The following is a 57,671-nucleotide window of genomic DNA, read 5'->3' as shown; positions in this document are numbered from 1 at the left end:
TGCGGAATTGGCAGCAGATGCCATGCTGACGATCGACAAGCTTGCCAAGGCCGGGATCAACGCCGTTCACAGCGAACTGCTGGCGAAAGGCGTTGATCCCGGCGCAGCACAATCGGTTATAGCGGACCTGTCCGGAACGGATGCCGCGGAAACAGCGGATGCGACGGATGCTGCAGTTGACGGCGGCGCCTCCGTCTCTGCATTCGAACGGCTGTGCGGCAAATACGGCATTGGCATGTGTCCCGGCGCCCAGGAGGTGCGGTCGCTGCAAGCGCTGCTCGCCGCAATCGGCCTTGAGGAGCAATGCCTGTTCGATCCATCGCTTACGCGGGGCTTGTCATTCTACACCGGTACGGTATACGAGGCTTTCGACGCCTCCGGCAGCTATGCATCGAGCTTGGGCGGGGGCGGCAGATATGACGCCATTATCGGCCAACTGGCAGGCATCCCGGATACGGAATATGCTACTGTCGGACTATCGTTCGGTCTGGAGCCGATCATGGAACTGCTGCGGGACCGGATGGATCTCCCGGCAGCCGCTCCGGTCACGGTCATTCCTGTCGGGTCGGCAACGGCGGAAGCGTTACGGACAGCCGCAGCCCTTCGCAGCAGCGGTATTCGAACGCGGCTGGCTCCTGCTGGGCGCAAGCTGCGCAAGGCGCTTGCCTCCGCATCTGCGGACGGAACGCCATTCGTCATCCTTGTCGGAGAGGATGAAGCGGCAAGCGGCACTGTGCGGCTGAAGGAGATGGCGTCGATGAACGAATCGGTTCTGGATATTGAGGAAACGATCTACAAGATCGAACGGTCCTTGCGCCTGCCATTCCGTTATTACTTGTAACCGTCAGAGTCCGCATGCCGAGTGCCTCCTTCCATTGAGCGCCAAATTATATTGATTTGTCGCTTCGAATATGTCACACTTATTCGAAGATCAATGCAGCAGCATATGAAAGGACGTGTTGGAACCGGCATGTGGACTTGGTTGTTTCGCGTCACGACCGAACTAACTTCCCGCAAATCGATTTCACGGCTAACCGGCAGCTTCGCTCAGTCGGCGGCAAGCCGCAAGCTCATCCCTCGTTTCGCCCGGATGTATAACATTAAGGTGGAGGAAGCCGAGAAGCCGTTAAACCAATATGGCACACTGAATGAGTTTTTCACCCGCCGGTTGAAGCCCGGCATGCGCAAGATCGATACAGGCGCGAACGCGCTTATCAGTCCCGTCGATGCGCTCATTACAGGCTGCGGACCGATCCAAGAAGGAACGATCGTTAATGTGAAGGGACAGGACTATACGATCGACGAGCTTCTGAACCGGTCGCCGCGCACCGAGAATTATAAGAACGGCTACTATGCCGTCTTATATTTAAGCCCGACTGATTACCACCGCATCCACGTACCGATTGACGGCATCGTCGAGGAACGCGAGCATCTCCCTGGCAAAGTCTATCCCGTCAACGATTTCGGGCTGCGCCATATGCGCCGCGTACTGAGCCGCAACGAGCGGCTCGTTACATACATCCGCCACCAAGGCGGCGAGACGGCGGTTGTGAAGGTAGGCGCCATGAACGTCAGCAGCATCCGATATACGGAGCCACAGTCACGGCAAGTGACGAAGGGCGACGACCTCGCCTACTTCGAGTTCGGATCGACCGTCGTGCTGTTGACCGAAGACGATACGTTTAAGCCCCGGGGCGACCTGAAGGTCGGCCTGAAGGTCAAGATGGGCGAGCGGCTCGGCACGATCCGCAGCTAGACTTCCACGCACGGCAATTAGATAAACAAAGAAACGGATGAGCACATGCTCATCCGTTTCTTTGTCTTTGTCTTTGTCTGCGAACTGCAGCGAGTCTACGAAGCCTGCACAATGTGCAGGCTTTAAGCTCCAAAGGACATCACGAGATAAAATAACTGTATTTTGTGCAGAGATTTGCACCTCTCTACGCACTAAAGCCGAACCAGCATCCCGAAAGCATGCACAATGTGCAGGCTTTAAGCTCCATGAGACGCTCGATTTATGAAATAACTGCATGTTGTGCAGAAATTCCAACCAACCAAAGCGTTTGCTCCAAATAAGCGGCGGCAAAAAGCCATAAAATAAAAAGCTCTCCAAGGCCGTGAATACGTCCTTATGAGAGCTTCCATTTATCGAATTTCCGACGGGTTGCGGCCCGTATATTGCTTAAATTGTCGGCTGAAGAAGAATATATCTCGGTAACCGAGCGCATCGGCTACCTCCGTCACGTTCATCCCGGCATGCGCGAGCAAATGCTGCGCCCGCTCGATCCGCGTGCGAATCATATAGGTCTGAACCGATTGCCCGATGAACTCCTTGAACTTGATTGAAAAATACCTCGGCGACAGCTGCGCCCGCTTCGCCAAATCTTCCACGCGGTGCGGAACGCCCGGATGCTGCCGGATGTAGTTCGCGATCTCGTGAATCGCTTCGGTCAATTGGTTGCTCGCCCGCTTCTCGACCGCCGGCTCACGGTCCGCACGAAGCAGGTGAATCATCATCTGGCTGATCAGCAGCTTCGCTTCCTGCTCTGCTGCGAACGTCTTAACGAGAAACAATCGTACATACCGGGACAGCAAATATTCGAAATCGACCGTATCATCCAATATGCGGTAACGGTCCGGCACGGTCTCAGTCGCATCTTTCACATCGAAATGAATGTAAGTGAGCACCAGCGGCTTTTGCGGGTTATGTGTAGCGCTTGTGTAGTCTCCAGGCCGGAACAAAAAGCAGCTTCCTGCCCCGACTTCATACACCGCGCCATTAAGTTCCAGCTCTCCTTCGCCGCTCCAGACATAGAATAAGTCGTAATTGGCCATCGGCTTTTCCCGCCTTGCCCACTTCCATCCGGGCTCGCAGACGATCTTCGCAAATGCGGGCAGCAGTATGTATGATGATGAAGGCACGTCCAGCATAGCTTCCCTCCGTCTAGATCCATTTGCCGTCATCATACCGCACTCAAATTTTTTTTACAATGAGAATGGCTCTTGATGTTTAAAAAATGTTATAATAGCACCCATAGCTTACATCGCCAAGTCATATTTGACATCGCCAAGTCACATTGACATCGAATCGTATTATTCGGAAGGATGGAATGAATTCATGAATCCACTTGCTCAGCAGTTGAACGAAACGTTGGAGCGAGACAACGCCAATGTCTATGCCATGCTGTCTAAACTCGGCCGAGAAATCTACTTCCCGAAGGTAGGCATCTTGAGCCAATCGGCTGAGGCAAAAGCGAAAGCGAAAAAATTTAATGCAACCATCGGTATCGCGATCGAGAACGGCCAGCCGATGCACTTGAACGTCATTCAAGACACGCTGTCCGCTTACGATCCGAAGGACCTTTACGAATATGCGCCTCCAGCAGGCAAGCCAGAGCTTCGCACCGCTTGGCGTGCGAAGATGATGAAAGAAAATCCGTCCGTCGAAGGCAAAGGCTTCGGCAATCCAATCGTGACGAACGCACTGACGCACGGTCTCAGCATCGTAGCTGACCTGTTCGCCGATGCGGGCGACGCGGTCATCATTCCGAATAAGAACTGGGAAAACTACGAGTTGACGTTCGGCGTCCGTCGCGGCGCAGAAATCGTCGAGTACGATCTGTATAACAGCAGCAACCGGTTCAACAGCGAAGGCCTGCGCGAAGCGCTGCTCGCTCAGAAGGGCAAAGGCAAAGCCATTGTCATTCTGAACTTCCCGAACAACCCGACCGGCTATACGCCAGGTCCGCAAGAAGGCGACGAGATCGTCGCCGTTATTAAAGAAGCAGCAGATGCCGGCATTAATGTCGTAGCCGTAACCGATGACGCCTACTTCGGCCTCTTCTTCGAAGATTCGGTTCACGAATCGCTGTTCGGTAAGCTCGCCGGCCTGCATGAGCGCGTTCTCGCGGTCAAAGTTGACGGCGCAACGAAAGAAGAATATGTGTGGGGCTTCCGCGTAGGCTTCATTACGTACGCTTCCCCGTCGGAAGCGATTCTGGCGTCGCTCGAACAGAAGACGCTCGGCATTATCCGTTCGACGATCTCGAGCGGTCCGCATCCGTCGCAGACGTTCGTTCTGCGCGCGCTGCAATCGCCTGAGTTCGAAACGCAGAAAGCCGAGAAGTACGACATCATGAAACGCCGCGCCAACAAAGTAAAAGAGCTGCTCGACAGCGGACGTTACGGCGACGTATGGGAATACTATCCGTTCAACTCCGGCTACTTCATGTGCCTGAAGCTGACGAAGGTTTCGGCGGAAGCCGTTCGCCAGCGTCTGCTCAGCGAGTACGGCATCGGTACGATCGCCCTTGGCGAAACCGACCTGCGTGTCGCATTCTCGTGCATCGAGGAAGGCGATCTGGAAGAACTGTATGATACCATCTTCAAAGCCGTTCAAGAACAATTGAACGCGTAATATAAACATGGAAGGTTGAGCAGCCCCGTCTGGGTGTCTGCTCAACCTTTTTGTTTGCCGGCACCGATTCCTATTCGTTTGTTTAGCCTATAAAGGACATGACGTCCCCCTTGCTTTGTGGTATAGTCTTCCAATCAATCGATTCGATAGGAGGCGCATGACAATGATTACAGAAGCAGCAGTACTTTATGTCAAAGAAGGTCTCGGCGCGCCGTTCGAAGCTGATTTCCGCCGAGCGTCAGCCATTATTTCTAGCATGCAAGGATACTTGAGCCATGAACTGCAGCGCTGTCTTGAAGTGCCTGGCAAATATTTGCTTATCGTCCGCTGGGAAGCGCTGGAGGACCATACGATTGGATTCCGCCAGTCAGAGCCTTATCAGCAGTGGAAGGCGCTGCTGCATCATTATTACGATCCGTTCCCTGTCGTGGAACATTTTGAGCAGGTGGAATTGAAACCGTTTGCCGCCGCCGGGGAGGGAACTTACTCATGACGCGATATTATGTGACCGATCTCGACGGAACGCTGCTGCGGTCCGATGCTACTGTCTCTGATTACACCATACGAGTTCTGAACGAAGCGCTGGAGGAAAGCGCAGTCGTCAGCTACGCAACAGCCAGAAGCTACCGAAGCTCCTTTAACGTTACCTCAGAAATCCATTGGCGCTATCCAGTCGTCTTATATAATGGAGCATTGATTTTCGATCCTATAGACCGGCGGGTGCTGGGTGGTCATTGGCTCGACAGCAGCATTACGAATGATATCATCGGCATGGGGCGAAGCCTTGCGCTGACGCCGTTCTTATTCGCTCTCGATGACGATGACCAAGAACGGGTGCTGCACGAGAAGCTGTCCCGTTACGGCGATACTGCTTTCTGTGCAAGCCGTCCCGGAGACCCGAGGTTTCGGGAAGTGCAACAGCTCGTCTGCCCGTCGTCCTACCGCACGCTTAACATTACTTACATAGGGCTGCGTGAAGAGTTGGAGCCGCTGTTCCGAACCATATCTGACCATTACGGTCCGAACGTTCATATGCACTTCATGCTCGACCGCTACATCGACAACCATTACTTTCTTGAAATCTCGCATCCGCTCGCCAATAAGGAGCATGGCCTTGCGCTCTGGTGCGGGCATGTCGGCTGCCGTCCCGAAGACGTCACCGTATTCGGGGACAACTTGAACGATATCGGATTGTTCAAGCGGGCCGGCAGGCGGCTCGCCGTTACGGATGCGCCTCCGGAGCTGAAGCAGATGGCGACGGGCATCATCGGCAGCAACAATGATGACGCCGTTGCAAGGATTATTGACGAAGAGGTGAAGGAGGAGCACGTTTGATGAGCGCTCAAGCGATTATTTTCGACCTGGATGAAACGCTGTCCGACCGGCGCACCGCCATCAACCGGTTCCTCGAGCTGTGGATCGCGCGCTACTTTGAGGACCGTCTGCACGAGACGGAGCATCTCTGCAGCGTCTTTCGCCGGTTGGACGATAACGGCTACCGCCTTCGGGAAGAGCTTTATCCGCTTCTTGTCGAGGAGCTCGACTGGAAGTCTCCCCCGTCCAAAGAGGAGTTCATCGCTTTCTGGAGAGAGCACTTTCCGAAATGTATCGAACCGATGGCGCATCTGTACGAGATGCTCGATTATTTGCAGCTGCGCGGCGTTAAGCTTGGCCTCATTACGAACGGTCCGGAGCACATTCAACGCCGCAAAATCGACAGTCTCGGCATCGGACATTACTTCCGTTCTCTGTTGATTTCTGGAACGTTCGGCGTCCATAAACCGGACGCACGCATTTTCTTGCACAGTCTGGAAGAGCTGGACGTTGCGCCTGAGCATGCTTGGTACGTCGGCGATCATCCGGTGAATGACGTTGTAGGCTCCCGGGACGCCGGCTTAATTCCTGTCTGGCTGGAGCGTGACGGGAGATGGTCCGAAGAAAAGCACGGCGCCTCCCCTGTCCATACCGTACAGTCGCTGCAAGAATTAATGGAACTATATGAAAGGCTCCACCCTCACTCCCGCTAAAAGGAATCAAACAACATGCTTCACATTTGTTTGCGATACTGGAACAACCGTTTAAGAACTTATAAATCCCGGAAACGAGCAGACCACCACCCAATTCAGGAGGAATCCGAATGACTACGACGATTACGTATTCAACCACCCGCCCAATAACGGCTGCCCAGCTATCCGAAGTATTCGAGCGAGCGGCCATGAAGCGTCCGATCCACGATCTGGACCGGCTTCAGACGATGCTGGACAACGCCGATCTGACCATCTCCGCTTGGGACGGCGACCGGCTGGTCGGCATCGCACGCGCTTTGACGGACTTTTCTTACTGCTGCTATTTGTCCGACCTGGCAGTCGACAACGAGTACCAGAAGAGCAGCATTGGCTCCAAGCTGGTCGACCATGTAAGCGAATTGATCGGTCCGCGCTGCTCGCTCGTGCTCCTCTCCGCTCCCGGCGCCGTCGGCTATTATCCGAAGATCGGCTTTACGCTCGCGGACAATGCGTACATCATTAAGCGCAGCGAATAACAGACGGCTGCATCCCGCACGGCACGATGCGCGCATCATCCGATAACGAGGAGGATCAATCAATAGCATGATTAGACAGCTCATTCGTTTCGGCTGGATGCAAGCGCTCAACTGCATGTTCGCCGTCATCATTTTTGCCGCCATGGCATTGACCCGGTACGTCGACATTCCGTATATCCCTCGCTACGACGCCATACTAATCGTATGTTTGCTCATGCAGGTGTTGCTCATCTGGACGAAGCTGGAGACAGTCGATGAACTGAAGGTCATCATCGTATTCCACTTGCTTGGTCTAGCGCTCGAAACCTATAAAGTGCATATGGGCTCGTGGTCGTATCCCGACGAGGGCTACACGAAGCTGGCAGGCGTTCCGCTCTATTCCGGTTTTATGTATGCAAGCGTTGCAAGCTACATTTGCCAAGCATATCGCCGGTTTCAGATCGAAGTGTTCGGATGGCCGCCGGCCGTATTATCGACGCTGTTGTCGGCAGCGATTTATTTAAACTTTTTTACGCACCACTGGCTCTATGACGTTCGTTACTGGCTGATGCTTGCGCTTGTGCCTGTCTTCGGCCGGTCATCCTTCCGGTTCACGGTTGGCGAACGAACGTATTCGATGCCGGTCATCGTCTCCTACTTGCTCATCGGCTTCTTCATCTGGATTGCAGAAAATATTTCGACGTTCCTCGGCGCATGGAAATATCCGAATCAAGAGGCCGCTTGGCATGTTGTCCATTGGGGCAAAATCGGCTCCTGGTTTCTGCTCGTTATCATATCGGTTATCATCGTAACAGAATTGAAACGGCTCAAAGGACGCCTTGACGGAGGGAGGCCGACCGTTCATTTGCGTTCATAATCACTTGTGATAAAATTATCCTCAAGCACCAATATGAAGGAGGTTTCGTCTCATGAAAGATTTGTTCAACAAAGCGGTGTCGTTCGGGTTGGGTGCAGCAATCGCAACGAAGGAGCAAGCAGAGAAACTCGTGGAGGAGCTCGTCAATAAAGGCGAGGTGAACAAATCGGAGTCGAAGCAGATGGTCGACGACTTGCTTCGCAAAGGCCGGGAAGTTCAGGCGTCGATTGACGCGCGTATTAAGGAATATGTGCGCAGCGCATTGAATGAGGCGAACTTGACGACGAAAGACGACTACAACCAGCTTCAACTGCGGGTTGCCGATTTGGAGCGACGGGTCGCTGAGCTCGAAGCACAGACGTCTGGCGAACCGGCAGTAGAAGAGGCTGAGGAGCAGGCTGAAGACGGTCCGGTCTCCCTCACGAAGGACGAATGATCGGCATTGGCCGCCGGATTCGTCATCTCCAGCGTTACCGGGACATCGCGAAAGCGTTCGTACGCAACGGCTTCGGCTTCCTCGTGAAGGAGCTCGGCCTAACCGAACGTTTTCCGCTGTCGTCACTTCGTTCTGCGGATACCGATGGCGCAGGCATGAAGACGACAGGCGAACGAATCCGGCTGTTTCTGGAAGAGCTCGGCCCAACGTTTATCAAAATCGGCCAGATCGCCAGCACACGGCCAGATCTGCTGCCGGCTGACATTATCGCCGAGCTCGTGAAGCTGCAGGACAATGTGCCGCCGATTCCGTTCAAGGATGCTGCCGCCGTTCTGGAATCAGAGCTCGGCTCTTCCGTATATGAGCTGTATGCATCCTTCGACGAGACGCCGGTCGCGGCGGCTTCGATTGGCCAGGTACACTTGGCTATACTGCCTAACAGCCAGCCCGTCGCGGTCAAGATCCAGCGGCCTCACATTCACGAACAGATCGAGACCGACTTGGAAATACTCGACAATCTCGCCCGCATTGCCGAGCACCGACTTGAATGGGCAGCCAAATATCAAATCCGGGACATGGTCGCGGAGCTTGCGCACTCGCTGCGCGCCGAGCTCGATTACGCCATTGAAGGGCGTAACGCCGAGCGGTTGGCCCGGGCGTTCGACCGGGACCCTGGCATTCATATACCCTCCATATACTGGGATTATTCGAGCAGACGCGTACTGACGATGGAGCTGATGACCGGCGTCAAAGTAACCGATCCGGAAGGCCTCGCAAGCATCGGCACGACGCAGAAGAAGGTTGCCGAACGGATTACGACCGTGCTCTTCCAGCAAATATTCGACGTCGGGCTGTTCCACGCCGATCCGCATCCCGGCAATATTGTCGTACAGCGCGGCGGCGTCATCGGCCTAATCGACTTCGGCATGGTCGGCCGGATGACACCGGCGATGAAGCGGCATTTCGGCTCGCTCGTCATCGCGCTTCGGCGCAACAGCACGAACGGGATCATCCGTGCGATCGAAGCGATGGGGGCGCTGCCGGAGGACATCGACATGCGGCAACTGCGGGACGACATCGATCTGCTCCGGGACAAATATTATGACGTCCCGCTCAGCCAGATCAGCTTAGGCGAATCGATCAACGACCTGTTCGCCGTCGCCTATGCGCACCGAATCCGTATTCCTTCGGATTTCACCTTGCTTGGCAAGACGCTGCTCACGCTCGAAGGCGTCATCTCAACGCTTGATTCTACCTTCAGTATTGTCGACGTCGCGGAGCCGTTCGGGCGCCGATTGTTCTTTGACCGGATAGACCCTCGTTCATTCGCCGAGAACGCTATGCATTATGCAGGCGAATATGTGGATCTGCTCGCCGATCTTCCGGAAACGCTGCGCGACGTATCGCATGTCGTGCGCAAAGGAAAGCTCCGGCAGGAATTATCCGTACCGGAGCTGGACACGTTTCTGAAGAAGATTGACCGAGTCGGCAACCGCCTGTCGTTCAGCATCGTGCTGCTGTCATTCAGCATCATTATGGTCGGGCTTATCGTGGGCTCGTCGCTTGGACGGCAATCCACGTTCATCTGGCAATTCCCCGTTATCGAGATCGGCTTCGGCATTGCTGCCGTCATGTTCTTGTTTATGCTCTATGCCATATTCCGTTCGGGACGATTCTAACGGGACAGACCAGCGAGCCAGCCAGCTGGCGTCCCGCCGGCTCGTCCCTTCTGTTCCCGTCTCCCTAGCGCTCCGCTTATGCGTCTTCCTCGCTTAATCTTCTTCCGCTTCCTTCGCCATCCGCCGGCGCACGCCTCCCGGCCGAACCGCTGCTGCGTAGAGCAGCGCTGCCGCAGGCGCCGCCAGCGACTGCGCATACTCGCTTTGCACCGCTAATACGATGCCGCATGGCAGCCACATCAGCAGAGCCGCAGCAAGGAATGCATTTCGGTCAACCGTCAGGAGCGACGCGACCCGCTGGCCCTCCGGCAGCGGATAAATATGTCCCCATACCGCATACTTATGCGAATGTCTTAATGCTCCGAGCTGCAGGCCGACAATTCCGGCGAACAATACGTATATCAGGCTTGCTCCCCAGCCGTCCAGCCACACCGACTCTCCCAGCCAATAGAGCACCAGCATGCCGAGCAGCGTCAATCGGACGAGCATGCCGCCGAGCTCCGTACGGAACATCGTCATGGCGTACAGATAAACATAGGTTCCGCGCTGTGCGTAACGGATCCTGCCGCCTAGCCAAGACAGGTAGCTGCGCCTTGCAATGCGCGGAGACTGCGTCGGCACGTCGATGAACAGCGCCAGAAACCGGTAATAACGCCGTCTGGTCCGTACCTCTTCCCGAATGAGCATATCCCATGGCAAACGGTGCTTTCTCGGCAGCCGGTACGCTAAAGCGAGCAATCCCGTTGCAAGCAGTCCGAGCACAGCCGCCTTCCAAGGCGCGAGCTGGTACAGCGCAGCGAGCACCAGTCCTGTAAGCAACCATCGGGCGATCCGCAGCATCCGCCGTGCTCCTGCCTCTGCTGCCTTTCTCTCTTGCCAAGCGCCGGCCATATTGCCCGCTTTGACTGCGGTCAGCGCGATCAACAGAAGCCATGCGCCCGCTTGTCCTTCACTCTGTGCATACATCGGCCAATAGACCAGAAGCGACGCCAATACCCCGATGACACCCGCTGTTCCGTTATAACGCATCGACCGGCGGATATAGCCGCTCATGGCCGCTTCCTGCGGCAGCAGGAAGACGGTATCCGCTGGATGGAGCCACGAACGCAGCGGACTCCAGCAGACGAACCCGATCGTCAGCACAACGCCGAATAAGGTAAACGGGAAATGTGCCGGCACATCCCGCACGAGCATTGAATATCCGATCGCCGCCACAATAAGCGCCAGCATAATAACCCCCGGAAAACCGCTGCGCGCGACGTAGCTGTAGTAAGGCATCGTCTCCTTGCGGAAGCCGGATGCCCGCTCCGACCACAACTGCAGCGGATCGAAACGGCTTGGTGGCGCCTGCGTTTCTTCTCGGTGTGCCGGGCTATGGGCAGCGCGAACGATTTTATCGCCCATGGGTTGAATCGCCGCCTCCCGCCGTATCCGATACGAGACGGAAAAACGCCTCGTCCAACGTTCCGCCCGTCATGCCAGCCGCCTTCCGCACATCGTCCAGCGTTCCTGATGCAGCCATTCGCCCGTGATGAAGCACGATATAACGGTCGCAATACGTTTCGACCGTCGATAAGATATGAGAGCTCATCAACACGGCCGCTCCGGCGCGCTTCACTTCGACAAGCCGATCAAGCAGCGAGCGGATACCGAGCGGGTCAAGCCCGAGAAACGGCTCATCAATGATGAACAGCGGCGGATTGGCAAGCAGCGCATTCATAATCATCACCTTCTGCTTCATGCCTTTCGACAGATGCTCCGCGAAGGCGCCCCGTTTCACCCGCATATGAAATTCGTCTAACAGTTGCTCGCGCCGGTCGGTGTACAAGTCACCGTCGACCCCGTACGCCATGCCTGTCAGCCGTAAGTGCTCATCAACCGTCAGCTCGTCGAACAGCACCGGAGACTCCGGTACATAGGCGATAGAGCTCCGGTACTTCTGAGGATCGCGGTCCAACGTCGTCCCTCCGACTTGAATCTGCCCGGCATGGGGCTGCATAAGGCCAAGTATATGTTTGATCGCAGTACTCTTGCCTGCGCCGTTCAGTCCGATCAAGCCGACGATTTCGCCGGGCCGAACGTCGAACGTAAGCCCGTGGAGCACCGGTCTTCTTGGGCTGTAGCCGCCGACAAGCTCCGTCACTTGCAGCGCTGGAGCTGCCGCATTTGGATTCTTACTATTCGTAGTATGATTATCATTCGTGTAAACAGTACCGTTACGGTTCATCCGTTTCCCTCCGTCCTTCCTTTCATTATACTCGAAGAAAGGGAACAAACGGAAACTTGCAGTCATCAGGTCGGCCTTTATGGCTTGTCGAAGCGGCGCATGCCTAGCGACAGCAAGAACGAAATCATTAGCAATCCCATCGGGATGGCGCTGATCAAGTACCGGAATGCCAGCGCTGGATTGGAGCCAGGCTCGTCACCGCTTACGTAACCGAACATGATGCCGACGATCCAGAAGGCAATGGCCGAGAGCAGCCCGCTTGAACGCGTAATGAAGCCGCCGACCGCCGTATAGATTCCTTCTCTCCGCTGGCCGGTAATAGCTGCATCAAGATCGATGATCGTGCCGCTTACGACGTTCGGCGTTACGAGAAAGCCGGCGAGCCCGAATCCTGCTGCGATACCAGCCGCAATACCAGTGGCAAGGCTGGTGCCGAACCAGAGCGGAATAACCGCAATCGCATAGACGATGAGCGACAACCGCCATGCGTGCACACTGTCCATTCTTTTTACGATCCAATACCATATGCCTACACACGGAATAACCGATACGAATACAGCTGCCAGCAGGAGCGATACTTGCGACTCCGGAATTCGAAGCACATATTTTGCATAGAAAGGAATCATAGAGCCGAGCAATCCGTTCACGGTCTGGGCGAATGAGTTCGACAAATTGAATATCCAGAACCGCCTGTTCGAGAGCGTCTCCCGGAATGCCTGCACGAGCTTGAGCGGCTCAGCTTGCAGCGCCTCCTTGCTTTCGCTGATGTTGCGTATGAACAGTATCATCAAGAAGGCGAACACAACGGCATAAACGATGGACATGGAGCTGAATCCGATCGCATCGAACAAGATAGGGGTGAGCGACGAGCCGATCAGAATCGCAACGATTTGAAAACCTTGCTGAACAGCCGAAGCCTTCGCACGCTGCCGGTCGCCCCGGAACAACTCCGGGAACAAGGCACCGTAGTTGACCCATAGTACGGTCGTCACCGCTTCGAACAGCACTAACGCGATAAGCAGCCATACGAACAGACTATAGCCTTGCAGTCCGGACGGCACATAGAACACCATCGCCAAGGTGAGCATGAACAAAGGAATGGCAGCGACGATCCAAGGCTTGCGGCGCCCGTACTTTGTCCGTGTCCGGTCCGACCAGTATCCGAGCAGCGGATTGTTCGCCGCATCCCAGACGAGGAACACGGTGCGGGCAATCGTCGCGAGTCCGACCGACAATCCTAGCTTTTCAACATAATAATAGCTGTAAAAAGAACTGAAAGCTTGAATCGGAATCATCATGGCCAGCATACCGAGCGCATAAGCGTATGGCGAGTTGTGGAACCGTCCGTTCATTGTGCTGCGCCTCCTAAGCGGCCGCTGACGGCCGTCCGCATGCAGCCCCGCCGAATTGGCCGAAGCGCTTCTAGTAATGCTGATATGTGACGTGCCTCACGATTATTCGCTCTTATTCCGGACCTTCGTCCTAAACATACAACAAGGCGGTACAGGGAACGAAGTCCCGTACCGCCTTGCGTTGTTTATATGAAGATATCATTATTTGATTACAACGACCTTGACTGCGTTGTTCTCAATCGTCAGCTCGACCGCCTGACCGGTCAAGAGCTTCGATGCATCACCCGAAATGACGACGTTCGGATCGACATTATAGATGGCCGATTGCGCCGCGCCGTTCACGCTCCGAATAATCGAGATCGTCGCCAGCTTGCCCTGTGCATTCAGCGTTACGGTATTCATGATGCCCGCGTCAATCGTCGGAGCGGCAACCAGCTTCGTAACGTTGATGATGATCACTTTGTTCTGATTCGTGCGTACGAGCACCTCGTCGCCTGCTTTCAAATCGGATACTGCTGCTTGCTTGTTGTCGCGGTAAACATAGACGTTCGGATCAAGCGCAAGTGTTAATTCCGTTTTGTCCGGCTTCACGATAACGATCGTACCGTTCGCAGCTGCTGCTTTCAGGCTGCCCGTAATCGCTTGGTCATCGTAGTTCTGCACAACCGACTTCGTTACATCGACGAAGATGACCTTATTCTGGTACGTGCGTACGAGAACCTCGTCGCCTGCTTTCAAATCGGTGATGGCAGCTTTCTTATTATCACGGAAAATAAAGACGTTCGGATCGAGCGCAAGTGTGGCTTCCGTCTTGTCCGCCTTCACAACGACGATCGAGCCGTTCGACACCGTTGCCTTCAATGTGCCTGTAATCGCCTGCGCATCGTTGTTCGGCATTTGCGTGTCAGTACGGTCGAGCAGCGCCGCTAGCTCTGCGCGCGATACTTGCTGGTTCGGACGGAACGAGTTATCTTGATAACCGGTAATAAGTCCTTTCTCGAGTGCGACCGCAACATAACCGACCGAGCCTGCCGGAATTTGCTTCGCATCTTTGAATGCCAGCTTCGTGTTGCTCTTCGCCTTCGCTTCCGCTTCCAGCTTAAGCGCCTTCACGAGAATGGTCGCCGACCAGAGGCGCGTTGCCGGCTTCTCCGGCTGAATCGAATCCTCCGTCTCGCTGAACAGATCGTTCTCGAGCGCGACTGCAACGTAACCGACAGCCCAAGGATATTTTTTCTTCAGCTGGTCTGCATCTTTAAAGTTCAATTCGGTGCTCATCTCCGCTGCCGATTCCGCCTGCTCGCGCAGACCCATCAGGCGAACGGCTGCAACGAGCGTTTCAATCCGCGAAATTTTTTGCGCCGGCTTGAATGTACCGTCCTGATACCCGTTGAACACGCCCTTCGACGCGAGACGGATAATATATTCCTCCGCCCATTTCATGTCGTCTGCGTCTTTGAAGTGAAGGTTTATCGAAATATTGTTGTCGTCTTTCTTTTTATCGTCATCTTTGCCTTTTCCTTTGCCGTGCCCATTGTCATGCGCGAATGCAGTCGAAGCTCCGCTGAGCAGTGTCATTACCGCCATCGATGTAATTGCAACCTTTTTCCATTTCGATGCTGTCATAAAAAAAGCCACCTCTCCTGTGCGTGAATTTTCGGCTGTGCCGGTTTTTACCTTTCGCCCATAACGTTCGGGTGTCGGGTTACGCTTTCGGGGGGTGGCTTTATAATTTTATGAATCAAGCTCGGAATCTCTAGATCTGCTTAAGATTCAGGCTGCTGTTCAGCTCGTTTCGCCTTCAGCCATTTTGGTGCGCCTTTATCTTTGGCCGCCTTCTTCTGCTGCTTCTTCGTCATGGCTGGTGCCGGCTTACCGGAGCTTGGCTTACCGGATCCCGGCTTGCCGCCGATCTTATCACTGCTCGAATCCCGGCGCTCAGCTGGCCGTCCCGGCTCCTCTTGGCGCGGAGCAGACGGACGCTCGGCATAACGCTGCGCCCCTCTCGAAGCGCCAGTCGGAGCGCCGGTCCGTTCCGATTGCTCCGACCGGTCGAAGCGAGGCCGGTCAGCGGATCTCTCAGCCGATGCCCGTCCATAAGTTCCCCGCTCGGTGGCCGAGGAAGTTCTGGCGTCAGCCGATGGACGCTCCGGCCGGGAGCCGAATGCCGTATCTGCCTTCACGCGGCTGTTGAAGCTTGGCTTGGAGCCTGCCTCTCGGCTGCCTGGCAAGCCCGCCGGTTTGGACCATGTGCCGATGAGGCGCGCCTCATCCGGCGTCACCAGCTTGCCGTGCGCCATAACCCGTTCTTTCATCTCGATGCCGAGCCGCTTGGAGAACTTGTCCATAATGAACCGCTCCTGATGCGTAATCATCGTGATGACGAGTCCTTGCTTGCCCATCCGTCCGGTACGGCCAGCACGATGTACATAATGATCCGCATCGATCGGAGGATCAAGATTAAGGACGAGCGGAAGCGACGGGATATCGATGCCGCGTGCCGCGACATCGGTTGCGATTAGCAGCTTGCAGCCGCCGCTGCGGAACTTATCGAGCGTTACGGAACGGCGCTGCTTGTTCGCATCTCCATACAGCATCTCGACCGTAAAGCCCTCATATTTCAGCTTGGACTCCCACTGCGCAATATTGTCCGTATCGTTCAAGAACAACAGAGCGGAAGACGGATTAACCAGTCTGACCAACCGGCGTGCCGCATCTACTTTATCCCGTTTGTCGACAACTACATATAGATGCTCGATCGTCTCGGCTACGCGCTGTTTGCCAGCCAGATCGATAAGCTTCGGATCACGCATCCATTTGCGCTCCATATCCGCCATCGCATCCGGCCGCGTCGCCGAGAAGAACGCCAGCTGGCGGTCGCGCGGCGTCCCCTTCAGCAGCGCGTCTACCTCGCGCGACGAGCCGAGGTCGAATACTTGGTCGGCCTCGTCAATGATGAGATGCTTCACTTCACCAAGCTTCAGCTTGCGGGAGACGAACAGCTCATGAATACGCCCTGGCGTACCAACGACGAGCTGCGGTTTATTTTTTTTCAAATTATCGATTTGACGGAACACCGCTGCTCCGCCAATAAGCGGCACGACCCGAATGCCAGCCGCCGCGCCGTACGTCTGCGCCACTCTCGTAATTTGCATCGCAAGCTCCTGCGTCGGCGCAAGCACGACGGCTTGCACGGACGAGCTGGCGCTGTCTATGCGCTGCAGTACAGGCAGCAGAAACGCCAGCGTCTTACCGCTGCCCGTCTGGGATCTTGCCGTAACGTCTGCGCCATCCAGCATGACGGCGATCGCTTCGCGCTGTACTGGAGTCGGCTCCGTCAATCCGTTCTTCGCAAGCGCGTCCGCAAGCGTGACGTCAACACCGATCTCTGTCCAAATCAATGACATGTCCATTTCCTCTTTCCGTTTGAATCCTCGTTATTTTTTGTTCAGCCAGCCGCCGGCAATCCGGTCGGACATTCTTGGGAACAGCTGGTACAGCTTCACGCCAATCGATGCCCACCCTGGCAAATCAATCTCCGCTTTGCGCCTTTCAATGACGCGTACAACCGCATCTGCTACCCGCTCCGGCTTCATCATCAGCGCCTTTAAGCCCTTCACATAGGTGCCGCTCGGGTCGGCCGTCTGAAAGAAAGGCGTCTCGAATGGTCCCGGATTAACGGCGGACACGATAATGCCCGTCCCGCGCAGTTCTTGCCGAAGCGCATTCGTAAAGCCGAGCATCGCATGCTTCGATGCCGCATAGCCGGTCGACTTCGGCGTTCCGAGCTTGCCGGCAATCGATGCGATATTGACAATCTGGCCGCTGCCGCGGCGAAGCATATGCGGAAGCACCGCTTTCGTGCAGCGCACGGCGCCCATATAGTTCGTATCCATCATTTGTTCAAAATGAGCAATCGGCGCATCAACGAACTTCTCGAAATAGCCGAATCCTGCATTGTTGACGAGCACGTCTATGCCGTTCATCTCGCGCCATATCCGCTCCAGCGTCTCGGCGGTCGCCTCGGCATCCGTCACGTCAAGCGAATAGAGCCGGAAGCTCTTCTCTCCCGGCAACGCATCTACAGCAGCCTTCAACTTCGACATGTTACGCCCCGTCACTACAACGTTTGCGCCCCGTTCTGCAAGCTTCGATGCGCTTAACAAGCCTAGTCCGCTGGATGCACCCGTTATGACGATTGTCCGTCCTTTTACCATGTCCGCATCACCTGTTATTAGTGTACTTCATCACCGAATAGTTAGCAAAAAAGAAAGACGCTCCCTCCGGCTTACGAGCATGCGCAGAGCGATCGTCCTATAGGTTGAATCATTAATCCTTTCTCATCTTTCATAGAAAAAGGCTCCCCCGGGAGCCCGTTTCGTGTTACGATGCGAATAAGACTTGAATATCCATCTCACCGATTCCGTCCATAATAAGCGGAATCGTCAGCGCCTTGGCCGCTGTCATAGCGGAATTCAGTGCGGTAACGATGACTGGCGGTGTAATATCAACCTGTACGCCTTGATTAAATAGAAGCGTGCTGGCATTCCCGCTTATCATGTTGCTTAGCTCTGAAATCGCGCTCTTGCCGATGTCATCGATTTGCGATATAGCGAAACCGCCCATCATCGCTGAAATCATCTTGAGCGCTACCGGCTCGCTAATACCGAACACGATATGGCCTTGCATTTGTCCGTGAATGTCGATTTGAACTAAAATCAAGTTATCGACAATTGCAATCGGCTTTAATCCGGGTTGACCCGTAGCTGGCTTGATTTGAACCACTTGCTCGATAACATTTTTGGCAGATTCTAGAAACGGATTAATGTACTCTGCTTTCATGGAGGGTCTGCGCTCCTTCTCGACAGCATTCGTGTATTTCCGCTAATTGAATCCATTATACTTAATTCATTAGGACAAGTATACTAGTTTTAAAGGGTTTGGTACTTTATACCCATCTAAGGGAGGATCATCATGCCGAACGTTTGGGCACACATCCTATTCGGCCATACGATAATGGAACGCATCGAAGAGAAAAACTGGCTGTCGGACGACGAGATGCGCAAATGGTTCAATCTCGGGTGCCAAGGTCCTGATTTTTTATTTTATCACCGGTTTCTTCCTTGGCATAAAAGCTCCGTCATGAATCAGCTTGGAACCGAAATGCATAACCGGGAATGCGGGCCCGTTCTTCTCGATCTGCTCGACTCCGTAAGCGGACGGCAGACCGAGACCGAAGACCGCAATGCAGCCGCCTATGCGCTGGGCTTCGTGCTCCATCATGTGCTCGACCGCAACATGCATCCTTACGTATTCAGCAGATCCGGATTCCGCAAGTGGGACCATCAGCGGTTCGAGACGGCGATGGATACGATCGTCGCTTCGCGGCTATTCGGGATTGAGACGTGGAAGACGCCGGTCTGGAAAGATATCGCACCGTCCGGCCCGCTGCCCAATGTGCTGCTCGAAGCGTTCGAGAACATTGCCGCCGTCCGGTATCCGGAGCTCGCCTCCGAGATCAAACGGGAGTATTGGAATGAAGCGCTGCGCGACATTGCGAGCGCACAGAGACTGTTCTTCGATCCGACCGGCATCCGGCGGCTGCTTACCTTCGGCAAGATCGAGCCGTTATCGTACCGCAAAAATTTGCCCGAATACGATTGGATGAACGAGCAGGAGCTGCCTTGGCTCGATCCAACGGACGGCAAGACGCTCCATACGGTCAGCGCTTGGACGCTGTGGGAGCAAGCGATCGAAGACGGTGTCGCTGTTACGGCAGCGGCGCTCCAGATGATCCGAGAGACACAGACGCCGAGCAATGCGCGTACGGCCACGGCCGAGCTCGTCTTGAACCGGTCGTTCGAGCTGCGCGAAGCAGTCGAACAACTGCTTGGCGACCGTTCATACGAGACGGGGCTGCCTTGCAGCAGCGGCGCGTCAATCCGGTATGCGGACCCGATATGGCCTGACGGCGGCATCAAGCATTCGGATTCCGATGAAGCTGTCGGCGAGAAAACGGGATAATGAATGAGAGGCTATTCTCTGAACCGTCACAGGGCGGATCCAAGAGGATGGCCTCTTGTTCATTCATAGCGGCAATGCCGGCTCCAACGGCTGCCTTACATCGCTTCTCTCATCTTATCGCGGCGATACGAAAGTCTTAGAAACCGCAGCCGGTCATACAGCAGATCCATCGGTTTATCCGGCGGCACTTCGGTGCCGTACACATGCTGCAGCACCGGCTTCAAATATTTGTCCCCGACGATATCGAACGCTTGCAGCACCGACTGCTTCTCTTCCTCCGGCATCTCGGCAAGCTCGTTCAATACGATCGCGTCCATATTGTACCCATCCGTCTCGAGCTGTTCGATACGCTCGATCAGATTGCGCCGTGTCATCTCCAGCTCGGCTTGCAGCTCCGTCAACGTTCTGCCGTCCGCGATCGCTTGCAGAATCTGTTTCTTCTCCTGATGGCGGTCCATCTGATTGCGGTACTTCTGCTCTTTCTGCTTATACGACCACTGCATGTAAGTCTTCGGATCAAGCGATTTCGTTACCCAATCGAGGGGAAATGAAGTATCCCGCGTATGACGGGACGTAATCTCCAGCACCTGCTCCGCATATTCCTTCATTTTCGTCTCGCCCCAGCCCGGAATTTGCGCCAGCTCATTGGCATTATGGGGCTTAAATGCGCTGATCATCGTAAGCAGACGGTTCGTCGCAATTAGATAAGCCGACTTGCACAGCTGTGACGCCGTCTTCTTCCTCCACTCCCGCAGCTCTTCGAACAGATCGGCATTCGTATTCAGCTCCCCATAGCATTGCAGCATCGTCACGATGCCGCCCGGCTGTGTCTTGCGCTCCTCCAGCATCCCGTCAATGATAGGCATAAAGCCAGCACCCATCTTGATCGCAATGCCGTGGCGGAACGAAGCCAGCATCTCTTCCCATGAAGCACCCTCATACCAAGTGTCGGCATCCTCGGAAGCTTCCGTCCACAATACGATCCAAGCTCCCTCGTGCTCGCAGATCGATACTTGAGCTCCGACGACCGTACGCTCTCCGTCGATTCTGTCAAACGTGTTCATAAATACGACTTGCATGACTCATCCCTCTTTCGCCGTTATCGGATTTCCGAACCTTCGACAGATGAGTAGTCTTCCGCACAAACGACAAAAAAGGCACCCTCCCGTCGCTGCGGAAGAGGTGCCTCCTCTTGTCCAAAATTCAGTTAACCCCAATATAGCATCATTTGCCAAAAGATACAACAACTATTCATTCACTTCCATATAATCGATCATTTACGGGCGCTATTACCGTATACGGAGCAGGACTCAATCGTTTGCCCGTTGAACGCAGCGGGTGTTATGATGAGTGCATTGCATCATTAGCGAAACGAAAGGGGCTATCCTATGCTGCTGCCCGACTACGATTTTATGTCCGATTCGACAGAGGACACATCAACGAGATTCGTGACGTTCATTGGCCCGAGCCTGAAACGGTTCGATCTGGCGATCACCGCAACGAACCGGTTCTACGGCAAGAAGCTCGTCACCGATCTGCAGGCTGGCCGTACAGCCATTATCGGACCGGATGACCTTGCCGAGGAAGGCTACTTGGAACATGTATACAAGCTTACAGAGGAAGAAGCCGAGGAGTTGAACGAATTTCTTCAGCTCGTGGTCGGAACGGTGAATTTTACCGACTGATTCGGGCACAATGAGTCGTGGAACGAACGAGCATGAATCGTCGTTCCGTCCTACGATCATTAAAGGGGTGTGTCATGAATCGGTTCATGGACGAAAAGCGCAGCCGTTATACCGACTTCGCGGCCGTAGAGTCGCAGCGCAACGACCTCGTTCCGGAAGAATTTCCGGATGGTGCGTATGGTTCCGATCTGAAGTCCGAGCTTGGCAAAAGCAAGCCTTGGCGGATCGATCAACGCGCGGCTAACCCTTACGGGTACGAGAACCGCTCGCTTCATGCCGGCATGGAGCGGGGCTATCCCGGCGACGACCGGAGAGGCGGCCATTCCATCCCCGAGGTGCAGGACGAGCCTTAGGCCGCCGAAAGGCGAACACGAATGCAAGCGGCATCCCGAACGAACGGGATGCCGCTTTTTTCGGTTGACCGTTTCGAACCGTTAATAACGCAGCTTGCTGCCGAACAGCAGTGCGTTGCTTAGCGTTCGGCCTTCAGCCGTTATCGTCTTGCCGTTCACGTACAAGCCGGACGAGGCGCCTCCGTCCAAATTCATCGCTTGGTATGCGCCAAGCTTCAGCATTATAGCGGCCCACGCCTTCATCGTCGCTCCCGGCACTGTCGCAACGATAATCGAACCGTCCTTCTTAATGCCGATACCGCTTCGCGCGCCAGCGGACGTCAATATTTTGTCGTCGCGAAACCCTTCCGCTGCTGCATCGAGCGCCACCGCTCCATTCTTAACGAGTCTAGGCCCAGCGCCAATCGCCGTATGCACGCGGCTCCAATCCAATGGCTTGCCAGCCGCATCCGACATCTCAATCCGGTAATGCGCTTCATTCCCAATCGTGAACCGATCGGCGAGCCGCTCCTCACTGCCTGTAAATACGACGACGAACCCGTCCTTAGGAATTGCGACATTCACATTCCGTTCGATTTTCGTTACAACACCGGCTTTGACCGTCACCGCCGTGCCGTAGTCGAACCCGATTCTCGCGCCGCGCTTTGGCGTATATAGAATGGCGGAATTGCTTCCTTCCACGGGCGTCCGGTTAATAAAATACGCATACCAATTTCCTGAACCGTTATTTTTTCCGCCCGTCCCGCCTAAAATTCGGATGCGAAGCGAATCCATCTTCGCCGTACCGTCCGCCTCGAATCCAATCGTGGTTCCGTAGTTGCCGGCATGCGCAATTTCTCCATCCGAAATAATGGTGCCATAGGGATCAGCCGGCCCTTCATATGCAGAAAAGAACGTTCCATTAACCGCAACGTCCGCCCGGTAGTTTGCCGCAATATCTTTGAGCGGTTGAACTTTCCCCACCGCCCGGCTAGCAATACCCGACGTCACAGGTGTTCCCTTCGGAATCGTCACGGTCTGGACGGTATAGGTTTTGCCCGATACGTTCACCTTCTCCGCAACAGCTTTCAGTGGAGCGGCAGCTGGCGCAGCTGCGACCTCAACAGGAATCGTAAAGTTTCCGGTATAGTCGGCATCCGCCACCTTGATCGTTACTTTCGTCTTCCCGGCCGCGATGCCGGTCAACAACCCATTCGGTTCCACTCTTACAACCGCTGGATTGCCGGCCGTGTAAGTCACCTGCACTTCTTCCGAAAGCTTCAGCTTATCACCTAGCCAGACTCGACTGCCTTCCCGCACGGTCTGCTTAGCAGATTCATAAGTCAGCTTGACCGTCTGCTTGGATGCTTGCTCTCCATCCGCAAACGCACGCCATTCGATCAACCCTGATAACTTGCCTCCGAGAGGCTCAAGTTCCGTCCCTAAGACACCCGTCCCGATCGCCGCAAGCAGCAACACCGCCGTTGCCGTGCGCTTTGTACTCAACCACAATACTCGAATTTTCTTCACCTTGCGACTCCCCTCAATCCATGATGATCTTTATTAATAATCGGCTAGCACAAGGCAGAGATGAAGCTATATTTTATTTGATCAACTCCATTCGATGCTTATTGCACAGCGCAGCGTACAATAAAAAAACCGCCTGATGGCGGTTTAAGGTTAATCCTGTGCAGAAATGCCGCATGTTCCGTCTAGGCTTGCAGCAGCTTCACCAGCGAGCCGAATTCGAGCTCTTCGAATTTGCGCGTCGCCGTCTCCACTTGCAATTCCCAGATACATTCCGTCAATCCGCATTCGACCGGCACGTCGATCCGGATCGTTGCGAGGTCACGCGACAAATGGAGCATATCGAGATTCGATTCGATCTTGGTCCGGATGCCCTTCGGCAGCTTGTCCAGGTTCTCGAGCACGCCTTCGACCGTTTCGTATTCGAGCAACAGCTTAAGCGCAGATTTCTCGCCGATTCCTTTGACACCTGGATAATTGTCGCTCGTATCGCCCATAAAACCTTTCATATCGATAACCTGCAGCGGCGTCAGCTGCTTCTCTTCCAGCAGAAGCGCAAGATCGTACACGGCGTAGTTCAGCTTGCCCTTCTTCATAATGACGACCTTCACTTGCTCGCTGACTAGTTGTAGCATATCATGGTCGCCCGTCAGAATAAGCACTTCTACATCCGGCTCCGTACTCATTCTCGTCGCAAGCGTACCGATACAGTCGTCCGCTTCGAAGCCTCTCAGTCCAACGTTTGGAATGCCCATCTCGGCGACGACTTCTTTCACAAGATCGAATTGCGGAATGAGCTCCTCCGGCGGCTCGCCTCGGTTGCCCTTATACTCCGGATACTGCGCCGTTCGGAACGTTGTGCTTCCCATATCCCAGCAGCAGACGACGTGCGTCGGCTGGAACGTATCGATTGCATCGAAGAAATATTGAACAAATCCATAGACCGCATTCGTCGGCAGCCCCGCGCTCGTCTTGCGGATATATCCGCTGTAGGATGTTGCGTAGAACGCACGGAACAGAACGGCCATCCCGTCGACGAGCATCACTTTTTTCGTATTTTGCAACGTATAATCGCCTCTATTCAACAAATTATTCGTTCATTCTCTACCGACATTCTATCATTTTCACAAGCTCGACTCTATTGAAAATATTACAATCTCGCACGAGCATGATTCTAACGAATCACAGCGACGCTATTTGTCATGAATTACCCTGTTTCCAAATCTAACGAATCCAGGAAGTCTTATTTGTCCAGAAACAGCTCAAAAGAGGAAGCAATTGCGAGAATAACGCTTCTGAGGTTCGTTAACCGCCAATAAAGCAGCATTTGTGCCAAATAAGGCTCGCACGATTCGTTACGACGAGGAGACGGAACACAAAACGCAAACAAGCCTGCACGCCAGGTGCAGACTTGTTCGAATAGGAGGCCTTTATTAACAAGAAGGCTTGCCGCCGCCGCGGCATTACTAGAAATGTTCTTACTTCGCTGCCAGCAAAGGGCGCAGCGCCTCCGCCCAATGGCGGTACCCTCGCTCTGTCAGATGGACGAAGTCCGGTGCCGTCTCTGCGGACAACGTGCCGTCCGGCTCAAGCAATTGCGGGCCGATGTCGACGAACGAATACTTCCGTTCCATTGCCAGCTTCTCATATAAAGCATTGATCTGAGCGATGAGCTCGCGGCGAGGGTGATCCGGATGCTGCTCGCGCGGCAGTACGGCCATGATGATGATTTTCGCCTGCGGCGCCAACACTTCGACCCGGTCGCAAATGGCATTCAGCCCTGCTGCAATTTCCTCCGCCGTGTTCGCACGCGCATTATCCGTCTCGCTTGTATTGTTCGTTCCAATCAAGATGACGACCGTTCGAGGAGATACACCATGCAGCTCGCCGTTATCCAGGCGCCACAGAACATTCTGAGTACGGTCCCAGCCGAATCCCATATTCAATACCCGATAAGGAGCGAAAACCGAGTTCCACGATTCAGGGGATCCAACAAGACCTTCCGTACGCGGCGCGCCGCCCCAGAAATGCGTAATCGAATCGCCGATCATGACAATCTCAGGATTGATCGCTTGCTGTTCATGAAGCACTTGCTCGTGTCTTGCCCACCAATCGTAGAAATCTTCCTCCAGCTTCGGAACCGGAAGGATTGCCGTATTGACGTTGACGTTTGCTTTCACGTTGTCCACCATGACCGATGACCCCTCTCCGCTACAGTACATGCTATACGGTTAATGAACAGTCCGATCCGCTAAGCTGCATCACGATTCCCCGCGAATAAACCGTCCGATCCGTCTCGCCGCTTCAATCAGCCGATCATCCTCTTCGACTAAAGCGATCCTTACATATCCTTCGCCCTCACTGCCGAACGCATCGCCAGGAATGACTGCAACGCCTGCGCGCAGCAGCATTTCCTGAGCAACACGGCGCGAATTCCATGGCCCGCCATCGGGCAGCGTCCACTGCATATCCGGCAGCGGCGCCCAGACGAACATCGTCGCCCTCGGCTTCTCGACGTTCCAGCCTTCTGCAGCCAGCGCTTCGATGAACAAATCTCTGCGCCGTTCATACAGCTTGCCGGCCGGCTCCATCGCGCCGGACATGCCTTCATCCAGTGCGGCGATCCCCGCCTCCTGCACAGCACCGAAGACGCCGTAATCGATGTTCGCCTTCAGCTCACGAAGCGCACCTACCGCTACTGCATTTCCGGCCAGAAATCCGATTCGGCACCCTGCCATATTAAAGCTCTTCGACAGCGAATGGAACTCGACCGCCACTTCCTTCGCGCCTTCGAATTGCAGCACGCTCATCGGCCGCTCGCCGCCGAAGCCCATCTCGGAATAGGCAAGATCGTGCACGAACAAAAAGCCATGTTGCTTCGCAAGCGCAATCATCCGCTCGAAAAAGGCCGCATTCGCAACCGACGTCACCGGGTTGGCCGGATAGCCGAGCAGGACAAACTTCGCCTTCTGCCATACGTTCTCCGGTACAGCGTCAAGATCAGGCAGAAAGCCGTTATCAGCCCGCAGCGGCAGAAGCTCCGCCTGCACCTCGGCCAGCGCCAGCGCTGCCGAATAGATCGGATAGCCCGGATTTGGCACGACCGCCGTATCGCCCGCATTGCACACCGCCATCGCGAGATGCGCGAGTCCGTCCTGCGAGCCCATCAATGTCACAATCTCCGTCTCGGGATCGACTGCCGCAGCATCCCCGAACCGCCAGCGAAGCCACTGCGCCGCCTTCTGCCGGAAGGCGATGCTGCCTTGCGACGACGGATAGGCATAACGGTCCGGCTTCAGCACCGCTTCCGCCAGCGCCTTGCGAACCGATTCAGTCGGCGGCCGGTCAGGACTGCCGATGCCCAGATCGATGACTTCATGTCCCGCTCCAGCCGCCTCCGCCTTCCACTGCGCCACTTCCGAGAATATGGACGACCCCAGCCGCCCAAGCTTATCCGACCGCCAGCTCTTCGCCATCTCTTCTACGCTCCCCACTCTTGCTCGAATACGTCTTCCTTATAGCCAAGCGTCACTTTCTTGCCGTCGGTCACGATCGGACGCTTCACGAGCCGTCCGTTCGATGCGAGCAGAGCGAGACGCTCTTCCTCGGTCATCCCTGGCAGCTTATCCTTCAATCCGAGCTCCTTGTACACCTCGCCGGATGTGTTGAAAAACTTCTTCAGTTCCAGTCCGCTTCGCTCGACGAGCGTCCGCAGTTCTTCGATCGAAGGAGCTCCTTGATCGAACAAATCGTGCTGCTCCAGTTCCCAGCCTTTGGCCTGCAGCGACTTCACTGCCGAGCGGCATGTTCCGCATTTGGCGTACAAATAGATATTCAGCTTGCCATTCTTGCTCATACGTCCCATCCTATCCTTCCTGCAAATAATGCTCTAGCCGCCGCATATCGTCCGGCAGCGCCGCCGTCCACTTCATTCGCTCCCTCGTAATCGGATGCGTGAAAGCGATCGATTCGGCGTGCAACGCCTGTCTGCCTTCCATCATGACATCCGCCTGCTTAAGGCCTGATTCCAAACCGTACATCTCGTCTCCGATCAATGGGCATCCGATCGACTTCATATGGACGCGGATTTGATGCGTTCGTCCCGTCTCCAGCTTGAGGCGGACGCAGGATGCAGCACCGCTCTCGTAGACGGCAACCGTCTCATAATGCGTTACCGACGGATAACCGTCCGGCGTCACGATACGCAAATGCGGACGCTCGGGATCCCGGTCGATCGGACCGTCTACCGTGCCTGCTTCGTGTGTCGGCTTATTATGTACAAATGCCAAATAACGCTTGTCCACCTCGTCCGCTTGCAGCTGTTCGGACAGCTGCTGATGGACATAAGGCGTCTTCGCGATGACGACCAAGCCTGAAGTATGTTCATCAAGACGGTGAATCGGCCTGAACCTCACGGTCTCTCCCCGTTCACGCCAATAATGGACAACGCCGTTCGCCAGCGTCCCCGTGTAATGTCCGTGAGTCGGATGCACAATGATTCCCGGCGGCTTATTGACAACGAGCACGTCCTCGTCCTCGAACACCACGTCAATCGGGATCGGCTCCGGCAAAATATCGTCCGACGATTCCTTCTCCATCCGTATCGTCACGACGTCACCGGTACGAACGATATCCGACGTAAAGACGCGTTTATCGTTGACCGTAAGTCCAAGCTCTGTCAGCTTCAGCTTGGACAGCAGCTTGCGGGAGACGCCGAGACGGCGCTCGAGCACCGTCCGCACCTGCATCCCGTCCTCCCGCTCCGTCGCCTTAACGGACAACGGACGGTAATAGTCCAGCTCGCTCATGAATCACTGCGCGTCTTGAACACATCGGCGCTGCGTACATACTCCGTATCCGGCACGCCAAGCGCCGCATTGGCGGAACGCGCCGCCGCGAAGAAATAGTCGGACAGCCGGTTAACATACTTCAGCACTTCTGCCGGCACCGGATGTTCAGCTCCCGCCGTCACGATGCGGCGCTCCGCTCTCCGGCATACGGTGCGGCATACATGAAGCGAAGCAGACAGCGGACTGCCTCCTGGAAGAATAAACCGTTTGATCGCGGGAGCCGCATCGCTGTGCGCATCGATCCAGCCCTCGAGCCGCACGATCATGTCAGCTGTCACTTTGTAGTGCGGCTCCGCCGGAGCGGAGAACGCAAGATCGGAGCCGCAATCGAACAACTCCTGTTGAATCTCAACCAACTCCGCTGCAAGCGCTTGAACTTGCGGCAATGCAGCTGCTTGCGCCGCTGCAATCCCAACGCAGCTGTTCAGTTCATCAAGCGTCCCGTACGCCTCGACACGCGAATCATCCTTCGATACGCGCCCGCCTTTGAGCGACGTCTTGCCTCCGTCCCCTGTCTTCGTATACAGCTTCACGGATTGATCAGCCCTTTCATCGCTTGCTTGGACAACTCTTCATTCGGCGAAGTCGAAGGAACGACGAGATAGAGATCGTCCGGCGTGTAGCCGACGCCTTGGAACATCGCCGACTGCTTGACCGGAATGCCATACAGATGCTTCTCCTTCGTTTCTTCCTTCGTTTTTTCATTGTATACCGTTCCCGTCATAAAGCCATCCGGAAAATCTTCAGGCTTGAACAATTCATCCAGCGGCTCGACGCCTCCTTGTTCAACCATGGACAAGAAGAAATCTTTCGGAATTGCCAGAATGCTGCGTTCTCCCGCCACGAACTCTACAATCATTTTCTGTTCGTTATAGAGCGGACTGCCGAACACTTCGACCGACTTGTCGCCCATCTTCGTCTGCAGTTGCTCCTCTACCTTCCCGGCGACATCGTCAGGCATGCCATCCTTCGGGAATATGAACATCGATACATCTTTACCGCCGCCGCAGCCGGCAAGCAGCACCGCAGCCAGCATTAACGAAACGATAATGGCGCCTATTTTGGTTTTGCGCAGTGGTGTTCTGAACAACAAAATCCCTCCAACCAATGTCTTAATCTAACGATTATTGCAACTCGAAACAGACTGTTTCTACTATATCATAAACCGTCGTCCATCCAAAAAAATAAAGCCCCGGAAGGGGCTTCAGTCACAATTAATTCGATCATTGAAACGAGTATCGGTAATAGTGCATATACTCGTTGATTTTCACATCGAGCCGTTGGCTTAAATCGATGACGAGATCGGATTGAAACGTCTCTTCCTCGTCATACATCCGCTCCATCGCTCCGCGCAGCAGCATGATCTCTTCCTCCAGCAGCCGGATGGATGAGGGCATCTTGCGTCTGTTGTATGTCTTCCGTTGCTCTTCAAGCGTCGTACTAGACTCCGCAATCTTCAATGCCTTTCCTCCTTTAGCTGGGTCGTATGGCCTGCATCATGCTAGGAACATAAGCCATTATATGTGAATCTATTGCTAAATTATATCAAAATAGTTCAGTATTGAATATAAGCTTTTTTTGAGATCTTTTAGGAAACTTTGTCAATCATTCACGCTCATTCTTAAGTTTTTTGACAAAATCCCCGATCCGCTCGATCGCTTCATTCAATTGAGACACGCTTGTCGCATAAGAGCAGCGCAAATGTCCTTCGCCGCCAAGCCCGAATACGTTGCCCGGCACTGCTGCCACTTTGCCTTCCTCAAGCAGCCGCTCTGCAAACTGTTCCGACGAAAGTCCCGTCGACTTGATGGACGGGAATGCGTAGAACGCTCCTTGCGGCTCATGGCACTCCAGACCGATTTCCCGGAAGCCCTTCACGACGAGACGGCGGCGCTGATTGTACGACTCAATCATCCGCTCCATCTCTTCCATTCCGTTCTTGAGCGCTTCAAGCGCTGCAACCTGACCCATAATCGGCGCGCACATAACTGTATATTGGTGAATGCGAAGCATAGCGGAGATCAGCTCAGGATGTCCGCATGCGTAGCCCATCCGCCAGCCCGTCATTGCGAACGCCTTGGAGAAGCCGCTGACTAGAATAGTCCGGTCCTTCATTCCCGGCAGTGCTGCGAAGCTGACATGCTTCTGGCCATAGGACAGCTCAGCATAGATTTCGTCCGAAATGACGATCAGATCGTTCTCTTCCACTACCTTCGCGATCGGAAGCCAGTCCTCGTAGGTCATGATACCGCCGGTAGGATTGCTCGGATAACACAAAATAAGTACTTTGGACTTCGGCGTAATCGCTGCCTTCAACTGTTCCGCGCGAAGCTTGAAGGCATCCGCCGCGAACGTCTCGATGCCGACGGCAACGCCCCCGCTGAGCGCTGTAATCGGCGAATAAGAAATATAGCATGGCTCTGGGATTAAAATCTCGTCGCCTGGCGCAATAAGCGCCCGCAGCGCCAAGTCGATCGCTTCGCTGCCGCCGATCGTGACGAGCACTTCGTCCGCCGGATTGTAACTCACCTTAAACCGGTTATCGAGATAAGACGCAATTTCTTCACGCAGCTCCGGCATACCGGCATTGGACGTATATTGCGTCTTGCCCATCTCGAGCGATGCAACGCACGCATCGCGCACATGCCAAGGCGTCACGAAATCAGGCTCGCCGACGCCGAGCGTCACAATATCTTTGCGTCCGCTGACCAAATCAAAAAAACGCCGAATGCCAGACGGCTTAAGCGCTCTTGCGTTCGGCGCCAAATAGTCGGCAGCGGTTGTGCGCCGTTTCGCCGGCACCGTTTGTTGTTCATCCATAATCATGCCCCATCACCCTTTATGGCGAAATCATCAAGCGTTGGTCACCAACGGTTTCATCGAAGATAATGCCGTCTTGTTTGTATTTCTTAAGGATAAAGAATGTCTTCGTCGAAAGCACCGAGTCGATCGGCGACAGCTTATTGGAGACGAACGAGGCCACTTCCTTAAGCGTCTTCCCTTCGACCTCAACGAGCAAATCGTATGCACCGGACATCAGATAGACCGATTTCACTTCCGGGTACAAATAGATGCGCTCTGCGATGCCTTCGAAGCCACGGCCGCGCTCCGGCGTAATTTGCACCTCGATCAGCGCCGTTACCGTCTCATCATGTACTTTGCTCCAGTTGACGACTGCTGCATATTTTACGATCAAATGATCGTTCTCCATCTCGGCAATTTCCCGTTTGACTACGTCGACCTGAACGTCGAGCATCGTCGCGATCAATTCGGCGTCCCGCCGCGCGTCTTCCTTGAGCAGTTCCAATATCTTCATCTTCAAATCGCTCATCGTCACAGCTCCCTTCAAGCCTTCCTTCTGCGTAGTGTCGTGGAACAATCCTATAAATATTCAATAGTAAAGGATAAAGTTAATTTTACAATGAATCTGTGTCGACTGCAAAACAAAAAAACAGCAGCTCCGCCGCCTTGAATGCGGACAAAACGGAGTCTGCTGTACGTTCGTTAGCTGTAATAGGTCGGAGTCTGCTGCGGTTGCTGAAACTGCTGCTGGCTCGTATAGAACATCGGTTGGCGGATGATGCCGCTCAGTTTCTGCTGGACGAATTGATTCGTTTTTTGCAGCGTCTGATCATACTGCTTGCCTTGTTTATCGATCTCCTGGCGAAGCGCCGGCGACGATGTATTATACATTTGATTTTGCTGCATGACCGTGAAGAGCTGGCCTTGCATCGTTAGCGTGCTGTTCGTCAAATCGGTGAACAGCTTCCGGATTTGAGGACAGGTCGACTCCGTTGCGGCTGTCGCATACTCCCGTACAACCCGTTTCAGATCGGACAAAATCACACTTGCCAAATCCTCGTCCGGCAAAATCGATTGATGGTGCTGCATCTTCATTTCCTCCCAATCGTTGATCAGTTAGCCCTGCGGCTGGGTAGGCGCAACGCCGGAATGCTGATGTAACGTCTGCAACAGCGTCTGATAATGCTGCTGATGCGTCGAAATAAACTGCTGTGCGATTTGGCTGAGTGCCTGATTCGAGCTGGATGAAGCGAGTACAGCATTTTGCTTCAGCAGCAAATCTTCGTTCGACATCGAATCGGCAATATACTCCAGCTCTTTGGCGGTTATCGGCTGCGGCATTTCGAATCCTCCTATTGCCATTTTGAACACCTACCGTATTATGTCCGGCGGCTTCGCTGCATATGCATGCCAAAAAGGAGCTTCCCACATGCATGACATGAAAGGAAAGCTCCTTCGGCTCAGAGGTATATTCGCTCCGAGACTTTGGCCGCCTTGTTACGGCAGATGCACCGTCTTAACATGATCGAGATGGAGATAGATTGGCGTACCGCCCGCATTGGCCAATTCCACTATGTTCTGCTCCACGCTTTTTAATACGCCGATCTTATTCGGGTTCTCGCCAAGATCGAGGATTACGAATTCACCGACAAGCTTGCGCAGCTGTTGATCGAACGTACGGGCAAGCGTAAGCGGAGAAGGCTTAAGCGGAAATTGCTCGGCCGTCAGCGTATAGGGTGTGACATTCGGATTATAAGGAATTAAATATTTAAGATGGGTAAGAGAGACGACAACAGAATGATAAACCGGCGAATAGAATACGAAGAAATCGTTCATGACGCTTGTCAAATATCCATGTATGGATTGGTTGCCGGTAATGTACAGTTCCGAGAACATACCTTTGGCATTCATAAGCATTTTACGGTATGAAATCGGATCGTTAGGCTGCTCGAACAGCGTTTCCGGAACGTCGATTAATAAGCTTTCCTGCTTGCTGACCTCCCTCATCTGTTGAAGATGGATAATTGGCACATATACGAATTGCTGCCCGTTATGGATGACAAGAATATCCTGCCCCATATCAACCAACTTGCCTCGAAGCGCCATCGGTTTGCCTGAAATGTCGAGATCAACGAAGCGATTCATTAACGGATGCTGCTGTTTCATAAGATACGGCCCCTCCTTTCACTCTCGATAGCCTTTCGTCTACGAGGAGTTATAGAACGAAAAGCCGAGTCGGAACGGTTACCCGTCCGGCCCGGCTTGCGTTCACCGCCGCTTGCGCCGAATTAACGGCCGCTGCGGCGTTTGAGAGCCGTGCCTTTGTTCACTGGTGCTGCTCCGCGCCGTGTTGCCGTTTTATTGTTGCCTTTTGCATCAGCAGAGCCGCCGGATCCAGCAGAACCGCCGCTGCCGCCGCTCGTTCTCCGAGCTTCTACTTTGACTGTTTGAATGTGATCGATCGGGATATCCACTTTTTGGTGTGCCGAAACGACCAGAATGTGTGTGCTGCCAACGTCCGCGAGGAATCCTTCGACTTTCTCAGGCCCGCCCCAGTTCACTTGAACGAATTTCTTGTTCAGTGCGCTCAGCACGCCTTTGAAGTTAGCTGCTTTAATAAAGCCTGGTTTTTTGCCAGTGCGGTTTCCTGGCGAACGACCTGCCGAACGACCTGCCGAACGACCGCCCGTCGAACCGCCGCTGCTGCTCTGATCCAGATCCGTGATCGATTTGATATGGCTCGTTTTCACATAAGTTGTGCCTTCCATCGTCCGCACGACCAGATAGTCGCTTTCTACGGAAACCAGTCTGCCTTCGATCGAATTCGGGCCGCCGCGGTTGATTTTGACGTTCTTTCCTTGCAATTCGTCCAAGTAAGTGCGCTCAGCCGTTTTTTGAGATTTGTGAGAGGAACGATGCGGATGTTGTTTTCTGCAAGGATCAAAATACCAGTACATCATAAGATAATTCCCTCCAAAATAATGATTAGATAGATTTCCGTCGAGCAGAATCTGAGCAACCGACTACACTTCATTGCCTATCAGCTTCTCGCCAACCCTGCATCCCTGTTCGTGTTCCGCATCCCTCCATTACCGTCTTCGGTGCATCTATCCTTAGTGACGATTTATAATATATCTATATGTATCTCGTATACGTGCGGTACTAGATGATGAACTATTTTTGAAGAGTTTGGACGAACCACCCATCGCTTTTACTAGATTTGCGGTGAAGGTTCTGGAGGCCGCTCCGGCGGCGAAGACCGCGAAGGTTCCGGAGGCCGCTCCGGCGGTTCCGGCGGCGACTTGTAATCGAATTGGCAGTAGCATAACAGGCACCGTACGCATAGTGTAAATAGCACAAAAGCCTATCGATACCGATAGGCTTTATCTTTTGTCCGGAGGTGCCGACATGCCGTCTAATGCCGTCCTGCAGCGCTCCATCACAATTGAACAATCGGAATGGGATACGCTGAACGCAAATCCGCGCAGCAAGAACTTCGTTCAAGTCCAGGTCACGATTGACGGGAAGACGATGAATGCGGAGCTGCGACACCGCGGTGGACATACGCTCGGCTATTCGAAGAAGTCGTATGAGATACGGTATAACCGCAGCAGCGGCAGCGGCTTTCGAACGCTGCATTGGAATGCGGAATATGACGATCCGTCCATGATGCGGAACGCTCTTTCCTTTCACTTTCTGAACAAGGTTGGCGTATATTCGCCAAAGACGAACCATATGGAGTTGACTTGGAACGGAGAGTCTCAAGGCGTCTATTTAGAAATCGAAGCGGTTGACCGCCATTTTTTCAAATCGAGAAGCTTAGGATGCAAATCGCTCGTGTACGCCGTTAACGATAATGCGAACTTCAGTCTGACCGACCCCTATACTTATGAACAGAAAGAATCGTTATTTAAAGGGTATCAGGTTCAACTGGGGGATAATGACGTAAAATCGCGGCTTATTTTATTTATACGTAAAATCAATGAGCTTGAAGGCAATAACCTCGAGAAGCTGCTCTACAGCCGGCTGGATACGACCTTTTATTTAAAATGGCTGGCCGGTGCGGTGCTGACAGGCAATTATGACGGATTCGAACAAAACTATGCCTTATACGAAAGGTCGAATAACGGGAAGTACCGCATTCTGCCTTGGGATTACGAAGGAACATGGGGTCGCAATTGCTACGGGCGTATTTGTGATACGGATCTCGTAGATGTGAAAGGCTACAATAAATTAACGGAGAAACTATTCGGGTACCGTAAATACCGCGAGCGGTACAAAAAGATATTGCTCGAAATGTTGGAAACCGAGTTTACTCTCGATGCGCTGACGCCAACGATTGAGAACATGCACGAAGGCATTGCGGAGGCCATTCGGGGAGATTATACGCGCAAGCATCCATTCCAAGTGTTCGCCTCCGAGCCGTCAATCATGCGCCGCTACATTGTTGACCGCCGCGACATCGTGATGAACGAGCTCGAAGAGAACTGGAATGTTTGAATCAGAAGATGTCCATACTCAGATAGCGCTCGCCCGTATCGGGAGCAATACAGAGCACTCGCTTGCCGGGGCCTAACCGCCGGGCAATCTGCAGTGCCGACCAGACGGATGCGCCAGAGGAAGGACCTACAAGAATCCCTTCGAGACGTGCCAGCTTGCGCATCGTATCCAGTGCATCCTCGTCTGCTGCCTGAATGATCTCATCATAGATGGAAGTGTTAAGAATAGAAGGAATAAAACCAGGACTTGTTCCGACCAGCTTATGCGGTCCCGGCGCGCCGCCGGACAGCACCGGCGAGCCTTTCGGCTCAACGACCGCGATATACAGTTCGGGAAGCAGCTCTTTGAGCGCTTCCCCGGTTCCGGTTACCGTCCCGCCCGTGCCGGCTGTGGCGACAAAGGCGTCCAGCCGTCCATCGGTCTGTCTCATGATTTCATGAGCGGTCGTCGTACGGTGAGCATCCGGATTCGCAGCGTTATCGAATTGATTCGGAATATAACTTCCCGGTATTTGTTGCTGCAGCTCCTTTGCCTTGCGGATCGCGCCAGGCATCCGCTCGGCAGCAGGCGTCAGCACGACCTCCGCACCGTATGCGCGCAGCATTTGAACTCTCTCGACCGTCATGTTGTCAGGCATGACGAGAATGAGACGGTAGCCCTGAGCAGCTGCATTCATGGCTAGCCCAATGCCGGTATTGCCGCTCGTCGGTTCTATAATGGTTCCTCCGGGCGCTATCAATCCTTTACGCTTTGCATCCGCGATCAAGGCAGCTGCTGCCCGGTCTTTGACGCTGCCGCTCGGATTAAATTTCTCAAGTTTGACCAGCACCTCGGCGTCCTGATCCGTCGTTAATCGGCTTAGTCGAACGGCCGGTGTTTCCCCGATAAGCTCGATGATCGATTGTACGATTCGAGGCATATCCGCATTCCTCCCTCTTGCGTTTGCCGGAAGGCCGCTGCCCTCCAGCTGTCGTATTCAATAAATGTCTGGTAGCGAACCAGCCCAGAATCGGCATGCTGCCTACTGTAAAGAGCAGCCACGTGATGGCGGCAGGCGACTTCGTCCGCGACAGGACGATCAGATATGCCGTCATACCGATGGCGCGACCCAATGTAAGCGCAAGCTCCCGCAGTACGATAAACTCTTCCCGCTGCCGCACCGACAGCTCCGTCCGTCCGATCAAGTCAAAGACGGTGGACGTCATCGGAATCATATAGAGCGGAATAAACAATGACGTTCCGATGCCGAATACGATCAGCATGGAATAATGAACTCCCCAGAATAATGGAACGATGACTGCCGACAAACACAGCACGCCTGCCAGCATCGCTCCGCTTCGCCGGTTCGTTCGCATCATCCGTCCGATTAGCCAAAAGCTGACAAGCGCGACAAAAGAAGTGATTAGGGCATAATTGCCAAGCTTCTGCTCGTTGCGCGTAGCCATATATACAGTCAATCCGACCAGAAACATAAAGACGCCGTCACGGACACCTTGCATCGTAATCGCGAACGCGAACCGGCGCCAAGGGTTGCCGCGTTGCCGCAGCTGCTTGGCAGCATGCATCCAATCATAGCGGCCGCCGCTCTCCCGGTTTCGAAGGCCGAAGGAGCAAGCAACAGCAACGGTCAACACGACGAGCGAGGCGGTGAAGATGATTCTGTAACCGAACTCATCCTTGTTCGACGTAATGATAAGACCGGATAACCAAGGGGCAATGATGCCGGCGGCAGAGCCGAGCAGACCTGCGATTCCGTTATACCGGTCGCGGTTGTCCGGTCCCGTTACTTCGAAGTACACGATATTATAGGACAACCAGAACAAGCCCAGCGCAATGCCGTCCAGTATGCCGATCGGCACGACCCACCGGTAGGCGGAAGGCCCAATCATCAGCACCGTGAAATAGAAGCAGCCTGCGAGCACGATGCCGAGCCGCAGCGCAATCATTTTGTTATGCTCCTTCACCCATTTGCCGGCCAGCCAGAATAACAGACCGCTCACAACATACTGGCTAAGACAGAACCAGCCGATGCTGGCGAACGATTCCTTCGCTTTCCATAAGTACACCGGGATGAACGTACCAGACAACGCACTTGCCGCTGCATACAGGCCATGAACAGCCATTAACATACGGGATTGACCATCCAGCCGGCCTTGCGGACGTCCGCCGGCAGCTTCCGCACTCATTCCTCTTCCTCCCCGTTTCAAGACATGCTTACCTAAGGTGTCCCAAAACGGGAAGGAGCATGCCGCAGCTGCTCCTTCTCCTTTTATTGCTTATGGTTAGCCGATTGCTCCAAAAGGCTGGTCATCCGTTCGCGCGCTTGCAGCGACAGCTTCGTCGACGTTTCGTAGCAGACTGGGCATACGTACAGCACCGTCTCGAATGGAACCGGCAGCAGAGGCTGTCCGATCGAAACGGGAACGGACGGTTTATAGCTGTCGCCCGTTACGGTATGTACGCCTGCTTCTAGCATATAGCCTCTGCAGGAAGGGCATTCCGGCACCTCGAGCTGATCATCGAGCACCCGCTCGATCCGTTCTTCGATTGCGAAGCTTGAACGGCGCGCTTGGCGGAAGCCGTCTCCCGACTTAGCCGACTCCGTCCACTCGTTGGATTCATCCGACCAGTCCTCTTCTTGCTCCTCGTCATGCGAATGATCGTGAGCATCGGAATCTTCCATTTCTTCGTCGACCCCAATTTGGACCGTACGATAACCGGTCAGTTCGTTGCTGCAATGCGGACAAAATTCCTCAGGCCCGATTTCCTCATCCCATACGATTTCGGAATGGCACCAAGGACAGATCGTCCCGTTATCTTCATGTTCATGCTTGCTCATATGGCTCACCTCTAGTTAACGGATAAATAATAAACGCCTATTGCCACGAACAGAATAGCAAAGGCAAACAATGTTCCCCACAAATATTTCACTCTATCATCTTCTCCCGTTCGATTAAATAATCGTCGCGCCGATGACATACGAGAGCGATACGGATATGATCATCGCGATTAATCCGACCGCGCGGTTGTCCCGTTCGATCTCTTCGTCGATTCGGAATACAGGCGTTAAGAATTCGAACAGAAAGTAGGCGGCGAGCAAGAGAGCGAAACCGAAACTTGCCCACCCCATACTTTCATAGATAGATCCATTCGCATCAATGGAAAACCGGAATATGTTGCAAATGCCGAATATTTTCCCGCCAGTGGCCATCGCGACCGCCACATTGCCCTTCTTGATCTGGTCCCAGCAGTTATATCTCGTCACGAGCTCGAAAATGTACAAAAATACGAGCAGCGCCAGCACCGTGACCGATACATAAGCAAGGGATGCGACAAGAGGGTTGCCGATTATCCGATCGATTTGCTGCTCCATCCGAATCCTCCCGTCAGTTGAGCTCGGCAACCGTTACGCCGGTTCCGCCTTCCCCATACTGTCCAAGCCGATAAGATTTAACATGCTTATGTCTGCGAAGAAAATCTTGAATGCCCGTGCGGAGCACGCCCGTTCCTTTGCCGTGGATAAGATGAACACAACCAAAGCCAGCAAGGAAAGCCTCATCCAGGAACCGGTCAGCTTCGATCAATGCTTCGTCCAGCGACGCGCCTCTAAGGTCGAGTTCCATTGCGGCACTCTCATCGCGGGTCCGTTTCAAGCTTGCAGCCTGCTTCGGCTGCTGCTTCGCTTGCGCTTCGTTCGACTTCAGCAACTCCAGATCATCAAGCGATACTTTCATGCGCATAATGCCAAGCTGCACGAGCGCTTCGTTGCCCGCGAGCTCAATGACGCTGCCCTTCTGGTTCAAGCTGTATACGCGAACCTCGTCGCCCGGCGTAATGCGCACCGGCTTGCCGCCGGCGCGGCTTGGCGCCTTAGGCTTGTGAAGCTCCGGCGACGCTTCATCCAGCCGCCTGCGCGCTTCAATCAGCTTATGCTCCTTGACCGAAGCGCCTTCTTCCATCGCCAGCTTGCGAAGATCGGCGATGATTTGCTCCGCTTCCGCCTTCGCTTTGCGTACCGCTTCGCGTGCATCTTCCTGCGCCTTCCGAAGCAGCTTATCCCGTTGCTCCTCGAACCGCACCATCTCCGCCTCGTGCTTCGCGCGCTGCTCCTCGAGCTGGCGGCGGAGCGCCTCTGCGCTGCTGCGCTCGGATTCAGCGCTCAGCCGGTCTTCCTCGAGGGACGCAATCATGTTCTCGACGCGCATGTCGTCTTCGCTTACTTCGCCGCGTGCATGATCGATAATCTGCCGAGGCAGACCGAGCCGTTCCGCAATCGCGAACGCGTTGCTTCGTCCCGGAACACCGACGAGCAGACGATAAGTCGGACTGAGCGTCGCTACGTCGAACTCCATGCTCGCGTTGATGACCCCTTTGCGATTGTAGGCATAAGCCTTCAGCTCGCTGTAGTGGGTCGTTGCGATAATGCGCGAATCAAGACGGTGGATATGCTCGAGAATGGCAATCGCAAGCGCCGAGCCTTCCGCCGGGTCTGTTCCCGCACCCAATTCATCGAGAAGAACAAGACTCTTCGGCGTCATCGCTTTCAGAATGCGGATGATATTGGTCAAGTGGCTGGAGAATGTACTTAAATTCTGCTCAATGCTCTGCTCATCGCCAATATCGGCATATATCGCATCGAACACGCACATTTGGCTGCCGTCCTCCGCCGGAATGAACAAGCCGGACATCGCCATTAAGCTAAGCAGTCCGACCGTCTTGAGCGATACGGTCTTACCGCCCGTATTCGGACCAGTCACGATAATGGCCGAGAACTGATTGCCCAGCTCGACATCGATCGGCACGACCGCCTCAACCGCAAGCAGCGGATGGCGTCCGCGCTTCAGCTTCAGGAAGCCGCGGTCGTTCATCCGCGGCAGCGATGCCTTCATCTCATGAGCAAGTCTCGCTTTCGCGAATGTGAAGTCCAATATGCCGAGCCCTTCGGCATCATAGGTCAGGTCTTCGCTAACGTCCGCCGTGAGGGCAGTCAGCTTTTGCAGCACCTTCTCCACTTCACGCTCTTCGGCGGACCGGAGCTCGCGCAGCTTGTTGTTCATCGTTACAATCACTTCCGGCTCGATGAACATCGTCGCCCCGGAGCTGGACTGGTCATGTACGATGCCGCCAAAATGCGAACGGTATTCCGACTTTACAGGAATAACATAGCGGTCATTACGAATCGTAATAATCGCATCTTGCAGCATCTTCTGTACCGAGCTGGAACGAATCATCTGGTCGAGCTTCTCTCTAATACGCGACTCGCCGCTGCGAAGTTCCTTTCTGACAGACGCCAGTTCCGGACTCGCCTGATCCATCACTTCCGCATTCTCATCGATGCAGCGCAAGATCGCATCTTCCGTCTGCTTGTGTTCGGACAGCGGTTCTGCCAAGTCCGCCAATAGCGGAATTGGATCCGCTTCATGCAGCACCAATATATGTTTCTTCACCCTGCGGCCGGCCCTTATCGTTTCGGCAATCTCAAGCAGCTCTGCCGCATTGAGCGTTCCGCCGATCCGGGCACGCTTCAACGATGCGGATATATCCGCAATCCCGCGAAAAGGAGGCGACCCCTTAAGCCGGTCCGCCTTATATGCTTCATCCGTTCCCTGGAGCGAGTGCTTGACAGCATCCAGATCCGAGCTTGGCTTAAGCTCGTTGATCACAGCTTTGCCGAGCGGCGTCGCAGCATGGACCGCTAATTTATGAATGATTTTATAATAATCCAATGTGTTAAGAATTTTATGATCCAAAGCTCAGAACAGCTCCTCTCAACGTACATTATAGCCGATGCGCGAACTGGATGCCATGACGTAACCTTCCATACATGCAAAATGCTTTGCAGGACACGCTAGTAGTGAACATCCTCACGTCCGGCACAACCGGCACTGAGATACCCCAATCAAGGAGGTTACACCATCATGCATTTTCTGGGCCATGTCGTACGGTTCGTTGTAGCGGCGATTGTGCTTATGCTTGTTGGTTTCATTGTACCCCAGTTTAGTGTGGGGGGATTCTGGAGCGCTCTGTTCCTTGCGATCGTTATTGCGGCGCTCGGCTGGATCATCGAAGGCATTTTCGGCAAAAGAGTTACGCCTTTCGGCCGCGGCATCGTCGGCTTTATCGCTAGCGCCGTCGTCATCTGGGTTGCCCAGTTCATCGTGGGCGGCGTCAGCGTAACGTGGCTCGGCGCCATTCTGGCCGCGCTTGTCATCGGGATTATCGACTTGTTCATCCCGGTCAGCACGCCATTCGAAGCAGGACGGAACGAACATCGCGGCGGCGATTACCGTTAACTTGCTGCACAGCCTTGCCCGCAAGAATCCCCTTGCTTCCGAGCAAGGGGATTCTTTATGCCTTTGAAAGCTTCACCAATTTGTAACTGCGAACGTATTGGCGTATCGTATACAATGGAACTGATAAGTCATCTTTTTGCAATGGCATATTTCGTATATTGAGGGGAGTTTCCAGGAATGAAATCAACAAAACTGCTGCTCGCAGGCACGTTGACGATTATGCTCGTATTGGCGCTCAGCGCTTGCGGTGCGAGCTCGACACCGATGAATGCGAACATTTCCGAACCGAAGGAAGCGACGAAGGAACTAACGATCCAGGCGTCCAACTGGGAGTTCGACCAAAAGGAATACCATGTTAAGCAAGGCGAAGCGGTCAAAATATCCGTTGCCTCGTCTTCTGGTTTTCATGGTGTCAAAATCAACGACACAAGCTACACCATCAAGAGCAACGAATCGAAAATTCTTTCGTTCGACAAAGCCGGTACTTACGAAATTCACTGCAACATCGCTTGCGGTTCCGGCCACACTCGCATGAAAGCACAAATCATCGTCGAATAACGAAACAAGGACGGCCGCCCGGGCCGATAGGAGTACTGCTCCCATCGCCAGACGGCCGTCCTTTTGTTCTAGAGCGGATCTTACCGCTAGCTAGCTCTGTTCAATCAGCTCGATCCACTCGTTATATTCGGTTTGCAGCTTCGAATATTCTTGCTGCAGCCGGTGCAGTTGATCCTTCAACTGCTCCATCTCCGCCTCTTGCTCCGAACTTGCTGCTGCAGATGCTGCCACTTGCTTGTACTGCTCCAATTCATCTTTCAAGGCTTCCAAAGTTGTTTCGCGTTCTTGCTTCAAACGGTTCAGCTCCGTTTGGCGCTCCTGTGCCAGCTCCTCCAACTGAGCCGACCGTTCCTGAGCCGCCTGCGCAGTCCGTTCCAGCTCTGCAATTCGGCTGCTCATTCGGCTCTGCTCCTCTTGCTGAATCGCAAGCAGTCTCGAAGCTGCCGCCGCTTGCTCGATATGCTGCTCGAAATGATCGCTAAGCTGCTGCAGCTCTTGCTCATGCTTGCGGGCCAATTCCGCTTGCCGATCGCTTTCGATACGTACGTCCTTCAGTTTATCGCGCTCAGCTGTCAGTTCAGCAGCCAGCTGTTCACTACGCTGCGTCAACTGCTGCAACTCGTTCTGCATGGCGCCGGAATGATGCTCTTGGTCATTGAGAGACATTTCCATTCGAGCGATCTCGCTTCGCAGTGATTGCTCCGTCTCCAGAAGCGTAAGCAATTGCTCTTCCGATTCTCCCAGTCGCTGCTCCCATTCCTTATTCGATTGCTCGAGACGCTTGCTGCCTGCAAAGTTCTGCTCCTCCAGCTTGCGCTGCAAGCCGACCATCTCTTCTTCCGCAGCCGCAATCTCTGCTTGATACTGCGTGAGCACTTGCTCGTGATCCATGATCAGCACCGCTACATGTTCCGAATGCTGCTCAATCGCCTGCTCGCGCTCTTCCCGAAGCTTCGCCATTTCAGCCTTCGCTGCCGTATCGGCCGCTCTAAGCTCCTGCAGCTCCTGCAAACGCAGCTCGAGCTCTTCCCGATATTGCTGTTGCAGCTCCGCATAAGAATTGTCATGCTGCTGGGCAAGCTTCCCGTTGAGCTCCTTATGACGGTCATTAAGCGTTTCAATAGAATCAAGATGCTCTCTTTCGCGGGCAGCAAGCGCCTCGCGATGACGAGCTTCCAATGCTGCGACCATATCGCGGTGCTGAGTCTCCATCGATTCCAAATGCTCGATGCACTGACGCTCCAGCGTCTCGATTTGACCGGAGCGCTCTTGCTCCGCAGCATCCAGCTTCGCTTGGTGCAGCTGTCTCAATTGCTCCGTTTGCTCCGCAAGGCGCGCTTCGAACGAAGCCTGTTGTTCCGCGAGCTTCGCCCCGAAAGATTGCTCGTATTCCTCGAGCATCATCTGATATTCGGCTTCGCGCTCTTGAAGCACGGCCTCCAACTGCGTATCCCGCGCAGCTAGCTTCGCTTGGAATGCCGCCTCACGCGTAGCAAGCTCCGCTTCCGCTGCCGCTTGCTGCTCCTCAAGCAGCGCTGCTGCTGCGGCATCCTGCTCCGCCAACAGCAGCTGGTACTCTGCTTCGCGTTCCGCGAGCTGCTCCGCTATTGCTGTGCGCTGCTTGGCAAGCTCTGCCTCTGCAGCGGTTTGCTGCTCGTCAAGCAGCGCCGTTGCAGCATCTTCCTGCTGCGCCAGCTTCATTGCGAGCGCTTCTTCACGTTCCGCATGCTGCGCCATTTGCGCTTGCAGTGCTGCTTCGTGCTCGATCAATTGCATCTGCAACGCCGCTTCACGCTCGGCCAGCTGCGCCTGCAGTACCGTTTCACGCTCCGCCAACAACGCCTGCAATGCCGTTTCGCGCTCCGCCAGTTGAGCCTGCCACGCCGTTTCACGCTCGGCCATATTCGCTGACAATGCCTTACGCTGCTCGGCAAGCTCTGCTTCCGCAATGGCTTGCTGCTCCTCGAACAGCTCCGTCGCTGCTGCCTCTTGCTGGGCCAGTTTCAACTCGTACGCCGCTTCGCGTTCTGCCTGCTGCGCCAATTGAGCTTGCATCGACGCTTCATACTCCGCAATCTGCATTTGCAATGCCGCCTCACGCTCCGTCAGCAATGCCTGCAATACCGCTTCACGCTCCGCCAACTGCATTTGCAGCGCGGTTTCGAGCTCGACTTGCTGCGCTTGCAACTCTGCTTCACGTTCAGACAGCTGCAACTGCAGCGCTGCCTCACGCTTCTCCAGCTGCGCTGCGGCAGACGACTGCTCCTCGGTTATCGCCTCGATGGCAGACTGCTGTTCGGAGCGCAGACGCTCCAGCTCAGCTTGATGTTCCAGCGCATTCAGCTCTTCTGCTTCTTTCAGTTCGGCAATAACCGCATTCAACTGCTGCTTCTCTAGATCTAACTGCTGCTTCTCTAGATCTAACTGCTGCTTCTCTTGATTCAATTGTTCAGAACGCGCTCTCATCCGGCTTTCCAGCTCTGCACGCTGCTCTTGGACCCGCTTCTCCGCCGCATTGCGCTGTTCTCCCAGCAGCCGGTCAGATGCAGCGCGCTGCTCCTGCAGCTTGCGCTCTCCTTCCGTTCGGACCGCTGTTAGTTGTTGTCCAAGCTCTTCCTTCTGTGCGCTGAGCTGATTGTCGAACTGCTCACGCTGAGCGGCCAGCGCTTCCTCCTGCTCTTTGCGGAGCGCTTCCAGCTCTTGCTTCGCAGCAGCCGCTTGCTCTTCTCTCAGCAGTTCGCTCTCGAGCATCGCCTCCGCAAGCTTCCTGCCCGCTTCGTCGGCAGCTATCTGAAGCAGCGTCTGCTGCTCTCGTTCCCACTCAATCCGCGCTTCGCTGGTTGCCTGCTCAGCCAGCAACGCGCGTTGCTCCGCTTCCGCCACGAATCGTTGCAAAGCCTCTGCATCTGCCCGCAGTCGTTCCACTTCTTCATTCAGAACCGTGTTCCGAGCCTCTTCGACGAGCAGTCTATCATTCTCACGCTGGAGCCTCATGACGTCTTCTGCCATATGTACCGCCGCTAATACAGCGATCTTCGGCATATCAAGACGCGGATAGCCTTTAGCGAGCTTATGCATATTTTCGTCGACCAGTGCCGCGATCCGTTTGATATAGTCGGTACTGGAACGACCCGTCAGTTTATACTGATGACCGTATATGTCAACCGTTACGCGTGTCCGATCGGCATCCATCAATGCAATATCCTCCTAGCTGTTTTAAAGTCGCATTTCATGGTGTAAGGGGCGTCTTCCAACTAGACGACAGTCGATAATGGAAAGACTTATCAGGTAGCGACTCACTTGAATAGGCGAAAAAAAACCACATCGCTGTTCCTTTCGGAACTATTTCGATGTGGCTTTGAATGTTTCCTGCCTACTTCCGTAATTCCGCGCCAAAAGTTTGCTCGATTTTCACAACAACTGCCCCGTGCAGTTCTGTAATTTCCTCATCGGTAAGAGTACGCTCCCGATGGCGATAGACGAGCGACAAAGCAACGCTCTTCTTGTCTGCACCAAGTTTTTCTCCCGTGTAAACGTCGAATACGCGAATCGACTCAAGCAGTTCGCCAGCGGTCTCGCGAGCCGTCTCGGTTAGACGTCCAGCTTCGACGCCTGCATCCACAACGACTGCAATGTCCCGTTCCATTGCCGGGAAGCGAGGCAGCGGTTTATATACAATGGCGAAATCCGCATATTCATAAAGTGGAGCCAGATCCAATTCTGCCACAAACGTATCGGCAAGATCCGACTTCTGCTGCAGTTCAGGATGGAGCTGTCCGACATAACCGATTGCAACCCAACCCGCTTCCGTGTGAAGCTTGATTGCAGCCGTTCTGCCTGGATGGAATCCTTCCGGCTGTGCCGCCTCGTAACGTACAAGATGGTCAATGCCAAGCGATTGAATCATCGCTTCGATAACACCTTTTGCATGGTAGAAATCATAAGCTTGTGCTTTCTGATTCCACGAAGCCTGCACCGCATTACCCGTGAACAGCAAGCCAAAACGGTGCTTCTCGTTCGGAAGCGCCGTTAGCGTTTCCTCCTCCGTATGGAATACGCTGCCGAGCTCGAACACAGCGAGATCATAATTTTTGCGGTTGCGGTTATACGACGCCATCTCGAGCAATTGCGGGAGCAACGATGTACGCAGTACGCTGCGCTCCTCGCTCATTGGCATAGCAAGACGGATCGGACGGGAATTGCTCGTCAAAGCCGGGAACAGCTGTGCGCGCTCAGGACCTGTGAACGAATAGCTGATCACTTCATTCAGACCGGAATTCGTCAGCTTCTTACGCAGCTCGCGGCGGATCGCTTGCGCTTTCGTCAACGCGCCTGGCGTCGTACTGCCTTCGATCGGCGTTGTCGGAATGTTGTCATAGCCGTATAAGCGGGCCACTTCTTCGATCAAGTCAACATCGCGAGTAATATCGCCGCGGCGCGTAGGCACCGTGATCGTGAATACGCCATTGTCGTCAATCGAGCCTTCGAAACCAAGCCGGACAAAAATCGCCTCAACCTCGAGTTTGGACAGATCCGTACCAAGATATTGGTTAATTTTCGGCAGCGATACTTGAACGACAGCTGGCTCCGGACGGGAAACGACAGCTTCGACAATTCCTTCCGTTACATGGCCGTCGGCATGTTTCTCAAGAAGCGAAGCAGCGCGGTTCAACGCAGCAATTACGCGGCCTGGATCGACTTCTTTCTCGAAGCGTGCGCTCGACTCCGAACGAAGACCAAGCTGACGTGACGTGCGGCGTACCGTGCTGCCGTCAAAACGTGCGGATTCCAGCACAATATCCGTCGTATCCTCCGTTACTTCGCTGTTGGCTCCTCCCATAACACCTGCAAGAGCTACCGGTTTCACAGCGTCGGCGATAACGAGCATTTGCGGCTCAAGCTTGCGTTCTTGGTCATCCAGCGTCGTCAGCATCTCGCCAGGCTGCGCATTACGAACGACAATGCGTCCGCCTTCCAACTTGGATGCATCAAAAGCATGAAGCGGTTGGCCGTATTCCAGCATAACGTAGTTCGTTATGTCGACCACGTTATTGATCGGACGAACACCCGCTGCCATCAGACGGTTTTGCATCCACAATGGCGATGGTGCAATTTTGACACCACGGATGTAGCGTGCCGAATAATGTGAACATTGATCTTTCGCCTCAATCGTCACCGACAGATGAGAGGAAGCTTGATCGGAAGAATGCATAACCGACGTATCCGGCAGCTTCACTTCGCGTCCCGTAAGAGCGGCAACTTCGTATGCTGCGCCAAGCATGCTAAGACAGTCCGAACGGTTCGGCGTCAGATCAAGCTCCAGCACTTCATCATCAATCCCGAGCGTAATGCCGATCGGTTGACCGATTGGCGTATCAGCCGGCAGCACCAGAATCCCTTCCTGCTGCTCCTTAGGCAGAAGCTTCTCTTGTAATCCAAGCTCTTTGGCCGAGCAAATCATACCTTGCGATTCGACGCCGCGCAGTTTCGCCCTTTTAATATGCAGATCGCCAGGCAGCTTCGCTCCGACGAGAGCAACCGGCACCTTTTGGCCAGCATCGACATTGCGTGCTCCGCATACGATTTGCAGCGTTTCGCCCGTACCGGCATCGATTTGGCAAACGTTCAGTTTGTCAGCATCAGGATGTTTCTCTTTCGAGACGACATAGCCGACAACTACGCCCGATACCCCTTTGTTCAACGATTCCACGACATCGATCTCGATGCCGCCGCTCGTCATGCGCTCCGCAATTTGCGAAGCTGTCATATCGGTGACCTCAATATATTGATTCAACCATTGGTAGGATACTTTCATCTCACTAACGTTCCCTTCTGTCCCGTATTTCGCAGCATCTGATATGCTGCACCCGTTTCATCACATGCGTGCGAACTGATTCAAGAACCGCTGATCGTTCGTGTAGAAATGACGAATGTCATCGATGCCGTATTTCAGCAGCGCGATCCGCTCGACACCCATGCCGAAAGCAAAAGCGCTCACTTCGTTCGGATCGTATCCGCCCATTTCGAGAACGCGCGGGTGAACCATGCCGCAGCCGAGAATTTCAAGCCAGCCGGTTTGCTTGCACATCCGGCAGCCATGTCCGCCGCATTGCGAGCAAGTAACGTCGACTTCCGCGCTTGGCTCGGTGAACGGGAAGAAGCTTGGACGGAGACGAATTTGAGCTTGCTTGCCGAACATCAGTTGAACGAACTGCAGCAGCGTCCCTTTCAAATCGCTCATCCGAATGTTCGGACCTACAACCAAACCTTCGATCTGATTGAACTGGAACGAATGCGTCGCATCGTCATCATCGCGGCGGTATACTTTGCCCGGGCAGATGATTTTGACCGGCGACTTGCCGTTCATTGCTTTCATCGTCCGAATCTGTACCGGCGATGTTTGCGTGCGCATCAGAATGTCTTCCGTAATGTAGAACGAATCCTGCATATCGCGAGCGGGATGGTTCTTCGGCAGATTGAGCGCCTCGAAGTTGAAGAAGTCCGTTTCAACCTCTGGGCCTTCCGCTACCGAGTAGCCAAGACCGACGAAAATATCTTCGATTTCTTGTACAACCTTATTCAACGGATGTACAGCCCCCGCAGGAAGCGCCTGACCTGGCAGCGTAACGTCAATCGTTTCTTCACGCAGACGCGCAGCCGTCTCTTCTTGACGGTACGCCTCTTGCTTCTCTTCGATAACCGATTCGATTGCAGCGCGCACCTCATTACCCACTTGGCCGATGATTGGACGCTCTTCTGCACTCAAACCGCCCATTCCGCGCAAAATTTCAGTCAATGCGCCTTTCTTGCCCAAATATTTAACCCGTAAATCATTAAGCTGCTGTTGTCCTGCAACCTGCTGCAGCTCCTGCAGTGCCTCCGCCCGCAGCGCTTCCAAACGTTCTTTCATGCCTCTATCCCTCCATCGTCAATGAAGCTTTGCAACCGCAAAGCCATGCAGCTGTTGAAGCTTTAATAAACACAAAAAAGCCCTTTCTCCCCGCTAGGGACGAAAGGACCGTGGTACCACCCTAATTCAAGCCGCAAGCTTGCCCAATTGCATGGCAACTTAACGTCTTCTTAATCCGGATAACGGCCGGCACCGGACTTCCTACATACGGCCTTGGTTTAATCACCGTCAGTACGACTAAAGGCACGCGTTCACAAGTCAGCTCAGGAGTGAACTTCGGCAGACCAACATCGCAAAGACGCTCTCAATCTCCGGCGTCTTCTCCCTGTCCGTTCGGCGCTGCTTACTCTTCTCCGTCATTGCAATACAAGTATTAATCGTTATTATACCCAACGTACGCACAGCAAATCAAGGACTAAGGGATAAATAGACGATTATTCCGGGTGATGCCCTTATCCGGCATAACGATACCCGTCTGCCGCGATATTCAAAAGCTCCGCGGCTCTTTTTCTCCGCGACGAGGCTCTTCCCGCCGGATAACTCATTCTAAAATGATACTCATCATAATAACGCTGCCAATTCCGAACATTACGGTACAACATCGAGATCTGTTTTCTTGCACTGCTCTTCGCCATTCCGAGCGCCTCTGCAACAATCCCGGTACGATATGCTTCAAGCAGTCTCGGCCGCCAAACCTTCTTTTCTTCCCGATTATCTATCGTTCGAACCCCATCAACACCAATCATTAATCCCTCCGCTTCTTCAACAGGCAACACAACGCTGCCCGCCAATTCAGCATCAACCTCACGCTCTTTCACCAAGGCGCCGCTTGCAGTTACGGCTTCTGTGTCTGTTGCACTTACAACCCGCTCTGGACCTAAATCCTCTCGAATGTCCGCCAGTCCGGCAGATGCGTCTCCAATACGTATTGAAGGAACCTCTGCCGTCTTCTCTTTATTTACAGCTACTTCCTCGGATGTAGCTGCGACTGCATTGGACGGTTGAGCCATTTCCCATCTGATGTCCCCGCTCATCATGGGGCTGCCGCATGACCACTCTTTCATCGTCTGTCTAACTATATTTAACATCCGAAGTGCGGTGCGATAATGAATTTGGAGCAATGCGGACAGTTTTCTCGCAGAACAATGCTCTCCTCCACTGGCAAACCAATGAAATACAAACAACCAGTACGAAACAGGAAGCTTCGTATTGTGGAACATCGTTCCTGAAGTCAGCGATACCTGGTGTCTGCACATCATGCATTGATATAAATTGCGAGTCTGTACGAAACAATATTCGTCATTGCCGCATTGCGTACAAACAAACCCGTCCGGCCAGCGCAATTGAAACATGAATTGCCGGCATTTCGCCTCACTATCATAGTGTGCCATGAACATCAGCAACTCTTGCATCCATTCCACCCGCCTCTATTTTAGTTTCTTATAAGCCAATTATAACGAACATATGTTCTTGTGTAAATGGTTAATTGTTAAAATATAGATGAAAATATATAAAAAAAAGGATTTTATAACGGTACATCCAGACCATTCATACGACCTATCTCTCCAAAAACTTGAGATAGATGCCTATAGCGTATGACGGTCGTCGTATAGGCATCTGGCTCAGCTGGCTTGTTGATTGGAGTGTGCTTAGTTGCTGGCGTTGCGGGCGAATCAAGATTCCTGAATCATATGGGCGCTCGGCTGCCGATATAGGCATCTGGCTCAGCAAGGTTGTTAATTGGAATGTGCTTAGTTGCAGTTGAGTTAAAATGCCTAATCATATGCGGCGCTCTGCTTCTGGTAGTGGCTACTGCCTCGGCGGGGTGTTGATTGGAGTGTGCTAAGTTGCGACATAATCAAGACGCCTAATACACAAGCGCGCTCGGCTATCGATATAGGTATTTGACTCAGCTGGGGTGTTGTTTCGAGTACACTTAATTGCAGCCCCAATCAAGATGACTGTATCATATGGCCACTCGGCTAATGGTATAGGCATCTGGCTCAGTTGGAGTGCTGTTTCGAGTACGATTAATTGTGGGCCGAGTCAAGATGCCTGCATCATATGGTAGTTCGGCTATCAGTATAGGCATCTGGCTCAGTTGGAATATTGATTCGAGTATGCTTAGTTGCGGCTTAATCAGATGACTATACACATGGCGCTTGGTTGCCGATATAGGCATCAGGCTCAACCAGGATGTTTATTCGAGTAAATATAATTCTAGTGGAACAGCTATCGAGTTGAGTACTTGATACGAGGGCGGGCGGCAGTTTCGAGTCAGCGTGGCAATAAAATGTTGGCATTAGCTGCCGGACGTCGTTGGACATCCTTGCAAAGTGGACAGCTCATCGCAACCGAGGCGCTCAATTATCTTTAAACATTAATTATAAAGACCGCAGACAGCGGCTGATCTTCTTAACACGATCATCCGCTGTCTGCGGTCTTATTTAATTGATCCAATCTTATCGTTTCTTGCGAGCGAGCGATACGATCAAAGACAAGGCGCCAAGAGCGACGGCGACGATGGACAAGATAAGCGGAAGATTGTTGTCCGATTCATCGTTATCGTTAGCATCATTGGATGCAGCTGCACCTTGACCGTGACTGTCGGCAGCACCTTCTGCAGGAGCAGGAGTCACTGTCGTTACAGAAGCCGGTTTGTCGGCGCCTTCTCCGCCTACCCATTCTACAAGCGTTCCGTCGCTGTAAGTTTGGTAAGCCTTCCATTGAAGCTGCTTCGCGTCGTCCGCGACTTTGCCGCTTACGCGGAATTCCGTAAATTCCGTTTCGCTCAGTCCGACTTCTGAAGACCACGTGATGGAAGTGATTTTGCTGTCGGCATCTTTCTCGAGCTCGTATTTCCAGCCTTCCTTGGGCTCGACACGGCTTACGTTAATCTCAGCCGGAACTTTCACTTGAACTTTAACCGTATTAACGCCTTTTTCTTCGCTTGGAACCCTTACAGCCATTACTTGATAAGTGCCTGCTGCAACTTGCGGGGGCTGTACCGTTACGTGAGCACTAGCCATTCCTGCGAACATGAGGACACATAGCGCTACCGACAGGAGTGCAGCAGCATTCTTAAATGTACGTTTCTTCGTCATTTGAATCATAGGGATGTTCCGCCTCTCTATACCTTATCCAATTCTTCACATGGATCAGTATAGCGCTCCTTCCATGCTTACCGCATGACTCGAAAGAGCTATCGAATGTGACAAATTGTTGCATAGTTAAAGGCAGTTTGATGAACAACCGTTATGATCGTTCGTGGAGCCCTTGCTCCAGCGCATATCTGGCAAGCTGTACGCGATTGTCAAGATGCAGCTTCTGAAGGATATTCTTGAGATGGTTCTTCACTGTATGCTCCGAAATTCCGAGCTTCAGTGCAATCTCTTTATTCGAATCGCCGTAAGCGACGTGTTCTAAAATATCTTTCTCGCGATCCGTCAGAGGGGTAGAGGATTGCGACTTCGATCCTTCCGAACGGCCAAACCTTGTTGAAGCCGTCGACGATACCGCTGTCGATGATGCTGGCCGCGAAGAACCTGCCGATCCGGTAAACTCCTGAAGCATCCTTGCTGCCAGCTCTTTGGACATCGGAGCCTCATCATGCGCGACGGCATGCAAATACTCCAGCCATGCGGACGGCGTTAAATTTTTGAGCAAATAGCCTTGCGCCCCTCTTTTGATCGCTTCGAACAAATCCGTAATCTCGTCCGATACGGTAACCATTACGATTTTGACAGCAGGCCAACGGCTCTTGATCTGGTGCGTCGCTTCCAGCCCCCCCATCCCAGGCATACGGATATCCATAAGCACAAGATTCGGCTGCTGTTGCTCGATACGCTCAATGGCTTCTTCCCCGCTCATAGCTTCAGCCACAATCGTAAAAGAAGGGTCCGCGCTAATAATATCACGCATCCCCTCTCTTCCATGAGGATGGTCATCTACAAGCATCACACGGATGGCAGTCTGGCTAACGTCCATTGTTGCCTCCTTGATTCTTCACTATTTTCACAGTCGTTCCGCCGTTCCGATCTGTAGCGCCCGCCTCACCATTCACCGAAAAGGTCCATCCCATTGCTTCCGCACGGTCGCGCATCATACGGATGCCGAACTTCCCTTTCTTCCATAGTTGGTCCGGCGATGCGCCGGTTCCATTATCCTGGATCAGCGCGCGAAATCCGCCTGGAAGCGGCTCGCCCGTCACTGTCAGTTCCGAAGCATGCGCATGCTTGCGTACATTCATAACCGACTCGCGCAATATGGCTAGCAGTTCTACTTGTTCCTTGCCGGTCAATAGACCGTCGGACAACCGCCAATCAAGCTGTACCTGGAGCGCTCCGCCCGCGCCTGCCTCCTCGGCTAGCTCCCGAATCGCATTCATCCAAGGCACATCCGTCGTTACGGGAGCGTGGCGCAGATTAGCGATCGATTGCCGTACATCCTCATATACGTGGCGAACGGTTCCACGAATCTGCTGCGCAACGACAGCCCGGTCGCTGCTTTCTTCCGTCTGCTCCAGCTTATCCAACTTAACAGACAACAGAAATAACGACTGCGAAATACCGTCGTGCAGTTCGCGGGCAAGCTGCTCTCTTTCCTCGAATGCAGCTTTCATCGCTTTCTCCCTTTGAAGCTGATTCAGCGTATCCTCAAGCTTCCCAAACAGCTTCGTAAGTACCGTTAGCGTAACCAGAAGGACAAGGACTGGCGTCAAAATATTCCCCAGTTCCATGGATACATAAGGAAGCAGAAACTGATGACGCGCATATTCCCATACGCCGAGCGTAACGGTCGGGATGAGCAGGATAGACCATTTTATTTTGTTATAGGACATAGGGCGCGCCTCTCGTTAATAGTTCCGGAACTCGGTAGTTTCGACCAGTTCATTATCGTTCTTATCCAAGACGCGAATCTCCGCCGTCCATTTGCCCGGATGCGGAATATACGGCCCGGTCGCACGATAAGTGAATTTGCCGTAGCCTTCGAAAGCATCGATCTCGTCATCGGTATAGAGCTCGAGCGGAATATTGATCGGCGCATCCGGATGCAGCTCCGAGCGGAACCGAAGCACGACCGACTTAGGATCGCCTGTTTGCTCAGGCAGCCATATTTTGAGTGTAACCTTATTGTCTCCAGGCACATTCGGCGTAACGCGCAGCGAAACGTGCATCGCCGCTCCCATCTGATGATAGGAGACGGGCTCATTGGCCGGCAAAGGACTAATGTACGTAAACAATGCGGTGACCACGATCAGAGCTGCCATCAGTACTCCGTCTGTTTTTAATAATGCAGCCCCTGGCAACTCTCCCCGTCGCACCCGGATTCTAAGAAATGCTCCTGCCGTTATGACCAGCAGCGCCAATCCCGCCTTGATCGTCAGCATGACGCCCCACGAAGTAAGCCAAAGATACGACAGACGCGGGATAAAGAGCATCGTCATCCCGATGCCGGACAGAACAAGCACAGCTAGCGACGCAACCGCGCCTGCGCTGAATTGAGCGGCAAACCGTCCAGCTTCCTTCCGGTCCTTAAACCAGAACACAAGCAGCAGGGCAAGTCCGCCCGCCCATATCGAAGCAGCCAGCAAATGGACGGCGTCGAGCGCAACGGTCAACGCCTTCGGGTGGTTCGCGCTTGCATGCCCGCTCCAGCTTTCTGCCGCCAGCAGAAGCACCGCCCAGACGATACGGACTACTCTGCCTCCGCGAAGGGCAGCAAAGCCGAGCAGCGATAATACGACGATAGCGAGCCATGTGCTTCCGACAGCCGTACGCGTCAGCAGCCGCCCCCATTCCGACAAAGGCTGGCCCTCCATCACTTCACGCGCATGGAAGAATACATACAGAATCGAGCCGAACAAAAACGTACGCACGGCAACAAGCGACCAACTGCGAACGATCGGCGACGTTTCCGCCCTGTTGAAATTAGCAAGTCCGGTCCATAGCATGATCCCCGTTGCCAAGAGCAGCCCTCCATAATAAAGAACACGGATAGCATACAGGACAAACTCTGCAGATGTTAACTGGGTTGATGCCGCACCGTGCCCAGTGTGGCCGAGATGGCTCTGCAGATCGAAAGTCGACGCATCTTTGGCTGCAGGCGGATTGCCGACAACAAATACATAGGAGCCGCTAATCGGGTGTCCGTCCTCGGAAACGATCCGATAAGAGACGGTATATATCCCGTCATCCAAAGCCGGCGGATCTATCGTTACGACCGTTCGGTCGCCGCTCGTCTTCACCGATTGAACGTTTACCTTCCTCGACAGCGAGTCCAATATATCGATCGCACCGACCCCGGTTTCGACCGCTTCATTGAAAACCAGCTTAATTTCTTCCGGACTGTGCGTCAGCCGGGCACCCGCATCCGGAACGGTCTCAAGCAATTGGGCATGCGCATCGGCCCGGGGAGAATAACTTACGAGCCAAACCGCAATAAGCAGCAAACTGAAGATGACTCTTAAATGAAATATATTTCGTCTTACGGTACCTTTGTTCGCTCCGATCGACAATTCCGCTCATCCCTTCTTAGTTAACGATGGAAATATATTATAGACGTTAAAGATAAGCTTACATATGAATTGCCCCATCTACTCGGTGTTAATTTGAACATTATCAAAACGTTCTCGAATAGGTCAAGCCGATAAAACCGAAGCTAGAGCCGTATACTGCTGATGGGAGGATACCATATGGATGAATATTTTGACAGTGCCTATAGTTTCGCGCATTTGGATTCCGTCGACGGAGCGGTCGAGGACATTCAGGCATTAGAGAAGAAGCTTTCGGAAGCATACGGCACGCCGGTTACATTGATTGCGTTCACCTCCGAGAACAATACTGCTGCTAACGCATGAACGACAAAAGGCCGCCGGCTTCATCGCTGGCGGCCTTTCGCTGAAAGGAGGCTAATTGAAAAAGAATGAATTTAGAAACTAGGAGAACGATTAGCGGGTAGTCTTGGCTGCATAAAAATCCGGCCAGTACGACTGACCGATCGCGGGAAAACCGCGATCCGAATCCCAGATGTACACCCAGCCTTCAAGATGATCGTGCACCAAGTCGGTCACCCATACCCGCTCGTAATCATTGCTCTCCTCGTACCCATAAAATTGTTCCAGCTCATCCATTGCCGCAAGCCCGGCTTCATCGACCGTAATCCATTGACCGATGACGAAGGTATTCTCATTGCTCGCCTTCAGGTCGCGGATAAGCGCAGGATACGGCCCATAATCCACTAACCGCCCAGCTACCTTTCCTTTTTCGGACCGAATGACAAAACGTTCTACGACGTGATGATTATGTTGATCCGGCAGCAGCGAACCGTAAATAAAAACTTGAAAAGTCCGTCTCATCGAGAGCCCTGCCCTTTCTTAAGGAGCTTGAACTTGAATTCCATTCTGTTCAAGTGCCGTTCGAATCGCTTTCGCCCACTCTGCGGCATGTGGTCCATCGCCGTGCAAACATAGCGTGTCGGCGCGCACATCAGCCTCTCCGCCGTCAAACGTCAACGCTTTGCCTCTCCGCACCAAACCAAGAGCTTGTTCGATTGCGTCTTGCTCCTTCGTCAGCAACGCATTGCGCTCCGATCGCGGCGTTAACGTTCCGTCAGGCGTGTAGGTACGATCTGCGAATGCTTCAGATACGGTTTCTAAACCGTGCGACCGACCGGAATCCAACAACACGCTGCCGGATTGGCCAAAGAGCAGCAATGCCGGATCGATATGAGAGACGGCGAGAGCGACAGCATCGGCAATCCCGCGGCTGCGGCCCGCCATATGATACAGCGCGCCATGAGGCTTCACATGCGCGAGCTTGCCGCCAGCAGCCTTTACGTAAGCTTGAAGCGCCCCGACTTGATACAAGACGAAATCGTAAGCTTCCTGCGGCGTAATCGCCAGCTCCCGGCGGCCGAATCCTAGCCGGTCGGGCAAACCGGGATGCGCGCCGACCGCGACGCCAGCCGCAATGCTTTTCTCCACCGCTTCCCTCATCGTATGCGGATCACCGGCATGGAATCCGCATGCAATGTTGACGCTCGTTACGTATGGGAGCAGCGCATCGTCCTGGCCGAACGAATAGGCGCCATAGCCTTCACCGAAATCGGCATTCAAGTCAACTTGAAGAAGCTTCATATAGTAAGAACCTCCATGTACATATGTGATTCGGCTAGCCTGATCGTTATGGAAGTTTGCAGCGTATGGCGGCCGCTAGCACTTGGAACGACTTCTCCCTCGCATAATCGAGACGCTGCGCTTCTTCTAGACCGATTGGCCGAAATTGAATATAGTCGCCCGGCTTCGCTTGCGCGAGCAGCGGCAAATCCACGGCGGCGACATGCGCGATCTTCGGATAACCGCCCGTCGTCTGGCAATCGGCGCCGAGCACGATCGGTTGGCCGCTGGCCGGTACTTGGACGACGCCCGGGACGATGCCGTGCGACAGCAGCTCGTCCCGGGCGTCACGCTGCAGCGGCGGCCCATCCAGCCGCACGCCCATCCGGTCCGAGGCGGCCAATACGCGGTAGCGGCCGCCATAAAAGCTGTCACGGGCAGACTGCGTGAACTGCCCGTGCTCCCGCCCCGGCATCGCGCGAAGCTCGATGCCGGCTGTGCCGTCGCCGCCGCCGTACGCTTGCGGCGGCGAATACCAGGCCGCCCGTGCGATAGCCGGGCGGCC

At 53.9% G+C, this 57,671-nt stretch carries 56 protein-coding genes and 1 pseudogene (1 of these 57 running past the window's edge); 17 read left to right on the top strand and 40 right to left on the bottom strand.

Going from position 1 to position 57,671, the window contains the following annotated elements; translation table 11 throughout:
• A protein-coding gene (hisS, locus tag PKO01S_RS17090) for a histidine--tRNA ligase (RefSeq protein WP_127532645.1) crosses the window boundary here: on the top strand, positions 1-841 show its 3' portion. The gene continues 518 nt to the left of window position 1, outside the view; only the last 841 of its 1,359 coding nucleotides appear in the window; its start codon lies beyond the left edge, outside the window; its stop codon occupies positions 839-841.
• Positions 842-970: 129 nt separating this feature from the next.
• A complete protein-coding gene (gene asd, locus PKO01S_RS17085; protein WP_127532644.1) occupies positions 971-1,756 on the top strand; it encodes an archaetidylserine decarboxylase in 786 nt (261 codons plus the stop codon).
• Between the two features lie 389 nt (positions 1,757-2,145).
• Here asd and PKO01S_RS17080 read toward each other — a convergent pair whose 3' ends face one another.
• A complete protein-coding gene (locus tag PKO01S_RS17080; protein WP_127532643.1) occupies positions 2,146-2,931 on the bottom strand; it encodes a helix-turn-helix domain-containing protein in 786 nt (261 codons plus the stop codon).
• Positions 2,932-3,118: 187 nt separating this feature from the next.
• Between PKO01S_RS17080 and PKO01S_RS17075 the strand changes: the two genes are divergently transcribed.
• From PKO01S_RS17075 to PKO01S_RS17040, 8 genes are all read left to right on the top strand, one after another.
• Positions 3,119-4,417: an aminotransferase class I/II-fold pyridoxal phosphate-dependent enzyme gene (locus tag PKO01S_RS17075; RefSeq protein ID WP_127532642.1), complete on the top strand. Its 1,299-nt coding sequence runs from the start codon at positions 3,119-3,121 to the stop codon at positions 4,415-4,417.
• 163 nt (positions 4,418-4,580) lie between these two features.
• Positions 4,581-4,910 (top strand): antibiotic biosynthesis monooxygenase family protein, encoded by a 330-nt coding sequence (locus tag PKO01S_RS17070; protein WP_127532641.1) that lies wholly within the window; start codon positions 4,581-4,583, stop codon positions 4,908-4,910.
• On the top strand, positions 4,907-5,752 hold the full coding sequence (locus PKO01S_RS17065; protein ID WP_127532640.1) for an HAD hydrolase family protein: 846 nt from the start codon (positions 4,907-4,909) through the stop codon (positions 5,750-5,752). The genes PKO01S_RS17070 and PKO01S_RS17065 overlap by 4 nt, the downstream gene beginning before the upstream one ends.
• On the top strand, positions 5,752-6,444 hold the full coding sequence (locus PKO01S_RS17060) for an HAD family hydrolase (protein ID WP_127532639.1): 693 nt from the start codon (positions 5,752-5,754) through the stop codon (positions 6,442-6,444). The genes PKO01S_RS17065 and PKO01S_RS17060 overlap by 1 nt, the downstream gene beginning before the upstream one ends.
• A gap of 110 nt (positions 6,445-6,554) precedes the next feature.
• On the top strand, positions 6,555-6,959 hold the full coding sequence (locus tag PKO01S_RS17055) for a GNAT family N-acetyltransferase (RefSeq protein WP_127532638.1): 405 nt from the start codon (positions 6,555-6,557) through the stop codon (positions 6,957-6,959).
• 67 nt (positions 6,960-7,026) lie between these two features.
• Positions 7,027-7,815 carry a DUF817 domain-containing protein gene (locus PKO01S_RS17050; RefSeq protein WP_127532637.1) on the top strand — a complete coding sequence of 263 codons (789 nt, stop codon included), beginning with the start codon at positions 7,027-7,029 and terminating at the stop codon, positions 7,813-7,815.
• Positions 7,816-7,867: 52 nt separating this feature from the next.
• Positions 7,868-8,251 carry a phasin family protein gene (locus PKO01S_RS17045; RefSeq protein WP_127532636.1) on the top strand — a complete coding sequence of 128 codons (384 nt, stop codon included), beginning with the start codon at positions 7,868-7,870 and terminating at the stop codon, positions 8,249-8,251.
• Positions 8,248-9,930, top strand: a complete 1,683-nt coding sequence (locus tag PKO01S_RS17040) for an ABC1 kinase family protein (protein WP_127532635.1) — start codon at positions 8,248-8,250, stop codon at positions 9,928-9,930. The genes PKO01S_RS17045 and PKO01S_RS17040 overlap by 4 nt, the downstream gene beginning before the upstream one ends.
• A gap of 93 nt (positions 9,931-10,023) precedes the next feature.
• Here PKO01S_RS17040 and PKO01S_RS17035 read toward each other — a convergent pair whose 3' ends face one another.
• The 7 genes from PKO01S_RS17035 to PKO01S_RS17005 all read right to left on the bottom strand — a co-directional run bounded on the left by PKO01S_RS17035 (position 10,024) and on the right by PKO01S_RS17005 (position 18,351).
• Positions 10,024-11,334, bottom strand: coding sequence for an ABC transporter permease (locus PKO01S_RS17035; protein WP_127532634.1), 1,311 nt, complete (start codon positions 11,332-11,334; stop codon positions 10,024-10,026).
• Positions 11,324-12,157 carry an ABC transporter ATP-binding protein gene (locus tag PKO01S_RS17030; RefSeq protein ID WP_127532633.1) on the bottom strand — a complete coding sequence of 278 codons (834 nt, stop codon included), beginning with the start codon at positions 12,155-12,157 and terminating at the stop codon, positions 11,324-11,326. Before PKO01S_RS17030 ends, PKO01S_RS17035 begins: the two co-directional genes overlap by 11 nt.
• 77 nt (positions 12,158-12,234) lie before the next feature.
• Positions 12,235-13,509, bottom strand: coding sequence for an MFS transporter (locus PKO01S_RS17025; protein ID WP_127532632.1), 1,275 nt, complete (start codon positions 13,507-13,509; stop codon positions 12,235-12,237).
• 201 nt (positions 13,510-13,710) lie between these two features.
• Positions 13,711-15,135, bottom strand: a complete 1,425-nt coding sequence (locus tag PKO01S_RS17020; protein WP_127532631.1) for an S-layer homology domain-containing protein — start codon at positions 15,133-15,135, stop codon at positions 13,711-13,713.
• 140 nt (positions 15,136-15,275) lie between these two features.
• On the bottom strand, positions 15,276-16,916 hold the full coding sequence (locus PKO01S_RS17015) for a DEAD/DEAH box helicase (protein ID WP_127532630.1): 1,641 nt from the start codon (positions 16,914-16,916) through the stop codon (positions 15,276-15,278).
• Positions 16,917-16,946: 30 nt separating this feature from the next.
• On the bottom strand, positions 16,947-17,726 hold the full coding sequence (locus PKO01S_RS17010) for an SDR family NAD(P)-dependent oxidoreductase (protein ID WP_127532629.1): 780 nt from the start codon (positions 17,724-17,726) through the stop codon (positions 16,947-16,949).
• 166 nt (positions 17,727-17,892) lie between these two features.
• Positions 17,893-18,351, bottom strand: coding sequence for a chemotaxis protein CheX (locus PKO01S_RS17005; RefSeq protein WP_127532628.1), 459 nt, complete (start codon positions 18,349-18,351; stop codon positions 17,893-17,895).
• Positions 18,352-18,483: 132 nt separating this feature from the next.
• Here PKO01S_RS17005 and PKO01S_RS17000 point away from each other — a divergent pair, with 132 nt between their 5' ends.
• Complete coding sequence (locus PKO01S_RS17000; protein WP_127532627.1) at positions 18,484-19,533, top strand: zinc dependent phospholipase C family protein; 1,050 nt, start codon at positions 18,484-18,486, stop codon at positions 19,531-19,533.
• 95 nt (positions 19,534-19,628) lie between these two features.
• Here the strand turns inward: PKO01S_RS17000 and PKO01S_RS16995 are convergent, their stop codons facing one another.
• Positions 19,629-20,612 (bottom strand): HRDC domain-containing protein, encoded by a 984-nt coding sequence (locus PKO01S_RS16995; RefSeq protein ID WP_127532626.1) that lies wholly within the window; start codon positions 20,610-20,612, stop codon positions 19,629-19,631.
• A gap of 309 nt (positions 20,613-20,921) precedes the next feature.
• Here PKO01S_RS16995 and PKO01S_RS16990 point away from each other — a divergent pair, with 309 nt between their 5' ends.
• Together PKO01S_RS16990 and PKO01S_RS16985 are read left to right on the top strand one after the other, a co-directional pair.
• Positions 20,922-21,218 (top strand): DUF3055 domain-containing protein, encoded by a 297-nt coding sequence (locus PKO01S_RS16990; protein ID WP_174818585.1) that lies wholly within the window; start codon positions 20,922-20,924, stop codon positions 21,216-21,218.
• Positions 21,219-21,292: 74 nt separating this feature from the next.
• On the top strand, positions 21,293-21,571 hold the full coding sequence (locus PKO01S_RS16985) for a hypothetical protein (protein ID WP_127532625.1): 279 nt from the start codon (positions 21,293-21,295) through the stop codon (positions 21,569-21,571).
• Positions 21,572-21,652: 81 nt separating this feature from the next.
• On the opposite strand, the gene PKO01S_RS16980 is transcribed toward PKO01S_RS16985, so the two are convergent.
• The 15 genes from PKO01S_RS16980 to PKO01S_RS16910 form a co-directional block, all read right to left on the bottom strand.
• Complete coding sequence (locus PKO01S_RS16980) at positions 21,653-23,080, bottom strand: phosphodiester glycosidase family protein (protein WP_127532624.1); 1,428 nt, start codon at positions 23,078-23,080, stop codon at positions 21,653-21,655.
• A 182-nt stretch (positions 23,081-23,262) separates the two neighbouring features.
• Complete coding sequence (locus PKO01S_RS16975) at positions 23,263-24,120, bottom strand: 5'-3' exonuclease (RefSeq protein WP_127532658.1); 858 nt, start codon at positions 24,118-24,120, stop codon at positions 23,263-23,265.
• Between the two features lie 435 nt (positions 24,121-24,555).
• Positions 24,556-25,269: a GDSL-type esterase/lipase family protein gene (locus tag PKO01S_RS16970; RefSeq protein ID WP_246070610.1), complete on the bottom strand. Its 714-nt coding sequence runs from the start codon at positions 25,267-25,269 to the stop codon at positions 24,556-24,558.
• 69 nt (positions 25,270-25,338) lie between these two features.
• On the bottom strand, positions 25,339-26,553 hold the full coding sequence (locus PKO01S_RS16965; RefSeq protein WP_127532623.1) for an aminotransferase class I/II-fold pyridoxal phosphate-dependent enzyme: 1,215 nt from the start codon (positions 26,551-26,553) through the stop codon (positions 25,339-25,341).
• Between the two features lie 5 nt (positions 26,554-26,558).
• The gene (locus PKO01S_RS16960) at positions 26,559-26,933 is read right to left on the bottom strand and encodes a Spx/MgsR family RNA polymerase-binding regulatory protein (RefSeq protein ID WP_127532622.1); all 375 of its coding nucleotides are present in this window, start codon (positions 26,931-26,933) and stop codon (positions 26,559-26,561) included.
• Positions 26,934-26,943: 10 nt separating this feature from the next.
• Complete coding sequence (locus PKO01S_RS16955; RefSeq protein ID WP_127532621.1) at positions 26,944-27,885, bottom strand: RluA family pseudouridine synthase; 942 nt, start codon at positions 27,883-27,885, stop codon at positions 26,944-26,946.
• Complete coding sequence (locus PKO01S_RS16950; protein WP_127532620.1) at positions 27,882-28,460, bottom strand: cob(I)yrinic acid a,c-diamide adenosyltransferase; 579 nt, start codon at positions 28,458-28,460, stop codon at positions 27,882-27,884. Before PKO01S_RS16950 ends, PKO01S_RS16955 begins: the two co-directional genes overlap by 4 nt.
• Positions 28,457-29,017, bottom strand: coding sequence for a hypothetical protein (locus PKO01S_RS16945; protein ID WP_127532619.1), 561 nt, complete (start codon positions 29,015-29,017; stop codon positions 28,457-28,459). The genes PKO01S_RS16950 and PKO01S_RS16945 overlap by 4 nt, the downstream gene beginning before the upstream one ends.
• Before the next feature lie 133 nt (positions 29,018-29,150).
• Positions 29,151-29,387 (bottom strand): aspartyl-phosphate phosphatase Spo0E family protein, encoded by a 237-nt coding sequence (locus PKO01S_RS16940; RefSeq protein WP_246070609.1) that lies wholly within the window; start codon positions 29,385-29,387, stop codon positions 29,151-29,153.
• Between the two features lie 145 nt (positions 29,388-29,532).
• Complete coding sequence (locus tag PKO01S_RS16935) at positions 29,533-30,753, bottom strand: aminotransferase class I/II-fold pyridoxal phosphate-dependent enzyme (RefSeq protein WP_127532618.1); 1,221 nt, start codon at positions 30,751-30,753, stop codon at positions 29,533-29,535.
• Positions 30,754-30,766: 13 nt separating this feature from the next.
• Positions 30,767-31,258, bottom strand: coding sequence for an Lrp/AsnC family transcriptional regulator (locus PKO01S_RS16930; RefSeq protein WP_127532617.1), 492 nt, complete (start codon positions 31,256-31,258; stop codon positions 30,767-30,769).
• A 173-nt stretch (positions 31,259-31,431) separates the two neighbouring features.
• A complete protein-coding gene (locus PKO01S_RS16925) occupies positions 31,432-31,818 on the bottom strand; it encodes a spore coat protein (RefSeq protein ID WP_127532616.1) in 387 nt (128 codons plus the stop codon).
• Between the two features lie 27 nt (positions 31,819-31,845).
• Complete coding sequence (locus tag PKO01S_RS16920; RefSeq protein WP_127532615.1) at positions 31,846-32,070, bottom strand: hypothetical protein; 225 nt, start codon at positions 32,068-32,070, stop codon at positions 31,846-31,848.
• Positions 32,071-32,226: 156 nt separating this feature from the next.
• Entirely contained in the window at positions 32,227-32,895 is a 669-nt protein-coding gene (locus PKO01S_RS16915) for a DUF2642 domain-containing protein (RefSeq protein ID WP_127532614.1), read from the bottom strand.
• A 122-nt stretch (positions 32,896-33,017) separates the two neighbouring features.
• On the bottom strand, positions 33,018-33,689 hold the full coding sequence (locus PKO01S_RS16910) for a hypothetical protein (RefSeq protein ID WP_127532613.1): 672 nt from the start codon (positions 33,687-33,689) through the stop codon (positions 33,018-33,020).
• A 448-nt stretch (positions 33,690-34,137) separates the two neighbouring features.
• Between PKO01S_RS16910 and PKO01S_RS16905 the strand changes: the two genes are divergently transcribed.
• On the top strand, positions 34,138-35,229 hold the full coding sequence (locus tag PKO01S_RS16905; protein ID WP_127532612.1) for a CotH kinase family protein: 1,092 nt from the start codon (positions 34,138-34,140) through the stop codon (positions 35,227-35,229).
• 1 nt (position 35,230) lies between these two features.
• Here the strand turns inward: PKO01S_RS16905 and cysK are convergent, their stop codons facing one another.
• The 5 genes from cysK to PKO01S_RS16880 all read right to left on the bottom strand — a co-directional run bounded on the left by cysK (position 35,231) and on the right by PKO01S_RS16880 (position 40,979).
• Positions 35,231-36,148, bottom strand: coding sequence for a cysteine synthase A (gene cysK / locus PKO01S_RS16900; protein WP_127532611.1), 918 nt, complete (start codon positions 36,146-36,148; stop codon positions 35,231-35,233).
• Entirely contained in the window at positions 36,042-37,415 is a 1,374-nt protein-coding gene (locus tag PKO01S_RS16895) for an MFS transporter (RefSeq protein WP_127532610.1), read from the bottom strand. Before PKO01S_RS16895 ends, cysK begins: the two co-directional genes overlap by 107 nt.
• Before the next feature lie 83 nt (positions 37,416-37,498).
• Positions 37,499-38,068 carry a hypothetical protein gene (locus PKO01S_RS16890; protein WP_127532609.1) on the bottom strand — a complete coding sequence of 190 codons (570 nt, stop codon included), beginning with the start codon at positions 38,066-38,068 and terminating at the stop codon, positions 37,499-37,501.
• Between the two features lie 114 nt (positions 38,069-38,182).
• A complete protein-coding gene (locus tag PKO01S_RS16885) occupies positions 38,183-38,602 on the bottom strand; it encodes a DUF350 domain-containing protein (RefSeq protein ID WP_127532608.1) in 420 nt (139 codons plus the stop codon).
• A 13-nt stretch (positions 38,603-38,615) separates the two neighbouring features.
• On the bottom strand, positions 38,616-40,979 hold the full coding sequence (locus PKO01S_RS16880; protein ID WP_127532607.1) for an endonuclease MutS2: 2,364 nt from the start codon (positions 40,977-40,979) through the stop codon (positions 38,616-38,618).
• Between the two features lie 168 nt (positions 40,980-41,147).
• On the opposite strand from PKO01S_RS16880, the gene PKO01S_RS16875 reads away from it, so the two are divergent.
• Positions 41,148-41,522: a phage holin family protein gene (locus PKO01S_RS16875; protein ID WP_127532606.1), complete on the top strand. Its 375-nt coding sequence runs from the start codon at positions 41,148-41,150 to the stop codon at positions 41,520-41,522.
• Between the two features lie 177 nt (positions 41,523-41,699).
• Positions 41,700-42,080 (top strand): cupredoxin domain-containing protein, encoded by a 381-nt coding sequence (locus PKO01S_RS16870; protein ID WP_127532605.1) that lies wholly within the window; start codon positions 41,700-41,702, stop codon positions 42,078-42,080.
• A gap of 90 nt (positions 42,081-42,170) precedes the next feature.
• On the opposite strand, the gene zapA is transcribed toward PKO01S_RS16870, so the two are convergent.
• The 8 genes from zapA to PKO01S_RS16830 form a co-directional block, all read right to left on the bottom strand.
• Complete coding sequence (gene zapA / locus PKO01S_RS16865) at positions 42,171-45,272, bottom strand: cell division protein ZapA (protein ID WP_127532604.1); 3,102 nt, start codon at positions 45,270-45,272, stop codon at positions 42,171-42,173.
• 181 nt (positions 45,273-45,453) lie between these two features.
• Positions 45,454-47,895, bottom strand: a complete 2,442-nt coding sequence (pheT, locus tag PKO01S_RS16860) for a phenylalanine--tRNA ligase subunit beta (protein WP_127532603.1) — start codon at positions 47,893-47,895, stop codon at positions 45,454-45,456.
• Between the two features lie 60 nt (positions 47,896-47,955).
• On the bottom strand, positions 47,956-48,990 hold the full coding sequence (gene pheS / locus PKO01S_RS16855; RefSeq protein ID WP_127532602.1) for a phenylalanine--tRNA ligase subunit alpha: 1,035 nt from the start codon (positions 48,988-48,990) through the stop codon (positions 47,956-47,958).
• Positions 48,991-49,442: 452 nt separating this feature from the next.
• Complete coding sequence (locus PKO01S_RS16850) at positions 49,443-50,402, bottom strand: transposase (RefSeq protein ID WP_127532601.1); 960 nt, start codon at positions 50,400-50,402, stop codon at positions 49,443-49,445.
• 1,050 nt (positions 50,403-51,452) lie between these two features.
• Positions 51,453-52,103: a YcnI family copper-binding membrane protein gene (locus PKO01S_RS16845; protein ID WP_307719836.1), complete on the bottom strand. Its 651-nt coding sequence runs from the start codon at positions 52,101-52,103 to the stop codon at positions 51,453-51,455.
• Between the two features lie 142 nt (positions 52,104-52,245).
• Positions 52,246-52,977 (bottom strand): response regulator, encoded by a 732-nt coding sequence (locus PKO01S_RS16840; protein WP_127532600.1) that lies wholly within the window; start codon positions 52,975-52,977, stop codon positions 52,246-52,248.
• On the bottom strand, positions 52,967-53,830 hold the full coding sequence (locus tag PKO01S_RS16835; RefSeq protein WP_127532599.1) for a sensor histidine kinase: 864 nt from the start codon (positions 53,828-53,830) through the stop codon (positions 52,967-52,969). The genes PKO01S_RS16840 and PKO01S_RS16835 overlap by 11 nt, the downstream gene beginning before the upstream one ends.
• Positions 53,831-53,845: 15 nt before the next feature.
• Positions 53,846-55,507: a copper resistance CopC/CopD family protein gene (locus tag PKO01S_RS16830; RefSeq protein WP_246070608.1), complete on the bottom strand. Its 1,662-nt coding sequence runs from the start codon at positions 55,505-55,507 to the stop codon at positions 53,846-53,848.
• Positions 55,508-55,684: 177 nt separating this feature from the next.
• On the opposite strand from PKO01S_RS16830, the gene PKO01S_RS28850 reads away from it, so the two are divergent.
• Positions 55,685-55,849, top strand: coding sequence for a hypothetical protein (locus PKO01S_RS28850; protein ID WP_164779645.1), 165 nt, complete (start codon positions 55,685-55,687; stop codon positions 55,847-55,849).
• Between the two features lie 90 nt (positions 55,850-55,939).
• On the opposite strand, the gene PKO01S_RS16825 is transcribed toward PKO01S_RS28850, so the two are convergent.
• The 3 genes and pseudogenes from PKO01S_RS16825 to PKO01S_RS16815 form a co-directional block, all read right to left on the bottom strand.
• On the bottom strand, positions 55,940-56,347 hold the full coding sequence (locus tag PKO01S_RS16825; RefSeq protein WP_127532598.1) for a gamma-glutamylcyclotransferase family protein: 408 nt from the start codon (positions 56,345-56,347) through the stop codon (positions 55,940-55,942).
• A gap of 18 nt (positions 56,348-56,365) precedes the next feature.
• Positions 56,366-57,127 carry a LamB/YcsF family protein gene (locus PKO01S_RS16820; RefSeq protein ID WP_127532597.1) on the bottom strand — a complete coding sequence of 254 codons (762 nt, stop codon included), beginning with the start codon at positions 57,125-57,127 and terminating at the stop codon, positions 56,366-56,368.
• Positions 57,128-57,173: 46 nt separating this feature from the next.
• A pseudogene (locus PKO01S_RS16815) lies at positions 57,174-57,671 on the bottom strand (biotin-dependent carboxyltransferase family protein); the annotation flags it as partial.

Source organism: Paenibacillus kobensis NBRC 15729 (genome assembly GCF_004000825.1).
GTDB lineage: Bacteria > Bacillota > Bacilli > Paenibacillales > Paenibacillaceae > Paenibacillus_T > Paenibacillus_T kobensis.
This window is presented reverse-complemented; position numbering and strand designations above follow the sequence as displayed.

Excerpts from the sequence above, each read along its gene's own strand:
- PKO01S_RS16985 (WP_127532625.1), top strand. The coding sequence starts at position 21,293 with ATGAATCGGTTCATGGACGAAAAGCGCAGCCGTTATACCGACTTCGCG.
- PKO01S_RS16965 (WP_127532623.1), bottom strand. The coding sequence starts at position 26,553 with ATGGCGAAGAGCTGGCGGTCGGATAAGCTTGGGCGGCTGGGGTCGTCC.
- PKO01S_RS16935 (WP_127532618.1), bottom strand. The coding sequence starts at position 30,753 with ATGATTATGGATGAACAACAAACGGTGCCGGCGAAACGGCGCACAACC.
- PKO01S_RS17060 (WP_127532639.1), top strand. The coding sequence starts at position 5,752 with ATGAGCGCTCAAGCGATTATTTTCGACCTGGATGAAACGCTGTCCGAC.
- PKO01S_RS17020 (WP_127532631.1), bottom strand. The coding sequence starts at position 15,135 with ATGACAGCATCGAAATGGAAAAAGGTTGCAATTACATCGATGGCGGTA.
- PKO01S_RS16850 (WP_127532601.1), bottom strand. The coding sequence starts at position 50,402 with ATGCAAGAGTTGCTGATGTTCATGGCACACTATGATAGTGAGGCGAAA.
- PKO01S_RS16895 (WP_127532610.1), bottom strand. The coding sequence starts at position 37,415 with ATGAGTGCGGAAGCTGCCGGCGGACGTCCGCAAGGCCGGCTGGATGGT.
- pheS (WP_127532602.1), bottom strand. The coding sequence starts at position 48,990 with ATGAAAGAACGTTTGGAAGCGCTGCGGGCGGAGGCACTGCAGGAGCTG.
- PKO01S_RS16975 (WP_127532658.1), bottom strand. The coding sequence starts at position 24,120 with ATGCTCGTCGACGGGATGGCCGTTCTGTTCCGTGCGTTCTACGCAACA.
- PKO01S_RS17005 (WP_127532628.1), bottom strand. The coding sequence starts at position 18,351 with ATGAAAGCAGAGTACATTAATCCGTTTCTAGAATCTGCCAAAAATGTT.
- PKO01S_RS16955 (WP_127532621.1), bottom strand. The coding sequence starts at position 27,885 with ATGAGCGAGCTGGACTATTACCGTCCGTTGTCCGTTAAGGCGACGGAG.
- PKO01S_RS16920 (WP_127532615.1), bottom strand. The coding sequence starts at position 32,070 with ATGCCGCAGCCGATAACCGCCAAAGAGCTGGAGTATATTGCCGATTCG.
- PKO01S_RS16885 (WP_127532608.1), bottom strand. The coding sequence starts at position 38,602 with ATGGAGCAGCAAATCGATCGGATAATCGGCAACCCTCTTGTCGCATCC.
- zapA (WP_127532604.1), bottom strand. The coding sequence starts at position 45,272 with ATGGATGCCGATCGGACACGCGTAACGGTTGACATATACGGTCATCAG.
- PKO01S_RS17080 (WP_127532643.1), bottom strand. The coding sequence starts at position 2,931 with ATGCTGGACGTGCCTTCATCATCATACATACTGCTGCCCGCATTTGCG.
- PKO01S_RS17010 (WP_127532629.1), bottom strand. The coding sequence starts at position 17,726 with ATGGTAAAAGGACGGACAATCGTCATAACGGGTGCATCCAGCGGACTA.
- PKO01S_RS17030 (WP_127532633.1), bottom strand. The coding sequence starts at position 12,157 with ATGAACCGTAACGGTACTGTTTACACGAATGATAATCATACTACGAAT.
- PKO01S_RS16910 (WP_127532613.1), bottom strand. The coding sequence starts at position 33,689 with ATGATGTACTGGTATTTTGATCCTTGCAGAAAACAACATCCGCATCGT.
- PKO01S_RS16845 (WP_307719836.1), bottom strand. The coding sequence starts at position 52,103 with ATGATTCAAATGACGAAGAAACGTACATTTAAGAATGCTGCTGCACTC.
- PKO01S_RS17055 (WP_127532638.1), top strand. The coding sequence starts at position 6,555 with ATGACTACGACGATTACGTATTCAACCACCCGCCCAATAACGGCTGCC.
- PKO01S_RS16905 (WP_127532612.1), top strand. The coding sequence starts at position 34,138 with ATGCCGTCTAATGCCGTCCTGCAGCGCTCCATCACAATTGAACAATCG.
- PKO01S_RS17070 (WP_127532641.1), top strand. The coding sequence starts at position 4,581 with ATGATTACAGAAGCAGCAGTACTTTATGTCAAAGAAGGTCTCGGCGCG.
- pheT (WP_127532603.1), bottom strand. The coding sequence starts at position 47,895 with ATGAAAGTATCCTACCAATGGTTGAATCAATATATTGAGGTCACCGAT.
- PKO01S_RS17065 (WP_127532640.1), top strand. The coding sequence starts at position 4,907 with ATGACGCGATATTATGTGACCGATCTCGACGGAACGCTGCTGCGGTCC.
- PKO01S_RS16970 (WP_246070610.1), bottom strand. The coding sequence starts at position 25,269 with ATGGTGGACAACGTGAAAGCAAACGTCAACGTCAATACGGCAATCCTT.
- cysK (WP_127532611.1), bottom strand. The coding sequence starts at position 36,148 with ATGCCTCGAATCGTACAATCGATCATCGAGCTTATCGGGGAAACACCG.
- PKO01S_RS16890 (WP_127532609.1), bottom strand. The coding sequence starts at position 38,068 with ATGAGCAAGCATGAACATGAAGATAACGGGACGATCTGTCCTTGGTGC.
- PKO01S_RS16820 (WP_127532597.1), bottom strand. The coding sequence starts at position 57,127 with ATGAAGCTTCTTCAAGTTGACTTGAATGCCGATTTCGGTGAAGGCTAT.
- PKO01S_RS17075 (WP_127532642.1), top strand. The coding sequence starts at position 3,119 with ATGAATCCACTTGCTCAGCAGTTGAACGAAACGTTGGAGCGAGACAAC.
- PKO01S_RS17000 (WP_127532627.1), top strand. The coding sequence starts at position 18,484 with ATGCCGAACGTTTGGGCACACATCCTATTCGGCCATACGATAATGGAA.
- PKO01S_RS17045 (WP_127532636.1), top strand. The coding sequence starts at position 7,868 with ATGAAAGATTTGTTCAACAAAGCGGTGTCGTTCGGGTTGGGTGCAGCA.
- PKO01S_RS16915 (WP_127532614.1), bottom strand. The coding sequence starts at position 32,895 with ATGAAACAGCAGCATCCGTTAATGAATCGCTTCGTTGATCTCGACATT.
- PKO01S_RS17050 (WP_127532637.1), top strand. The coding sequence starts at position 7,027 with ATGATTAGACAGCTCATTCGTTTCGGCTGGATGCAAGCGCTCAACTGC.
- PKO01S_RS16925 (WP_127532616.1), bottom strand. The coding sequence starts at position 31,818 with ATGCAGCACCATCAATCGATTTTGCCGGACGAGGATTTGGCAAGTGTG.
- PKO01S_RS17025 (WP_127532632.1), bottom strand. The coding sequence starts at position 13,509 with ATGAACGGACGGTTCCACAACTCGCCATACGCTTATGCGCTCGGTATG.
- PKO01S_RS16930 (WP_127532617.1), bottom strand. The coding sequence starts at position 31,258 with ATGAGCGATTTGAAGATGAAGATATTGGAACTGCTCAAGGAAGACGCG.
- PKO01S_RS16835 (WP_127532599.1), bottom strand. The coding sequence starts at position 53,830 with ATGTCCTATAACAAAATAAAATGGTCTATCCTGCTCATCCCGACCGTT.
- PKO01S_RS16960 (WP_127532622.1), bottom strand. The coding sequence starts at position 26,933 with ATGAGCAAGAATGGCAAGCTGAATATCTATTTGTACGCCAAATGCGGA.
- PKO01S_RS28850 (WP_164779645.1), top strand. The coding sequence starts at position 55,685 with ATGGATGAATATTTTGACAGTGCCTATAGTTTCGCGCATTTGGATTCC.
- PKO01S_RS16870 (WP_127532605.1), top strand. The coding sequence starts at position 41,700 with ATGAAATCAACAAAACTGCTGCTCGCAGGCACGTTGACGATTATGCTC.
- asd (WP_127532644.1), top strand. The coding sequence starts at position 971 with ATGTGGACTTGGTTGTTTCGCGTCACGACCGAACTAACTTCCCGCAAA.
- PKO01S_RS17035 (WP_127532634.1), bottom strand. The coding sequence starts at position 11,334 with ATGGGCGATAAAATCGTTCGCGCTGCCCATAGCCCGGCACACCGAGAA.
- PKO01S_RS17015 (WP_127532630.1), bottom strand. The coding sequence starts at position 16,916 with ATGTCATTGATTTGGACAGAGATCGGTGTTGACGTCACGCTTGCGGAC.
- PKO01S_RS17040 (WP_127532635.1), top strand. The coding sequence starts at position 8,248 with ATGATCGGCATTGGCCGCCGGATTCGTCATCTCCAGCGTTACCGGGAC.
- PKO01S_RS16875 (WP_127532606.1), top strand. The coding sequence starts at position 41,148 with ATGCATTTTCTGGGCCATGTCGTACGGTTCGTTGTAGCGGCGATTGTG.
- PKO01S_RS16840 (WP_127532600.1), bottom strand. The coding sequence starts at position 52,977 with ATGGACGTTAGCCAGACTGCCATCCGTGTGATGCTTGTAGATGACCAT.
- PKO01S_RS16825 (WP_127532598.1), bottom strand. The coding sequence starts at position 56,347 with ATGAGACGGACTTTTCAAGTTTTTATTTACGGTTCGCTGCTGCCGGAT.
- PKO01S_RS16990 (WP_174818585.1), top strand. The coding sequence starts at position 20,922 with ATGCTGCTGCCCGACTACGATTTTATGTCCGATTCGACAGAGGACACA.
- PKO01S_RS16995 (WP_127532626.1), bottom strand. The coding sequence starts at position 20,612 with ATGCAAGTCGTATTTATGAACACGTTTGACAGAATCGACGGAGAGCGT.